Below are 56876 nucleotides of genomic sequence, written 5' to 3' on the forward strand. Positions count from 1 at the left end.
CCCCACCGCCGCTGGCTCGACACCCTCGACACGCGGGAACTCGACCTGCGACCGATCGCCCTGCTCCAGCCGCGTCGCGGCTACACCCCCGACTTCCTCTCGCCGCCTCCGGTCAGCCCTCACGCCCGGTTCGAGGACGAGCTCGCGACCGTGGCAGCCACCGACCATGACCGCGTACACGCCGAGGTTCGCCGGTCACTGGCCGACACCCCGGGGGCGGCCGAGTCGCCAACCGGACGGCTGCTGCTGGACGACCCGGCCGTCGTGCTCCAGACGCTTGTCGCACTCGTGAGGCAGGCATGGCAGGCCCTGGTGGAACCGGTCTGGCCGCACGTACGCGGGCTGCTCGACGCCGACGTGGGCTTCCAGGCCCGACGTCTCGCCGAAGGCGGCCTGGACCGGCTGTTCGCCGAGCTACATCCACGACTGCGGTGGACCAACGGCGTGCTGACCCGCGAGTACGGCGACGACGAGCATCGCGACCTGCACGGCGAAGGACTTGTCCTGGTGCCCAGCGCCTTCAAGTGGGACCAGGTGGTGGTCATCGTGAACCCGCCGTGGCAGCCCACGGTGATCTACCCGGCGCGAGGGCTCGGCGCACTCTGGCAGCCACTGTCCACCGATCGGCACGCGGCTCTGGGACGGCTGATCGGCAAGACCCGGGCGGCGCTGCTGCTCAGCCTCGACGAGCCGGCCAGCACCACGACCCTGGCCCACCGCCACGCGCTGGCAGCCGGGACGGTGTCCGAGCATCTGTCGGTGCTGCGCGACGCCAACTTCGTCGCCGGGGAACGACACCGGCACGAAATCCGCTATCGGCGTACGCCAATCGGCGAAGCCGTGCTCGGTTAGTGCGGTGTCCACAGAGGTTCACCGGGCCCGATGTCCCGGGACCGTCAGCCTGATCTCGGCGAGGACCTGACCGTCGGCACCGACGATGCCGGATCAGCATGAACACCGCCAATTCCGTCTTCGACCGCATGCCGGATCCCTGTCAGGGTCGAGTCCTGTCCGATCGGCGCTGTCCAGCGCCGGCCCACGTATCAACAGGGAGCAATCATGGTTTTTGCGGCACACCGCCTGGTGGCCACGGCGGCAGTGGTGTCCCTGGCCGCCTGCAGTCCCGCCGATGCCGCCGAACAGTCGACGCGGGACCGCACACCGACGTCGACCGCACCCGCCGCCGACCGGGATCACGAGTTCCGGCAGCTGGAGGAAAGGTTCGACGCGCGGCTGGGGATCTACGCGATCGACACCGGCACCGGCCGGACCGTGCAGTACCGGGCCGACGAACGGTTCGCGTACGCCTCGACGTACAAGGCGTTGGCCGCTGCGGAGGTCCTCGACGAGACCACGGACGCCGAGCTGGACCGGGTGGTGCGGTACTCGGCGGACGACCTGGTGACCTACTCGCCGATCACGGAGCAGCACGTCGGCGACGGCATGACGTTGCGCGCGATCGCCGACGCGGCCGTGCGCTACAGCGACAACACCGCCGGTAACCTGATGTTGCGTCAGCTCGGCGGACCGCAGAAGTTCGAGAAGGAACTGCGCGAGGTCGGCGACAAGGTCACCGATCCGGCGCGGTACGAGACCGCGCTCAACGAGGCCAGGCCGGGTGACCGGCGGGACACCAGCACCGCGAGGGCCCTGACCCAGGACCTACGGGCGTACGCCGTCGGCGACGCCCTCGACCCGGCGGACCGCGACGTCCTCAACGGTTGGCTGCGAGGCAACACCACCGGCGGGGCGCTGATTCGCGCCGGTGTCCCCGAGGGTTGGGTCGTCGGGGACAAGACCGGTGCTGGCGGCTACGGCACCCGCAACGACATCGCGGTGACCTGGCCGCCGGACCGGGCGCCGATCGTCCTCGCGGTGCTGTCCAGCCGCGACCAGAAGGACGCCAGCTATGACGACGCGCTCATCGCCGAGGCGACCGAGGTGGTGCTGGCCGGCTGGTGACCGGTTGACCGGCACCCACTCGTCGCCGAGCGCCCGCACGGACGTGTCGGACACGGTGGGGCGGCAGCGATGGAGACCCGACCGGGGCGTGGGACGCCGGCGGCGGGCCCGGGCCACGAGCGCCGGCTAACCCCACCAGGGCAGGGTGCCCGTGCGCAGATGGTCGTGCAGCGACCGGGCGACCTGCGCCATCGTCGCCTCGCTGCCAGGCTGGGCGGCGGCGGGCACCCGGGAGGCGGTGAGCGCGGCGACCGCGTACGACTGCCCGTCGGCGTGGTCGACCACGCCCACCTCGTGGCGCAGGTGCAGCAGGGTGCCGGTCTTCGACGACCAACGCGAGGCGTCGGAGGTGAAATCCGGGGCGAGCCGCTGCCGGTGCAGGTTGTCACCCATCAGGGCGCGTACCCGCCCCGCGGTGGCCGGGTGGATCGCCGACGGCCGCCAGAGGGCCTGCAGCAGGTCGACGAAAGCCCGGGCCGACCCGACGTTGGCGCGGGTGACGTCGAGCTGGGCGACCGGGTGGCCCTGCCCGGGGGGCGCCGCGCCGATGGCCAGGGAGTGGGCCAGGTGCACCTCGTCGGGGCCGAGTCGTTCCGCCGGCGTGTCGGCGAGGTCGCCCGCCCGATGCCGTACGGCGATGCCGTCGACGCGCAGTCGGCGCAGCTCGGCGGCGACCGCGGCCGGCGGGACGAGGTCGAACAGGGCATCGGCGGCGACACCGTCGCTGACGCAGGTGCTCAGGTAGAGCAGGTCGTCCACGGCGATGCGTGCCGGGTGGCGGAAGCGGCTCAGCCCGGTCGGGCCCGGTGTGGTGACCCGGCCGGGCGCGACGTCGATCGGTGCCGCCGGGTCGAGTTCCCCGCGCGCGACGCGTTCCATGACGGCGATCGCCAGCGGGATCTTCACCAGTGACGCCGCCGGGTACGAGGTGTCGGTGTCGAAGCCGATCTCCGCGCCGGTGTCGAGGTCGCGGACGAGGAAGGCGCCGTGCAGCCCCGCCTCGTCGAGCAGATCACGGGCGTTGCGGACCACAGCGGTGGCGCTCATGTCTGCTCTCTTGCTGATGGGTCACCGGGTGGCGGATCCTCCGCCGATCCCGGATGGTCGTCGGGCGCGCCGAGGCAGCGCGCGATCTCCGCCCGCAGGAGCGTGCCGAGCTGTTCGAGGTCATCGCGTACGCCGGCGGTGACGGCGTACCCGCGCACGAGTCGAGGGCCGGCGAGAGGGCACCAGTGCAGCCCGAATTCCTCGGCCTGGCGGCGGGAGCAGAGCAGCAGGTCGGGGGAGTCGAGGGCGGTTGCCGCGGCATCGACGAGGGACGGCGCGACCGTCACCTGGGCGGGTGCCAGCCCGGCCGACTGGCCGGCGCGAGTCAGCGGGTCACGCAGGTGCGGGACGTCGTCCTCGGGTTGGATCAGGATTCGCCGTCGTGCCTGCGCGCGGGCCCGGCCGCTGCGTAGCGTCTCCAGGAACACCGTGGCCGCCGGGAACGGGGTGTGGGCGGCCAGCCCGAGCGGCACCCGCCAGGACGCCGCCTCCTCCGGAACCGCCACGATCCCGGCGCCGACCTCCAGGGTCTGGCAGAGCCGGGCCCGCTCCCGGGGACCGGCCGGCCGTACCTCCAGGTGGATCCGCTGCCGACGCGCCGCGACCACCAGGGCGGCAAGGCGATGCGGCGGGCAGATCTCGGGTACGGCGGCGCGTAACGGGCGCGACCGGGCCCGCTCGGCGTCGTCGGCCATCGCGTCGGCGAGGTCGACCAGGCGCCGGGCCGACGGCAGCATGTCCTGCCCGAACGACGTCAACCGGACCGCCCGGGACGACCTGTCGAACAGCCGCCCCCCGAAGTGCTGCTCCAGGGCGGCAATTCGGCGACTGGCGACCGGCTGAGGGATGCCCGCGGCGGCGGCGCCGGAGGTGAAGCTGCCGTGCCCGCTGACGGCGACGAAAGCCCGGCAGGCCGCGACCACATCCACATCCCGAACCTATACCGCAGGCGCATGGACGAACCGGCGCGGTACCTGCCCAGCATCGATCAGAGGTCGGGCCCGGCGCGGAGAGTGGTCCTCCGCGCCGGGCCGTCGCCTCCGGAGGTCAGCTGGCTGCGCAGCTGGCCGTCGACGGACCGGTGCCGGTGCCCTGGAAGCCGAAGTTGGTCGACTGCCCGGCGCCGACGCGTCCGTTGTAACCCACGTTGGTGTACCGGACGGTTCCGCTCGTGCCGCTGGCCTGCGCGTTCCAGACGCCGGTGACCGCGGCGCCGCTGGGCAGCGTGATGGTCACGGTCCAGCCGTTGATGGCCGCGGAGCCGGCGGTGACCGTCACGCTCGCGGTGAAGCCGCCGTTCCACTGGTTGACCGCCACCGATGCGGAGCAGCCGTTACCGGTCGGCGGCGGCGTGGTGGGGGGCGCGGTGGTCGGCGGGGCCGTCGTCGGCGGAGCGGTCGTCGGCGGAGCCGTGGTGGGCGGAGCGGTCGTCGGCGGGGCCGTGGTCGGCGGGGCCGTCGTCGGCGGAGCGGTGGTCGGCGGGTTGGGCACGCCGTTGGCCAGGCTGTACGCCAGGTCGGGCTGGAACGAACCAGCCGTGTAGCGGCAGCCGTCGGCCTCGCCCGGCGGCTTCACCCAGAGGTACGCGTCGATGTTGCTGTCGCCGGTGTTCGTGGTCGGGTACATCCCGATGCGCCGGTCGGTGTTGTCGTCGCCGCACCAGTCCCCGCTGGCACCCCCGTTGCGGCTGGTGTCGATTACCTGGCGCTTACCCGAGAGGCCCATGCCGTTGAGGGCGGAGATGACCGCCCGGCCGAAGTTCGCCTCGCTGGAGGTCGAGTTGTAGTTCGACACGTTGCTGAAGAAGCCGTCGGCGTACTGCACCCCAGCCGCTCGGAGCCGGTTGGCCGTCTCGTTCGCGCTGTTCCAAGTGGAGTGGCCGGCGTCGAGGTACACCTTGGCGTTGGGGTTGGCCGACTTGATGGTCCGGGTGGCCGTCGAGATCGCCTGGTTGCGGGCGTTGATCTCGTTGCTGTTCAGGCAGGTCAGCAGAGCGAGCGAGTCGGTCTCCAGAATGATGATGACCGTCTGGTTGCCCAGCCCGCGAGAGAAGTTGGACACCCAGGTCTGGTACTGGTTGAGGTCCGGCGCCCCACCGGCGCTGGCCCCGCCGCAGTCCCGGTTGGTGATCTGGTACACCGAGAGCACCGGGATCTGCTGGGCCGCGTTGGCGGCGCCGACGTACGCGGCGGCCTCGGACTGCGCGGTCGAGATGTTGAAGTTGGCGAACCAGCGGGCCTGGGGCTGACTCGCGATCTTGTCGCGAATGACGGCGGCACGCGAGTCGCCGGGGTTGGCGGCGACCCAGCGGACTACTGCCGAACTCGGGTCGCGGTAGAGCGGCCCGGAGATCGTGCCGGCAGACGCGCTGCCGACGGCGAGGCAGACGCCGGCGGCGGTGGCGCCCGCGACCGCCGCCACAGTAAGGGCTGTGGATCTGCGGCGCCGGGGGGAGAGGATAGCCACGACGTGTTTCCTCCTGATCACATTGATGTATCTAAGTTCATGGGAGCGTTCCCAAGACGGTAGCGGAGGTGGGCGTCGCTGCCAAGAGTTGGGGCTCGTCGTTGCGGCAGCGGCCGGGTGCGTCGCGGCTCGCACAGGGCCGCTGGGACGCGAGCGCCGCCTCCACCGATCAGTCCGGCCCGCTGTCGCTGACGACCACGAAACGCGCGACGGCGGTGACCGCACCTGTGTGTGCGATCACCGCCGTGGCTGCGCGCGGTAGGTAAGGGACGGTCCGTGCCGTCGTGGTGGCCGGTGCTGATCGTTACGGCTGCAGAGCGTCCGTGGCAGGGGTCCAGGTCGACTCGTTCCCGACGTCGGCGACCGTGACCCCCTTGGCGATCTTCTCCAGCTCGGCCCGCGGCAGTCCGTTGCCGAGGCCACTGGTGCTGACCTGGACGACAACCTTCCCGTCGGCGCTCCAGACGTTGCAGAAGCCGCCGTCTCCGGGACCGGCGTCCTGGCCGCGCTGGTCGGACACGTTGTAGCACTTCGTCGCGCCGGGCTCCGGCGACTGGTTCGAGTTGGTGCCCGGCGTGACGAAGATGTGGAACCCGTCCTTGATGGCGCCGTCGACCGTGTCGTAGGGCGCGGTCAGGCCCGTCGTGGGCGCGGCTGGCCTGGTGTACGTCGCGCCGCCGTAGTCACCGGCACGGGCCGCGGCGATGCCGCTGAGGCCGGGAAGCGCGTGGGTGCCGATCTGCAGTGGCAGGTACCCGCCCGGCACGTAGCCCACCGTGAACGGCACCAGAGCGGGCGTCTGCTTGCTGGGCTTCAGGCCTTCGACCAGGCCGCCCAGGTCCTCGAAGCTCGGCGTCGCCTTGTCGCTGGAGACCGACGTGACAGCCGCCCAGGCGTTGTCGGCGTACTCCCAGGCGAACAGCTTGTTGCCGGCGTCCACCTGGTTCTGCGGTTCGAGGCCGACCGGCAGCAGCGCCCGCACGGCCCGGTGTCCGGCCACTGTGACGTCCGTGCCGTCCTTGATCTTCGCGGGGTCGAAGACGCCCGGCCGGTAGACGGTCAGATAGGCCCACAGGCTCGGCTTCTGTCCGGCGGCCTTCCTCTTGTCCTGCTCGATGGCGCCGCCCAGCGCCGCGGCCTCTTCCTCGGTGAGGGGCTTGTCGTTCGAGGTGTGACCGTCGGAGTAGACGGAGGCGATCTGGTAGGCGGTGGAGGCGACGATCGGGTCCTGGACGTGCAGGGTGCCGGCGTCGTACCCCTGGAAGGTGAAGGTGAACGGCGCGGCGTCGGACCACGTGGCGTCGGCGAGCCTGGACGTCGCCGGGCCGACCGGGGCCGGCGTGTTTCGCTCGGCAGCCAGGGTGGGCAGCAGGAACGCGCCGGCGACCGCGACCACGACGAGTCCGGCCGCGCCGGCCGAGGCGAACCCGGCCCGGCGACGCCGCTCGGCCCGCCGCCCGGCCACGATGATGTCGTCCGCGGTGCGGGCCATCGGCGGCTCTTCGCCCGTCACGGCGTCCACGAACTCATGCAACTGCATTCGTCCACTCCTCAATCGGCTTTCCGGTGAGATTGATGCGTTCGCCGGCGAGTGACTCGCGCAGCTTCGCCAGGCCACGGGAGACCTGGCTCTTGGCGGTGCCGACCGTGCAGTCGAGGACGCCGGCCGTGTCCTCCAGGCTCAGACCCAGGTAGTGCCGGAGCACGACCGCGGCCCGCTGCCGGGGCGGCACGGCGTCGAGCGCCGCCCGGAGGCGCATCCTCTCGTCGGTCGCGCCGGTCGGGTCCCGCAGCGCGACGTCCGGCATGGCGTCGCCGGCCGCCCGCTCGCGTCGCCAGGGCCGACGGGTCTCGTCGACCGCGGCTCGATAGACCATGGTCTTGACGTAGAGATCGGGTCGGTCCAACTTGCGCCAGCGGGGGTAGAGCTTGACCAACGCGTTGGCCACGGCGTCCTCTGCCGTGTGCCAGTCGCCGCAGGTCACGTACGCCAGCTTGCGCAGGGACGCCATCTCTGACGTCACGAACTCGCGGAATGCCTGCTCGTCTTCGGCTCTCAAGTCGACTGCCTCCTCGTGACGGAGGTAGAACGGATCCAGTCGCCCGGGAAGTTGCACGCCCTCAGGAGTAGTTGTGCGATCACCTTTCGTAACACCGCGCCTCAGCGCGGGCCTCCGCCGCCGGCGCGCGGCCTTCTCCTCGGCCGCTGCCGGGCCGTCGGCCCGAAACCGCCGTGCTCGCGGTGCGCTCGGCGGCAGCTCGTGGCCTCTCGTAGGCTCGGATGGTGGAGAGCAGGCGGGGTCAGATAATGGCTCATATGTTGGATGCGGCAGAGAACGCCTCGCCGGTCGAGGCGGTCGAGGCGGTCACCCGGGAACTCGGTGCGGCGCTGGGAGCACGTAGCGTCGCGTTCCTGATCGCGGACCTCAGCGGCCGGGCGCTGGTCCGGTTGGCCCACGTGCCGTTCGCCGGCACCGGCGCTGGTGCCGTACGCCGGGACGGTGCTGAACTTGCCACGGTGCTGCCGTTCGACAGCGGCCCCGTGGAGCAGGCGTTGCGGAGCCAGAAGGTGCGGGTCTTCGAGCAGCCGGACGGGTGGACGGTGTTGGCGCCGGTGACCGACCGCGGTGAGGCGATCGGCCTGCTCGAGATGGTCCTGCCGAACGAGCCGGATCCGCGGGAGCTGGAGGAGATCGGCCGCACGGCGCACGTGTTGGCGTTCGTGGTGATCGCCAACCGGCGGCACACCGACCTTTTCGAGTGGGGGCAACGCACGACCCCGTTCACCCTGTCGGGAGAGATCCAACGCCGCCTGCTGCCCGGCTCGTTCACGTGTGAGGCCAGCGCGTTCACCCTGTCCGGCTGGCTGGAGCCCGCCGCGAGCGTCGGCGGGGACACCTTCGACTACAGCCTCGCCCGCGACGTGCTGCACTTCAGCGTCACCGACGCGATGGGTCACGGGGTGGCCAGCGCGCTGACGGCCACCCTGGGGGTGGGCAGTCTGCGCAACGGTCGACGTCGCGGCGTGGGCCTGGTGGAGCAGGCCGAGGCCGCGAATGCCGAGGTGGCCGAACACACCGCCGTGCCCGGCAGTTTCGTCACCGCGCTACTGGGCCGTCTCGACCTGCGCACGGGGGTGTGCGCGCTGCTCAACGCCGGGCACATCCCGCCGATGCTGGTACGCGACGGGGAGACCCGGGTGCTGTCGCTGCCGGGCAACTTCCCGCTGGGAATGTTCGCCGAGGCCACGTACTGCGCCGGCGAGGTCACGCTGCGCCCCGGCGACCGTGTGGTGGTGGTCACCGACGGCGTGCGAGAACGCAACGCGGCCAGCCTGGATCTGCCGGCCATGTTGCGCTCGATCGCCGGTCTGCACCCCCGCGAGGCCGTCCGGGCGTTGGCCGACGCCGTGCTGGAGGTCAGCGGGCCGACGCTCGCCGATGACGCCACCCTGTTCGTCGTCGACTGGCACGGGGGACACAGTGAGGCCCGGCGGACCAGCGCTGGCGCCGACCAGGAACGCGCCAGCGCCGCGGGGTGAACTAGCGGCCGGCCGCGTCGGCGGGACGGAGATCTGCTTCAGCCGCCGGCACGCTGTCGTAGATACCGATGACCCGATCCACCGATGTGATCGACAGGACACTGCGTACGGGGGGCTGCACCGCGGCCAGGCACAACCGACCCCCGAGATCCCGCAACGCCTTGAACATCACCACCAGCGCGCCCAGCCCGCTGGAGTCCATGAATCCCACCCCGGCCAGGTCCACCACCACCAGGCGCTCCCCGGCATCAACCAACCGTTGCAGGCCCTCGCGCAACTGTGGGGACGTCGCCATGTCCAGCTCGCCGCGCACCTCGAGCACGGTGCAGCCGCGGCCCGGCCGGACCGACAACAACAGATCCACTACAACCTCCCCACGCCGTTGACCTCTCCCTTACCCTATTTCGCCGAGGGGCGAACCGCCGTCGGCCGTCGGCGGCCGTGGACTGCCCCTGACCAACGCACTCGCCGACACCGCCGCCGTCGTTCCCGACGCACCAGGCGAGGTGCTGCTCCGCATCCCGAACACCTCGCCGACGTACGGGCAGCCCCGCACATCTGACCGGACGCCCCGGGCCGCAACCCGTTGGACACGGCATTGACATATTTCACTGTCGGATCTAGCGTCGGGGCGAATCGATTCGACCGCGGGCCGGGCATCTCCGGCATCCTCCGACGGCCGGCCGTGTGGTGTTCGGGCGAACGATGTGGCCACCGACGATTCAACGACCAGCTGGTCCCGCATGGGCGGCGAGACCAGTGGCGGTTACCTGTGGCGATGAGCCGGGCGTCGTCGTAGGCACATCGCGTCTTTCGCGGTTCCTCGGCGACGAGCGGAGTCGGCGGGGTGACCGCGAGTGGTCGTCGCGCGCCCCTTCACCTGAATCAGTTCGTGCGCAATGGCGGGAGCCCTCTCATGACAAGACGTAGACCCCTCCTTGCTTCTCTGGCGACGGCCGCGCTCGTGACGGCGACCGTGGGCGTGGCGGGAATGACAGGTGGCCTGAGCGCCACCGCGTCGGCCGCGAACGTCACAGCGGCCGCCGCGACCGCCGGGTGCGGCAAGGCGCCCACGTTGACCAGCGGTTCACGCACCATCCAGAGCAGCGGCCAGAACCGTAGCTTCATCCTGAGGATCCCCGACAACTACGACCGGAACCACCCGTACCGGTTGATCTTCGGATTTCACTGGAACGGCGGCACCGCCAACGACGTCGACGGCGGCGGCTCGGACGGCGCGGCCTGGTCGTACTACGGACTGCGGCAGCAGGCGAACAACAGCACCATCTTCGTGGCCCCGCAGGGCAACGGTAACGGCTGGGCCAACCCCGGCGGCCAGGACGTCACCTTCGTCGACAACATGATCAGCCTGATCGAGGCCGACCTCTGCGTCGACACGACGCAGCTCTTCGCGCTCGGCTTCAGCTACGGCGGAGGCATGAGCTATTCGCTGGCCTGTTCACGAGCGGGTGTCTTCCGCGCTGTCGCGGTCTACTCCGGCGGGCAGCTCAGCGGGTGCAGCGGCGGCACCCAGCCGATCGCGTACATGGGAATCCATGGCATCGGGGACCCGGTGCTCAACATCTCCGCCGGACGGTCCCTACGTGACACGTTCGTGCGGAACAACGGCTGCACCCCACAGAACCCGCCCGAGCCGAGAGCGGGCAGCCTGACCCACATCACCACCACCTACTCCGGATGCCGTGCCGGCTATCCCGTGGTGTGGGCCGCCTTCGACGGCGGGCACACCCCCGGCCCGGTGGACGGCGGCGGGGACAGCGGCGCCAGGACCTGGACCAAGGGCGAGGTGTGGAGGTTCTTCACCCAGTTCGGCAGCACCGATCCGACGCCGAGCCCGACCGTGTCACCCACCGGCGGTCCGACCACCCCGCCTCCGACCACCCCGCCTCCCAGCAGCACGTCGGCCCTGCGCAACACCGCCTCCGGGCGGTGCCTGGACGTCAACGGCGCCTCGCAGGCCAACGGCACGGCGGCGATCATCTGGGACTGCCACGGCCAGAGCAACCAGAGCTGGACCTCGACGGCCGCCCAGGAGCTGCGCGTCTTCGGCGGCAAGTGTCTCGACGTCAACGGCGCCGCGACCGCGAACGGCAGCTCGGTGATCATCTGGGACTGCAACGGCCAGTCCAACCAGCGGTGGCGGCTCAATGCCGACGGCTCGATCACCGGAGTGGGTTCGGGCCGGTGCCTGGACGTGGTCGGCAACGGTACGGCCAACGGCACGCGCATCCAGATCTGGGACTGCAACGGCGGGGCCAACCAACGATGGAGCCGGAGCTGAGCCCGGCGAACACCTCGGGGGCGCACCGATAGAAAGCACTGCGCCCACCACGGGGCCGGCTTCGGTGGCGGAACCACCCGGTTCCACCACCGAGCCGGCCCGCGTGCCGATGAGCGCTCGACGCAGCATTCATCGAATCTTTTTCGGGTGCCCCACGATCCGGTCGACCCAAGATCACCACATTTGTGGATGGTCGAATCCGTTGACCGTCGATCCATGCGGTGTCTAACATATGACGTCTGCTTATTAATGATCTTCGATAGGCGGCCTCCGCGGTACGACAGCTCGACACCTGCCGTACGGCTTCGGGGTCGACAGCGGTTGGGGAGGCGAGTCAGATGTTCGGTAGAGGGAGTCATCGGCGCAGCACTGGCGGGGGCGGGCCGCGCCGCTGGTCATGGCGAAGCACGCGACGTCCGCGTCGGCTGACCGCTTCGGCGCTGGGAGGGGTGGTCCTGGCGGCGGCCGTGCTGACCGGGTTCGCCTCCCCCGCCCAGGCGGCAACCGCCATCACGATCAACGGCGGATCCGGTGGACGGGCGCTCGACGGGATCGGTGCGGTCAGTGGCGGTGGCGGCAACAGCAGGTTGCTGATCGACTACCCGGAGCCCCAGCGCAGTGACATCCTGGACTACCTGTTCAAGCCGGGCCGCGGCGCCGCCATGCAGCTGCTGAAGACGGAGATCGGCGGGGACACGAACTCCACCTCCGGGGCCGAGCCCAGCCACGAGCACACCCGGGGCGCCATCAACTGCAACCGGGGCTACGAGTGGTGGCTGATGGAGCAGGCGCGGGCGCGCAACGCCAACATCGCCCTGGCGGGCCTGGCCTGGGGAGCGCCGGGCTGGATCGGCAACGGCAACTTCTGGTCCAACGACTCGATCGACTACCTGGTGGCCTGGCTGGACTGCGCGGCCACCCACGGGCTGACCATCAACTACCTGGGCGGGTGGAACGAGAAGGGCTACAACGCCACCTGGTACAAGAACCTGCGCTCGGCCCTCAACTCCCGCGGCTACAGCAGCGTGAAGATCGTCGCCTCGGACGACTTCGGCTGGGGTGCCGCCGACGAATCGCTGCGCGACCCGGCGTTCGCCAACGCCGTACAGGTCTTCGGCAGTCACTACGTCTGCGGCTACCGCAGCGCCCAGACCAGCTGCCCCAGCTCCAACAACGCGGTGTCCACCGGCAAGTCGCTCTGGGCCAGCGAGAACGGCTCCGACGACTACAACGCCGGCGCGCAGGCCCTCGCCCGGGGCATCAACCGGGGCTACATCGACGGCAAGATGACCGGTTACATCAACTGGCCCGCCATCGCCGCCATCACGCCCAACATCCCGTGGGCGACCACGGGCGTGGCGGTGGCCCAGCAGCCCTGGTCCGGCGCCTACTCCATCGGCAAGAGCACGTGGGTGATGGCGCAGACCACGCAGTTCACCGCCCCGGGCTGGCGCTACCTCGACGGATCGACCGGCTACCTCGGCGGCAACCGCAACAACGGCAGCTACGTCTCGCTGAAGTCCACCAACAACAGCGACTACAGCACAATCATCGAGACGATGGACGCCGGCTCCGCGCAGACCCTCGACTTCACCGTCACCGGCGGGTTGTCCACCGGTGCCGTGCACGTCTGGTCGACGAACGTCCGGTCGAACAACACCGCCGACCACTTCGTCAGGGGCAGCGACATCACGCCGAGCGGCGGGCGCTTCTCGCTCACCGTCCAGCCCGGCTACGTCTACAGCATCACCACCACCACCGGGCAGGGTAAGAGCACGGCGGTCAGCCCGGCGGCGGGCAACCTGAAGCTGCCGTACGCCGACACCTTCGACAGCTACGCCGTCGGGCGCGAGGCGAAGTACCTGATGGACCAGCAGGGCTCGTTCGAGATCGCCGGCTGCGGGGGTGGTCGCGCAGGCCAGTGCGTACGCCAGATGTCGGAGCAGACGCCCATCTTCTGGACGTCCGGCCAGGCCGAGCCGTACACGCTGCTGGGTGACCTGTCGTGGCGCAACTACACGGTCTCCTCGGACGTCATGCTGGAGAAGTCCGGCTACGCGCAGCTGGTCGGACGCGCCAACACGTACAACCACCAGGGCCCGCAGAACCTCAACGGTTACTACTTCCGGGTGACCGACGGTGGCGCGTGGTCCATCCGGAGCAACAACACCAGCGGCAACTGGCGCACGCTGGCCAGCGGAAACACCTCGGCGCTGGGCACCGGGCGCTGGCACACCCTGTCGCTGACGCTCAACGGGAGCACCCTCACCGCGGCCATCGACGGCAACACGGTTGGGACGGTCTCCGACTCGACCTGGGTCGCCGGCCAGATCGGGTACGGCACGGGTCAGGGTGTCACCGCCCAGTTCGACAACCTCTCCATCACGCCGGTCGGCAATTCCGGTGAGCCGGGGGCGACCGGAGCGATCCGGGGCGCGGGCTCCAACCGGTGCCTGGACGTCAACGGGGCCAGCCAGGCCGACGGTTCGGTGGTGCAGATCTGGGACTGCAACGGCGGCGCCAACCAGCAATGGACGCTCACCACGAGCAACCAACTGACCGTCTACGGCAACAAGTGCCTCGACGTGCCGGGCACTGCCGCGGGGACCCGCGCGCGGATCCTGACCTGCAACGGCGGTAGTGGCCAACAGTGGCGGGTCAACGCCGACGGCACGATCACCGGGGTCGGATCGGGGCTCTGCCTGGACGTCAACGGCGCGGGCACCGCCAACGGCACCGCCGTGCAGATCTGGACCTGCACCGGTGGCAGCAACCAGCAGTGGATTCGCGGCTGAGCGGACCCTTATCCGATTCGCGGCGGCCGGCCGCTCACTGAGCGGCCGGCCGCCGTCCGTGCGGGCAGCCGACGTCGCCAGAAGGGCATCGACCCGATCCCCACGGCGGGGTGGGGTGGGGGTGGACGTCAGACCGCCGGGGTCAGGGTCACTCCGCTGGCGCGTTCGTGGCAGGACATCAGCAGATCGAGTTTTTGCTGCGTGTCGGTGGTGGACTGGGGTGTGTGGAGAATCAGGCGGACATGCGGCTGGTCCGGTAGCTGCAACACGCCGACGTCGAACTTCATGCAGCCCACCCCCGGGTGGTCGATGGTCTTGACGCCGACCGAGCTGTGCTGCACATCGTGCCGGGCCCAGAGCTCCTTGAACTCGGAGCTCACGGCACTGAGCCGCTCGGCGAGTTCGAGGAAACCCGGATCGTCCGGGAACCGGGCGGCATCACCGCGAAATTCAGCCACCAGGCTCGGAGCGGTCTCGCTCCAGTACCGGTGGCGCTTGCGGTACTGGGGGTTGGTGAAGAACGCGTACAGGCAGTTCTTGTCGCTGCCCTGCAGCCCGAAGACCACCTCGGCGGCTCGGTTCAGCTCGAGAATGTCCCAGTAGGGACCCAGCAGGTAGGCGGGATTGGGCAGCCAGCCCTGCACCAGCCGGCCGAAGGTGGACTCGTTCGACGGTGTCGGCAGGACCGCGGGCTGCGGCGGGTTGAGCCCGGCCAGCCGATACAGGTGGACCCGCTCGTCGGAGTCCAGCTGGAGGGCGCGACTCACGCCGTCGAGCACGGAGCCCGAGACGGTGATCTCCCGGCCCTGCTCCAACCACGTGTACCAGGACACGCCAACACCGGCCAGGATGGCTACCTCCTCGCGGCGTAGGCCCGGCGTACGACGCCGGCCGCCCCCGGGCAGACCCACGTCCTCGGGTGTCAGCCGGGCCCGCCGGCTCTGCAGGAAATGACGGAGCTGTTCGCGCTTTCGATCGCGCTGCGCCCCCGCGTCGCTACGTCTCGTCACGTTTCGCACGATACTCGGCCTGCGTCACCGGCAAATGTCCCGGACCGACCGCGTCCACGCCCGGCGCGAAGTCGGGCTTGCGACGGTCGGCCCTGGCCTGTATCGCCTCGGCGAAGGCCGGCCCGGACACCGACTCGACCATGAGCTGCATCGAGGCGTCGACCGCCTCGGTGAGCGACTGCTCCCATCCGGCGAGCACCTGTTTCTTGATCACCGCCAGCGAGTCCGGGGCGCACTCGGCAGCGAGGGCCGCCGCGTACGTGGCCGCCGCCCCCACAACGTCGTCGCGCGGGACGACGCGTTGCACGAGACCGAGCCGCCGGGCCTCGGCGGCGTCCACACTGCGTGCGGACAGCAGCAGGTCCAGCGCGTTCGCGGTGCCCACCAACCGTGGCAGCAGCCAGGCCGAGCCGTACTCGGCGATCAGGCCCAGCCGGCTGAAGACCGTGGAGAGGCGCGCGTTCTCGGCGAGGAAGCGCACATCGGACAGGAGCGCCAGCACGAGCCCGACCCCGGCCGCCGAGCCGTTGATCGCCGCGATCACCGGCTTGCGCATGAGGAGCGGCAGATGCGGCGGATGACCGAGACCGTCGAGCAGCGCCGCCCGACCGTCGGTGCCACCCAGTTCGTCGAGCAGCTCCGGGGCCGCGCCAGCGCAGAACGTGCCGCCCGCCCCGGTGACCAGTACCGCCCGGACCGACCGATCCTCCTCGGCCGCAGCCAGCGCCGCGTAATATGCCCGCAGCATCGCGAGGTCCACGGCGTTGCGCCGCTCCGGGCGGTTTAGCACGATCGTACGGACCCCGCCTGCGGTCCGCGTCGTGATCGCGGGCTGCTCAGTCATGGACCCGCAGCACGTACTTGCCAGTGCTCATGCGGGACTCGAGAAGCTCGTGAGCCTTGGCCACATCGGTCAGCGGCACCTCGGTCACGTCGATGCGGACCGCCCCGGTGGCGACGCTGACCGCCGCCTCTCGCAGGTGCTCCCCGAGCAGGTCGGGACGGCGGTGCGCGAGGGCCCCGAGGTTGTAGCCGCCCACCGAGGCACCCGAACCCCAGAGCTCATTGCCGGCGAAGCTCCGGTCGCCGGCGTCGGCGGCGTCCCCCAGAACCACGTAGCGGCCGAAGGGGGCGAGCAGCTCCAGTGCCCGCTGCCGCAGGCCGCCGCCGACCGAGTCGAGCACGACGTCGAAGGTACGGCCTGCGGGCACCGCGCCGACCCAGACCTCGTCGTAGCCGAAGCCGGCGGCGTACGCGGCCTTGGCCGTACTGCTGGTGACGCCGTAGACGGCGCCCGCGCCCGCGTTCCGGGCGAGTTGGGCGGCGGCCGTGCCGACCCCGCCGCCCGGGGCGGTGATCAGGACCGTATCGGTGGGCAGCACCCGTGCCGCCGCGTGAACGACGCCCCAGGCCACCGGGACGTTGCACGGAAAGGCGGCCGCCAGCACCGGGGACAGCCCGGCGAGCGGGCCGTCCAGCTCGATGGCATGGTCCGCACGGACCAGGGCGTATTCGGCGTAGCCGCCACCGTCGAGGGTGAGCGCCGCGACGCGGGCACCGGCGGCGAGGCCACGGACGTCCGCCCCCACACGCTCGACCGTGCCGGTGACCTCGAGACCCGGCAGGTGCGGCAGGCCAACCGGGATCTGTCCACGGCGGAACATCACCTCGGCGAAGTTGACCCCGGCGTACGCGACCCGCACGAGGACCTGACCCGGGCCAGGCTCCGGAACGGGCAGCTCGACGGGGGTGAGGACGGCGGGCTCACCGTAGGCGGTGAACCGGACTGCGCGCATGACGCTCCTTACACGGTGACATCGACCTTGCCTCCGATCCTGACCGCCGTCGCTCAAGTTGCGCTTGAGCCACCCTCAAGGCCTTCGATGGAGGCTGGTGCGGACGAACGAGCGACGGGAGTGCGCGTGCGTACCGACCTGGCAGTGACCGGCGTAGCGACCTGGATTCCGGAGTCGGTCGCCGTGCCGGACGACGCGGTGACGGCCGGCCGCATCGATGCGGAGTCGGCCGCCGACCTGGGTGTGCGGGAGTTGCCCGAGGCCAGTCTCGCGCCACCGGACATGGCGGTCCTGGCCGCGCGACGGGCGCTGCGCTCCGCTGGCGTGGACCACGGCGCGGTTGGCCTGCTCCTGCATGCCTGGATCTATCACCAGGGGCACGACCTCTGGTCGGCACCGCACTACGTGGCTCGTGAACTGGGCCTCACCGCCGCCGTGCCGCTAGGTCTCCAGCAGATCTGCAACGGCGGAGCCGCCGGGATCGAGATGGCCGCTGCCCGGCTCATGGTCGAACCGGAGCTGGGGCACGCGCTGGTGACCACGGCGGACCGGTTCGCCGAGCCCGGCTTCGACCGGTGGGGCGGGGACTACGGCATCGCGTACGGCGACGGCGCCACGGCCCTCGTCCTGCGCCAGCGCGGCGACGGGCCCGCGCCGCTCGTGCTGAGGGCGGTTCGCACGGCGGCCGCCGTCGACCTCGAGTCCATGCACCGAGGCGAGGACGTGTTCAGCCCCGCGCCGCGCTGGCACAGCCCGTCCGTCGACATCCGCCGCACGAAGAAGGCTTTCCTGCGCCAGCACGGCATCGGCGGGTTCGCCGCCGTCAGCCGGGAAAAGATCCATGACGTGCTCGGAGGAAGCCTTCGCGATGCGGGGATCACTCCCGACGACCCGCGGCTGCGCTATGTCGCGCTGCCCCGGCTGGGACGCAAGGTGCTGCGGGAGGCGTACGTGCCGGCTGTGGCCGAGGTCACCCCTGCCGAACCACTCGACCTGGCAGCGACGACCGGCCACCTGGGTGCCGGCGACGTGGCCGCCAACCTGGCGGCCGTGGCCGGCAGGCTCGCCCCCGGCGAGGTTGCGGTGCTGCTCAGCGCGGGTGCGGGCTTCACCTGGTCGAGTGTCGTGCTGCATCGGCCGGGGTAGCCAGGTGGTTGCAACACCCGGATAAACAGTGGCTCCCCACGGCCGCTGCACCTGGCCCACAGTGACGGCATGACTGCTGCTGTTTCCGCGGCCGCGGACCGTTTCGACACGCGTCAGCGCCTCATCCTCGTCCTCCTGTGCGGCACACAGTTCATGCTCGCGCTCGACTTCTCGATCCTCAGCGTCTCGCTGCCGGTCATCGGCTCGGACCTGAAGCTGCCGACCAGTGACCTGCAATGGGTCGTCACCGCGTTCGCCTTGCCATCCGGCGGCTTCCTGCTGCTGTTCGGTCGGGCAGCGGACATGTTCGGGCGTCGACGGCTCTTCCTCATCGGAATGACCCTGTTCACCGTCGCGTCCCTCGTTGGCGGCATCGCACCGTCGGCAGGTTGGCTCTTCGCCGCCCGTGCCGGCCAGGGGTTCGGCGCGGCGATCCTGACGCCCGCCGCGATGTCGCTGCTCACCACCTCCTTCGAGGAAGGCCCCCGGCGCAACCGGGCCCTCGCCGTCAACGGCTCACTGCTGTCCCTGGGCTTCCTCACCGGCGTCGTCCTCGGCGGCGTCATCACCGACGCCCTGGGCTGGCGCTTCACGCTGCTGATCAACCTGCCGCTCGGCGTTCTCGCCCTGATCGGCACGGTGGCCCTGATCGCCGAAAGCCGGCAACCGCAGGCTCCGCGCCTCGACCTGCCCGGCGCGGTCACGGTCACCGGCGGTCTGCTGGGCATCGTGTACGGCGTGACGGCCGCCGAGCGCAACGGTTGGACGTCGCCCACCTCCTTCGTCCCGCTGATCGGCGGCGTGGTCCTGCTCGGTGCCTTCCTGCTGATCGAGTCCCGTCGTCGTGATCCACTGATCGACCTGCGGGTGCTGCGTCGTCGCACGGTCGGCTGGGGCAACCTGACCGGCCTGGTGACCTTCTCGATGGTGACCGGCGTCGTCTTCCTGCTCACCCTCTACATGCAGCAGGTACGCGGCCTCACGCCCTTCAACACCGGCCTGTGCTTCGCCTCGCTCGGCGTCGCGGCGGTCCTGGGTGGCGTGGTGGCCCCCCGCATCCTGGCGAAGCTCGGAGTGTCCGGAACGCTGATCACCGGCCTGAGCCTCCAGGCCGCCGGCACCCTCGCCCTCGTGTTCCTGCGCACCACCGACGGAATTCCGCTGCTGCTCGTGGCTACCGCGGTCATCGGCTTCGGCCACCTGCTGAGCGTGGTCGCATACATGATCACGGTGACCTCCGGCCTGCCCGACGAGGAACAGGGGCTCGCGACCGGCACGGCATACACCGCGCAGCAGGTCGGCCTGAGCATCGGCACCCCGATCATCAGCTCGATCGCCGTGGCACGGATGGACAGCCTGCGCGCGACCCAGGCGGTGCCCGAGGCGCTCCTCGGCGGCGTACACCTGGGTGTCATCGTCGCGGGCCTGGTTGCGGTGGCAGCGGCTCTCGTGGCGGTGGTCTTCCTGCGCCGACCGGCCGAGCCGGCCACAGGTCTCCAGGACGTCGTGACCACGCCGGCCGCCGGCTCGGCCACCGTCTCCTGAGGAGGTGCTCGCGTGCGCATGCGCCGGCTGGGCAACAGCGGACTGTTCGTGTCCGAGCTCGCCTTCGGCACGATGACCTTTGGCGGGCGGCACGGATACGAGCATGTGGGGACGGCGTCTGTCGCCGAGGCCACCGAGCTGGTCGGCATGTGCCTCGACGTTGGAGTCAACTACTTCGACACGGCCGACACGTACAGCGGCGGGCGTTCCGAGGAAGTGCTCGGCGCGGCCCTGGGCCGACGGCGTGCGGACGTCATTGTCGCGACCACGGTGCGCTGGGCTGTGCCCGGGCAACCCGGCGGTCCGAACGATCAGGGACTGTCCCGCCACCACATCCTTCGGGCCGTGGAGGGCAGCCTGCGACGGCTCGGCACCGACTACATCGACCTCTACCAGGTGCAGGGCTGGGATGGCCGGACGCCGTGGGAGGAGACGCTGCGAGCTCTCGACGACCTGGTACGGGCCGGGAAGGTGCGCTACCTGGGCGCGTCGAACCTCAGTGCCTGGCAGTTGACCCAGGCCCTGGGCGTCAGCGAACGCAGGATGCTGGAGCGGTTCATCGTGCACCAGGTGCAGTACAACCTGGTCAGCCGAGAGGTCGAATGGGAACTGCTCGAGATGGCCGAGGCCGAGGGGGTGGGCATCACCTGCTGGAGCCCGCTCGCCGGAGGATTCCTGGCCGGCCAGCAGCAGCGCGGTCAGGGGGCCCCGCGGGGGACCCGGCGAGCACTGGGTCACTTCGATCCGGCCGACGAGACGCAGGCCTTCGACGCTCTGGATGTGACCCGCGAGATCGCTGGGAAGCGCGGCGTCTCCCCGGCCCAGGTGGCCATTCGCTGGCTGCTCGAACGGCCGCAGGTCAGCTCGGTCATCATCGGTGCCCGCAATGCCGCCCAGCTCGCCGACAACCTCGGCGCCCTGACCTGGGAACTGGACGACGACCAGCGGGCGATCCTCGACGTGGTGACCGAGCCGATGCTGCCGTACCCGTTCTGGCATCAGCGCATGGCCGGGGCGGCCCTGCCCGGACGGGCGGTGCACGGATAAGCCCTTCCCGAACGCCCCGGCCCAACGGGCGACGACAGCCAGACATGTGGCGACCGTCGCCCGTCGCGGCCGTTCGCAATAAAGGAGAAACATTCTTTCCAACGCTGCAGTATGTGTCGCCGGAAATAGAGACCAAGCTAACACGCAAGTTGACGGAGACAGGGCCGGTGATATTGTTCAGATTAAATTGATTGTTTCGGGTGGTCGACGCCGTCGGCTCCGCGATGGGGATGCGGCCGAACGCGATCGACCGAGCAGAAACAATGTTGAAACAATGGCCCTACGGGGGGGACATGAAAATCAACGCACTGGGCCCATTGACAGTTGTGGACAATACCGGTCGATTGTTGTCCACCGTGCCCAAACCACGGCGGGTGTTGGCCCTGCTGGTGACTCACGCCGATCAGGTCGTTCCCACGTCGATGCTCCTGCGCGAGCTCTGGGGCACCGACCTGCCGCGAACCGCGATGACGACGTTGCAGACCTACATCGGTCAGCTACGCCGCACGCTGGCCACGGCCACCGACACCGATGTCGCGACGGTGACCGCCCAGATGCTGCGCACCGAGACAGGGGGGTACGAGCTCTCGTCCGCCGGCATCAGCATCGATCTGCTGCACTTCTTCCGGCTCCAGGAGGCGGGCAAGGCCGCACTGCGGGCGGGTAACGACCGTGAGGGCATCCGGCTGCTGCGCGAAGCGCTGGCCCTGTGGCAGGGGCCGCCACTGGTCAACGTCGAACCGGGACCACTGCTGGAGGCCCAGGTGTTGCGTCTGGAGGAGTCCCGGCTGTGCACGCTGGAGCAGCGGCTCGTCGCGGAGCTCCGGCTCGGTGAGCATCAGGTGCTGGTCAGCGAGCTGGTGGAACTGACGACGATCCGGCCGTTGCACGAGAGCCTGCACGCCCACCTCATGGTTGCGCTCTACCGCTGTGGACGGCGGTCGGAGGCGCTGGCCGTGTTCCACAAACTGCGTCACACGTTGATCACCGACCTCGGGCTGGAGCCGTCCGGAGAGCTTCTCCGGCTGCAGCACGCCATCCTCACCGCCGACCCCGCGCTCAACCTGACGGAGCGCACGATCGAGCTGCTCCACCCCCGGGCGGCCTGAGCCCGCCGTGACGAGAGAGGACACGATGACGGACACCACCACCCGGCTGGGCCCGTACGAGGTGCTTCCGCCGTACGCGGCCGAGCAGCTCGTCGATCGCCTCGGCATCGTGCTGACCACCTGCGAACCGGACCTGGTCACCGGCACGATGCCGGTGGCCGGCAACCGGCAGCCGATCGGGCTGATCCATGGCGGAGCCAACGCGGTACTGGCCGAGACGCTGGGCTCGGTGGCGGCCATGTTGCACGCGGGCGAGGGCGGCATGGCTGTCGGACTGGACCTGTCGTGCACCCATCACCACGGACCGCGGGCGGGCCTGGTGACGGGCGTCTGTCGGCCCCTGCATCGGGGCAGCACGGCCGCGACGTACGAGATCGTGATCAGCGATCAGCGTGGACGGCGCACCTGCACCGCCCGTTTGACCTGCGCGATCACCAGGGCGCGAGGCCGCCGCCGTGGCTCTCGGGCTGCGTCGTGACACGCCGGTTCGCCGGGCCGGCCGATCTGCCGGCGGCGGCCGGGACCGAGCTGGGGGTCAGCCGGTGGCGGCCGGTGACACAGTCACTGATCGACGGATTCGCCGCGCTCAACGGTGACCGACAGTGGATCCACGTCGATCCGCAGCGGGCCGCCGCGGGGCCGTTCGGTGCCCCGATCGCCCACGGCTATCTGCTGCTCGCCCTGGTCACGCCGATGCTGGACGAGATCTTCACGGTAGGGGGCGGAGCCGCCGCCCTGAACAAGGGCGTCGACCGCCTGCGATTCCGGGGGCCGGTCACGGCCGGCGCCCGCATCCGTGCCCGGGCGGTGCTGAGCTCGGCCGTCACGGTGCCCGGTGGGTACGTCGACGTTACCGTCGCCGTGACGGTGGAGCGGGAGGGTGAGCGCGTTCCCGCCTACACGATGGACAGCTTGATGCTGTTCCGCCGCGACGTGGTGGCCTCCAGGTAGATGGAGGCCACCACTGATCGCTCAGCGCGGCGCGGGACAGCCAGGGTCCGGAGCGTCGACGTTCGGGCCGGGCGCGTCGACGGGCAGGATGTCCATCACGTAGAGGACGAGCTCGTCATGGCCCAGGTTGTAGCCGCTCTGCGCCGCTGGCGGCCCCTTGGGCAGGTAGAGGGACTCGCCCGCGTGCAACTCGTGGCGCCTGCACTTCTCGTCGATCCAGGTGAGAGTGCCGCGTTCCACGACAGCGAGGAAGTCCCCGGCGTGCGCGTGCCACCCGGTGGACGCGCCGGGCTGGAAGACGCCGCGGCGGCTGAGCACCCGACGCGCACCATCCGTGCGGATCTTGAACGGCTTCGGCAGGATGCCCTCCGCAAGGGTCTCGCTGGCGACCGGCGGCACCGGATCTGCCGTGGCCTTGACCATGGTCGGCTGCGACGAGCTCGGCACGGCCTGCACTCCGGTGGCACCGCCTGCGGTGGAGAGGGCCAGGACGGCCAATACGGTCAGAGCGGACATGGTTGGTCTGCGCATTCTTCATCTCCCGTGGCGACGGCGACTTTCCGGTCCCGAAATTACGCGGGCGCTCGCATTGACGGAACAGTTCTCGGGCGAGCCTTGAGTGGTCCGCTAGCGCCATCAAGAAGGTAAATCAGCAATAACGAGAAGGAGAAACAAGGTGCGTACTGTTCAACTCGGCGGAAATGGCCCGCACATCGGGATCGTGGGGCTCGGGTGCATGGGCATGTCCTGGGGGTACGACGATCTGGGCCGGAACGACGCGAGTTCCATAGCGGTGATCCACCGCGCCCTGGAAATCGGCATGAACCTCATCGACACCTCCGACCAGTACGGCCCGTTCGTCAACGAGCGGCTCGTCGGCCGGGCCCTGCGTGACCGGCGCGACCAGGCGGTGCTCGCCACCAAGGGCGGCCTCGTGGTGGACGGCGCCTACAAGACCTACCGCAACGGCCGGCCGGAGCACCTGCGCGCCGCCTGCGAGGCCAGCCTTGGCCGGCTCGGCGTCGACCACGTCGACCTGTACCAGCTGCACCGCGTCGACCCGAACGTGCCGATCGAGGAGAGCTGGGGCGCCCTGGCCGAGCTCGTCCGAGAGGGCAAGGTCCGCGCCCTCGGCCTTTCCGAGGCGTCTGTCGACGAGATCAGTCGGGCGGCCGCTGTGCATCCCGTCGCGAGCGTGCAGACCGAGCTGTCGTTGTGGAGCAGGGAGGCGCTCGACGACGTGCTGCCCTACTGCGCAGCGAACGGGATCACGTTCATCGCGTACTCGCCGCTGGGCCGCGGCTTCCTCACCGATCGGATGAACCGGACCGAGGACCTGCCCGAGGTGGACGGCCGGCACCGCCATCCCCGCTTCCAGGCGGAGGCCCTGGCCGCAAACCAGGCGATCATGGAGCCGATCCGGCGGACCGCTGCGGAACTCGGCGTGCAGGCCGCGCAGGTGGCACTGGCCTGGGTGCTCGCGCAGGGGAACGAGGTGGTGGCTCTGCCGGGGACCAAGACGTTGAAGTATCTGGAGGTGAACGCGGCAGCCGCCGACATCACCCTGCCGCAGGGCCGGGCCGTCGAGCTGGCCGAGGTGCCGGACGCCGTCGGCACCCGCTACTGAGAGGGGCCCACGATGCAGGTCATCTCCTTTCCCGCCGGCGGCTTCGGCACCAACTGCTACGTGCTCGCGCCCACCGGTGGCGACCGCTGCGTGATCATCGACCCAGGCCAGAGCGCCGCCGACCCGGTGGCGGAGATCATGCGACAGCACGACCTCACCCCGGAGGCCGTGCTGCTCACCCACGGCCACATGGACCACACCTGGGACGTGGTGCCCGTGTGCGGCCGCTGGGACATACCGGTGTACGTCCCGGAAGCGGACCGGTTCATGCTGGCCGACCCGGCGAAAGGGCTGCCGGACAGCTTTCCGCGACACGTGCTGGCGGGCCACCCGAACGCCGAACCAGCCGACGTGCGCCCGGTGACCCGCGACGGCGAGGAGATCCGGCACGCCGGTCTGACCCTGGTGGCACGGCACTGTGCGGGCCACACCCCGGGCTCGACGATGTGGCACTGCACCGACGACGAAGCCGATTATCTGCTCACCGGCGACGTGCTGCTGGCCGGGGCGCTGGGCAACACCGAGGGGCCCGGAGGCAGCGCCGCGGTGCTCCGGGAATCGCTGCACCGGATTTGCGCCCCGCTCGACGGCGCGACGGTCCTGCTGCCCGGTCACGGCGGCGCGACGACCCTGGCCGCCGAACGCCGCCAATTTCCCATCCTGTAGCTGCTGGAGCTCGCCTCACAGGACGGCCACCAGCCGGGCCACCGCCGCCGAGTCGTCGAGCGGGGCACTGCCCAGCAGGTGGCCGTCCGGGCGGATCACCGCCAGAACGGGCTGACGCCCCAACGCCTCGGCGAGCTGTCGCGTCACCGCACCCGGCCCGGTGCGCACCACCGACGTCCCGTCCGGCAGGCCGGGCGGAGAGGTGTCGCCGCGCCACACCACCACGGTGAAGTCGTCGCGTGCGACGAGCGGCCACGGCCCGTCGAGGGCAGCCGGCCCGGGACCCGGCAGCACGGGCAGCCGCTCCCCCGGGCGGGCAGGGCCACCGCGCCGCACGAGGGGACGCGGTTCGCCGTAGCTCACGTCGAGCTGACTCAGTTGCGGCGCCAGGTAACGTTGCAGCACCCCGGTTCGGTGCGCCAGCCGCGCCACCGTGTCCCGGGCCGCGAGCCGAAGCCTGCTGCGCCCGGCGATCGCGAACCGCGTCTGCACCGCCGTGGTGGCGGCCACCCGGTGCGCGGCGGTCCGGCGTTCCTTCTCGTATGCGTCGAGCGCCTCCTCGGGTGACCGGCCCCGCACCACCGCGCCGAGGCGCCATCCGAGGTTGACCGCGTCCTGGATCCCGGTGTTCATACCCTGCCCACCGGCGGGGCTGACGATGTGCGCGGCGTCGCCGGCAAGCAGGCAGCGACCCGCCCGGAACGTCTCGGCGATCCGACAACGGACCCGGAAGGTCGTGCTCCACACCAGGTCGCCGACCACATTCACGCCAGGCATCCGCTCGTCGACGACGCTCTGGAACAGGTCGCGACCCGGGGCGGCCGCGTCCTCGGGTTGATGCGGCACGGTCGTCGCCAGCCGGAACAGCCCTCCGCCGAGTGGACCGAGAGCGAGCCCGCCCCGATCGGAATAGAAGTAGTACGAAAGATCGTCGGGCAGGTCGGTGCGGACGCCCGCGTCCGCGATCGCGAACGTGACGTCGACGGGCTCGCCGCTGAAACCGATGCCGAGTCGCTTGCGGACGGCACTGTGGGCCCCGTCGGCACCGACCAGCCACTCGAACGTCCGCTCCTCCACCGTGCCATCCGGGTGCTCCAGTTTCACTCTGGGCAGGCCACCGCTGGGGTCGATGTCGACGAGCCGTACGCCCCGGTCGATCCGCCCGCCCAACGCCGCCAGCCGGTCACGCAGGACCTCCTCGGTCGTGCTCTGGGCAATCATCAGCGCGAACGGATACGGCGTGTCGCCGAGCCGCCGCAGCGAGACCTCGCCCAGCGGCCGGCGCTGGGAAAAGTACCGCGTGCCGCGGATCCGGTGCCCACGGGCCAGTAGGTCGTCGGTCACCCCGATGCGGTGCAACAGCTCCAGGTTGCGCGGCCAGAGCACGTTGGCGCGCGAGTGCGGAGTGGCCTGCCGTTCAGCATCAACGAGGCGCACCGGGATGCCCTGCTGGAGCAGATCGCACGCGAGCACCAGACCGACCGGGCCGGCACCCACGACGAGCACCGTGTCGTCTTTCACGCCCACAGCAGACCTCCGTTCACCTCGAGGATGTGACCGTTGACGTAGGCGCTCTCGTCCGAGGCCAGGAAGACCGCCGCGGCGGCCAGTTCTGCGGGGTCTCCCAGGCGCCCGGAGAGCAGCCTTTTGCGGTACGTCTCCCAGACCCGGTCGTTGCCCCTGACCTCCTTGCCCATGCCTTCGTCGATGTAGCCGGGCGACAGGCAGTTGACCCGGATGTTCTTCGGCGCGAACTCGGCGGCGGCGCTGCGGGTGAACATCTCCACGGCGGCCTTGCTGGCGCTGTACGCGGCTGCGCCCACTGCCACCCGGCTCGCCGTACAGGAGGACACCGTGATGATCCGGCCGCCGCCCTGCGCCGCCATCACCGGCAGGGCCGCCTGCGTGCAGAGGAAGACCCCGGTGAGGTTCGTCTGCACGGTGTCGTTCCAGTCCGCGAAGCCCAGCTTGGCGATCATCCCGTTGCGGCTGACTCCGGCGTTGCAGACCAGGACGTCGAGGGTGCCGAAGCGGTCGACCGCTGCCGCCGTCATCCGCGCCACCGAGGCGGGATCGGTCACGTCGGTCTCCTGGTAGGCGACACGGTCGGGCGCGTAGTCGCCGAGTTCCTTGATGTCGTACGGGTTGCGGGCCGCGCAGAGGACCGAGGCGCCCTCGGCGAGATAGCCCTCGGCGATCGCCCGCCCCAGCCCGCGGGTGCCGCCGGTGATGACGGCCGTCCTGCCCTGTAGTCGCACGTGGGTCTCCTTCGGGAAGTCAGTACCAGGTCAGCAGCAGAGCGGCCGCGGTCATCCCGCCGCCCACGGAGGACATGAGGATCCGTTCCCCGCGCTGCAACGGCCTGTCGCGGTGGCTGGCGTGCAGGGTGACCGGGATCGAGGCGCCGGCGGTGTTGCCGTACTCCGGGGCGGTCAGCGCGACACGATCCATGCCGATGCCCATCTCCCTCGCCAGCGATTCCAGGAGCCGGGTGTTGGCCTGGTGGAAGACGAAGCGGTCGACGTCGGCCAGGGTGAGCGCGGCGTCGGCGAGCACCTGCTCGATCAGCTTGCGCTGGGTCTGCACCGCGTAGTCACGGACCGAACGGCCGTCCATGCGGAAGTAGTGCCGGCCCGCCGCGCGGGTCTCCTCGGTCAGCGCCTGCCGTGTGCCGCCCGCTTCGACGACGACATACTCGTGGTGCTCACCGTGCGTCTGCAGACGGCTCGCGACGATGCCGTACCCCTCGGGGACCTGGCCGAGCACGACCGCGCCGGCCCCGTCGCCGAAGAGGCTGACCGTCTTGCGATCACCTCGGTCCATGATGCGCGAGAACATGTCGGCACCGACGACGAGCATCTCGCCACGGCCGAACCGGCTGAGCATCATGCCCTCGGCGACGGTCAGCCCGAACAGGAAACCGCTGCACACCGCGTTGACGTCGAACGCGGGCACGCCGCTGAGTCCGAGCTTGTGCTGCAGGATGGCGGCGGTCGAGGGCTGCGGGACGTCGGGAGTGCAGGTGGCGACGATCAACCCTTCGATGCGCCGCTGATCGCCGGCCAGGGCTTCGCGCGCCGCGGCGGCGGCGAGGTCGGAGGTCGCGGTTCCGGCGTCGGCGTAGCGGCGCTCGGTGATACCGGTGCGTTCGGTGACCCAGGCCGGGTCCACGCCGGCCCACCGGCCGACGGTCGCGTTGTCGATGATGGTCTCGGGTACGTGGGAGCCGAGGCCCGTCACTCCGATGGGCATGCTGGGGTCCTTCCTGCTGTCTGCGGTCAGAGGCCCATACCGAGGCCGCCGGCGACCGGCACCACCGCGCCCGTCACGTACGACGCCTCGGCACCGGCCAGGAACCGCACCACGGCGGCGACCTCCGCCGGAGTTCCGGCGCGATGCAGGGCGGTCATGGCGAGGTACTCGGCACGTCGGCGCTCGGACATGGCCCGCGACATGTCGGTGTCCACGAGCCCGGGCGCCACCACGTTCGCGGTGATGCCGCGCGAGCCCAACTCCCAGGCCAGCGAGCGTGCCACCCCGATGAGGGCTGCCTTGGAGGCGGTGTAGTTGACCTGGCCCGGTGAGCCGGTCAGCGCCACCGCCGACGAGATGAAGATCAACCGGCCCCACCGAGCGGTGAGCATGTCCTGCGCCGCCCGACGGGCGACCCGAACTGCTCCGGTGAGATTCGCCGCGAGGACGTCTTCGAAGTCCTTGTCGGTCATCCGCAGCAGCAGCCCGTCGCGGGTGATGCCGGCGTTGGCGACCAGCACCTCCACCGGCCCCTGCTGGCGCGCCACCTGGTCGAACGCGGCGGCCACCTCCGCCGGGTCGGTCACGTCGCACGGCACGGCGGGCAGGTCGTCCGGCGGCTTGGTGGCGCGGTAGGTGACCGTCACCCGGTCACCGGCCTCGACCAGCGCCCGCGCGATCGCCAGCCCGATGCCCCGGTTCCCGCCGGTGACAAGGACGGAACGGCTCATGGCGCGGTGACCACGAGTACGGCGTTCTGGCCCCCGAAGCCGAACGAGTTCGACACCGCGACGTCCACAGCCAGCCCACGCGGCGCCTTCGCCACCACGTCGACCTCGATCTGCGGATCCTGGCTGGTCAGATTGGCCGTGGGCGGCACCAGCCCGTGCTGCACGGCGAGCACCGCGTACGCCGCCTCCGCCGCTCCGGCCGCACCGATGAGGTGCCCGATGACTCCCTTGGTGGAGGTCACCGCCGGCCGATCGCCGAGCACCCGACGGATCAGCCGCGATTCGGTGACGTCATTGAGCGGCGTCGAGGTGCCATGCGCATTGACGTGCGCCACCTCCTCGGGCTCGACCAGCGCGTCGGCGAGGGCCGCGCGCAGCGCCCGTTCGGCGCCACCACCCTGGGGGTCAGGCCGCGAGGCGTGGAAACCGTCCGCCGAGGAGCCGTACCCGCTGATGTTCGCCCGGATCCGGGCACCCCGGGCGCGCGCGTCGGCGGCCCGTTCGAGCACGAGGATCGCTGCGCCCTCGCCTGCCACGAAGCCGTCTCGGTCGACATCGAAGGGACGCGACGCCGCGGCGGGGTCATCGCGGCGCCGCGACATCGCGCCCATGTTGGTCAGGCTCGCCAGGGTGGTACGGGTCAGGAAGGACTCCGTGCCCCCGGCGATCACGATGTCGCACATGCGGGACTCGAGCAGTTGCCGCGCCAAGCCGATCGCGGTCGCGCCGGACGCGCACGCCGTCGACACCACGAAGTTGGGCCCGGTCGCCTGGCACTCGATGGCGATGTAGCCGGCGCTCATGTTCACCGGGGCGGTCACCATCAACGTCGGCGAGACGATCTGCGGGCCCTGCTCGAGGAAGGCCGCGTGCTCCTTCTCGTAGGTGGCACATCCGCCGAACGAGTTGCCGATCACCACACCGACCCGGGTCCCGTCCCAGTCGGTCGGATCGAAGCCGGCGTCGACGAGCGCCTGCCGCGCGGCGACGAGGGCCAACTGGTTGACCCGGTCGAGGCGGGCCGCCTTGCGGCCTCCCAGCAGCGCCGCGGCGTCGAAGTCCGGCACCCGGCAGACGAAGTCGACGGGATTACCGGCCAGCGACTCGTCGATCCGGGCTACGGACTCCCCCGCGCAGATCGTCTCCCAGTTGGCCTCGACCCCGATCCCAGCCGGGGTGACCAGCCCCAGCCCGGTGACGGCGACCTCGAACCGCCGGTGCCGGCCGGTCACGCGGCGACCACTTCGTCGAGCTTGGCACCGATCTCACCGACCGTGCTCTCGATGGTCATCTCGGTCTCGTCGAGCACGACGCCAAACTCCTTCTGCAGCGCGACGCTGAGCTCGATCAGGGCGAGCGAGTCGAACTCGAGATCCTCCAGCGTGGTGGACGCGGTGAACTCGCTCTCGGAGATTCCGAGCTTGGTGCTGAGCAGGGTGTGGAAACGCTCCTGGACAAGGCTCATCGGGATGCTCCTTTGGCTGTGGAAGAGGGAGAGTCGGGGCGGCTGACCACCATCGCGGTGAAGGTGAAGCCGCCGCCGCCGTTGAGGACCAGGGCGTGGTCGCCCGGCCCGAGCCAGTCGCCGCTGCTGAGGTCGGCGAGGTTGGCGTTGAGGTCGCCCGCGCCGAGATGCCCGGTCGCGCGACCAAGATCGAGCAGATCCGCGTCGACCTGCTCGACCAGCGGTGGTACGTACGCCTCGGCCATGGCCTTGGTGCCGAGCCGGGGCAGGACCGCGTACCGCAGGTCGGAGCCGGACAATCCGGCCTCGGCCAGCGCCGTGGCGACCGCCTCGGAGATGCGGTCGTAGGCCGTCTTGATGAAGCGGTCGACGCCGTACGCGGCGATGAACGCACGCTTCGTACGCTTGACGTTGATCTGCGGTCCGTGTCCGAGTGGGTGGGCGTCGAGCCCGTCGTCCCCGCGGTGCATGACCTCCAGGTCGGCGGCGACAGTGGTTGCCGAGGCGTGCAACAGCAGGTCGCTGGGGCGGTCGCCGCGGTGGACGAGGACAGCGGTGGCCCCGTCGCCGGTCGCCATGCCGTAGTCGGTGAGCCACCGGTGCCAGCTCGGGGTCAGGAACCGGTCGGCGGTGGTGACCAGCACGGGACCGGATCGTGGCTCGCCGCGGAGCCGGTCGATGGCCAGCTCGATACCGATCGCGCCGCCGTTGCACTGCTGCAGCAGCCCGATCGGCACAGCCTGGTCGGCACCCAACTGGTGGGCGATGTAGTGCGGAGCGGACCAGGCGTCGTGGCCCTGGTGGTGCACGCTGGCGTGCAGGACCATGGCGAGCTCCTCGGCAGGTGCACGTCCGCGGTCGAGCACGGGCCGCGCCGCGCGGACGGCCATGTCCGGAGGCGCGACGTCGACCGACACGGGCAACTCGGTGTAGCCCAGCTCGGTGGCGGTCTTGGCACGCACGTCACCGCAGGCCACGGCGGCCGTGACGGTCTGCCGGACCGACGGGTACCACACCCCGGCGACGAGACCGACGGCATTCATCGCCGGACCCAGGGCTCGAGTTCGGCGATCGCCTCGCCGGTGCTGGTGAAACACACGGCGTGCCAACCTGCCGCCTGAGCCCCGGCGCAGTTCTTCGGCAGGTCGTCGACCAGGACGCAGTCGCGCGGCGGCACGCCGGCCCGGGCCGCGGCCAACGCGAAGATCGCCGGCTCGGGCTTTCGGGTGCCGACCTCGAACGAGAGCACCACGTCGTCGAACAGCTCCGCCACCGGCAGCATCGCCCGCCAGTGCACGTCCCAGGCGGGCACCATGTTGGACACCAATCCGACGAAGGTGCCCCGGCGGCGCACGGCTCGTAGCCAGTCGGCCCACTCGGTGTTGCTGCGCCGGTCGGCGAACCACTTCGCGCCGAAGTCTGAGAGGTCCGCGCTGACGCCGTATCGCTCGGCCAGCACCTCCTCCATCTGCGCGGCCCACTCGTCCTGGGAGATCAGTGGCGTGTCCAGCGGGGCCATGGTGTCGCCGCCGTAGCGGTCGCCGACGACCTTCATCGCGCCGAGGTACTGGTCCGGCTCGATGCCCTGGGCGGCGCAGAAGCTGCGCACCGTTTCGCCGACCGGCGGGGTCAGCACGCCAGCGAAGTCCGTCCAGACGGCTCTCATCGTTCCAACTTCACTGTGCAGACGGTGGTGCCGTTCTGGCTCACCTCTACGTCGATCCGCTCGCCCTGGGTCGCCGTGATGGTCAGCGGGCTGTCCAGTTCCGCGAACTGCACGAAGGCCGCGTCGAGGCCGGTGACCAGGGACTCCCCCGTGAGAAGGACGGCCATCTGCCGGGCCGCCTCGAGCAGGGCCATCCCGGGTACGTGGTCGAGCGGGTGGTCGAAGAGGCTGGCGTGGTCGAGTGGCACGTCGACGCGGGCGGTGGCCGTGCGGCCGGCCACGTCCGCTTCGGCGAGCACGACGTTGCGGGGGTCGCGGCGCCCGACCAGGGCGGGCCGCACCGGCTCGGCGCCGGTACGGGGCGAAAGCTCGTCCGACGTCGGCGCGGGGCTGCGGCGCCGGAGGGTCCGCAGCGCCGCGTAATCATCCGCGGGCAGGTAGCCGGCCTGGATGTGGCTCTCGCCGACGGCCACACCGTCGACCTCGAGCCCAATGTCGAGGGTCAGCGACCGCAACTGACCGTCCCGGCTGCGGGCGCCCCCGGTGCGGATATCGAGCCGTAGCTCACCCGGCGTGGTGCCGCTGACCAGCGCGGCCGGGTCGGTGATCCGGGTCCGCCATCTCTTCACCAGAAACGCGGTGCCGAACGGCAGGTCCAGGAATCGGTGGACCAGCAGGGTCGAGGCCTGTCGGCAGCATTCGAGCAGCAGCATCGGGTCGACCCGGGCAGGTGCGGCGGTGTGGTCGGTGTAACACCAGTGCGCCCGAGGTAGCTGGGCGGCTGCGAGGAACCGGTCCTCGGCGATCCGCACGGCGTCGGTGAGGAACACCTCCGCGAGGGCACGACGATGCACCAGGGCGCGGTGAACCGTACGGTCGAACTCGAGCGCATGGTCGTCGATCTGCTGCGGGGGCGCGGCCACCGGCGGCATGGCGACTCCTGTCCGTTGGTGTCGTGGGCTCACGAACCACCGTGACAGGAGAGGCTCAAGGCATCCCCGCCGCCGGATACGAGGGTGACTCAAGACTGCCTAGGGTGACGCGCGCAGAGGCCGCGCCGATCTCACCGAAGGTCTCGGCCCGCCTCAGCCTCCTGCCGGACCGGCCGACCGGAACGGTCTGCGACCTCGACACGGCCGCGGAAACCCAGGTCGACCACCGTCCCCTGACCGCCGTCGTCGGCGGACTCCACGTCGGAGGGTGAGGGCGTATCGTGTGCTGTCCGCGCCGCACCGGGTTCCTCCTGGGGCGGCCGGCTGCCGTCACACGGGGGAGGTCTGATGGCGCAGTTTCCCAGCGGCGACTTCGGCGCGGCGACCGAGCGGTTCGTCGCCTCCTGGTCGGCGGGCATCTCCGAGCGGGCCGCCCGGGCGCAGGAGTTGTCCGAGCGGGTGGCGGCGCTGTCGGCGACCGCCGACGGTGCGGACGGCGCGGTCCAGGTGACCGTCGCCGCGTCCGGCGCCATGACCGACCTTCGACTCGACGACCGGGTGTTGCGGTGGCGGGCGGACGAGATCGCCGCCGAGGTGCTGGCGGTGATGCGCCGGGCGCAGGGCCGCCTGGCCCCGCAGGTGGCGGAGGCCGCGGCGGAGACCGTCGGCGCCGACTCCGAGACCGCCCGCGCCGTCGTCGGCAGCTACGAGACGCGCTTCCCGGAGGTCGCCGAGGAGGACGAGCCGGGGTACGCCCCCTGGGGTGACCGTGGGCGTTGAGGCAGCCGGGTTCGAGGTCACCACGGCGGCGGTGACCGAGCACGCCCGCTCCGTCGACCGGATCGCCGAGGCGATCGGCACCGCGCACGACGCGGGGGCGTACGTGCGGATGGGCGCCGGCGCGTACGGGCATCTGCCCGTCTGCCAGGCGATCCCCTTTCTGTTGGACTTCCTTCAGGAGCCGGCGGTGGAGGCGCTCGCGGCGGCGCAGGAGGCGTTGCACAGCGCGGCCGGCGCGCTCGACGGGACTGTGGACGCCTACCACCACACGGACGGAACGATCTCCGCTGCCCTCGGGCGGATGCACCGATGAGCACCGACGTGGCGAATCCGCTGATCGCCGCCCGGCAGGACACCACCACCGCGTACAGCGGCGTCGGCCTCGTCGAGAGCCTGGTCGACCTGCGCAACGGCATCGAGAACGGGTCCTGGATCGACTCGACCATCGGCGGTTTCGGTACGTCGATGGAGGTGCTGGCGACCTGCGTAGACCCGATCGGGTCGATCGTCTCGTGGGGGGTCGCCTGGCTCATCGAGCACGTCAAGCCGCTCTCCGACGCCCTCGACTGGCTGGCCGGCGACCCGGACCAGATCACCGCGTACGCGCAGACGTGGCACAACGTCTCCCGGCAGGTCACCGGTCAGGTCACCGCCCTGTCCGAGGCGGTGCGCACCGAGATCGCCACCTGGACGGGTCCCGCGTCCGAGGCGTATTGCCGCTACAGCGACCAGCACGTGCGCCACCTCGCCGGCCTGGCGGACGCCACCGGTCTGATCGGCACCGTCGTCGAGGGCGCGGGGCTGCTGGTGGCGCTGGTCCGGGAGTTGGTCCGGGACCTGATCGCCGACTTCGTCTCGGTCCTCGCCGTCCGGCTGTGGGAGTGGCTCGCCGAGGCCGGGCTGACCCTGGGCGCGGCCACCCCACTCGTGGCGGCGCAGGTCTCCACGCTGGTCGCCAAGTGGGCCGCCAAGGTCGCCGGGCTGCTCACGGCGCTGGCCCGCAGCGTCAGCCGGCTCCGGCCGATCCTGTCCAAGCTCGGCGAACTGCTCGACACCCTCCGTACGGCGCTGCGCGGTCTGCGGCGTACCCCAGGCGGGTCGAGTCCTTCCGACATGCCGGCCTCCGGCCCGGGGGTGCGCGGCTACACCGATCCCGGGGGCGGGCAGGCGCCGCCGTGGGCCTGGCAGGACGGGCCCGGGCCCGCCGGTGCGGGCCACGAGCCGGGACCGGCCGGCGGCGGTCCGGCGCACGGCGGACCAGCCGGGGAGCGCGGGCCGGCCGGGGGCCCACCGCACGACGGCGGCCGGGGGCACGACGCCGGGCCACCGCACGACGACGGTACGGCGCGCGGCGCCGACGAGCCGCCGGACACCGACGGGCCCGACGCGACGGAGCCCGGGTCCACCGCCGATCCGCTGGTGCCCGATCATGCGAGCGAGGCCGAGTTGCGGCTGCTCGGCAGGGAGGTGCACAGCATGACCGAACTCGACCCCGGTGGGCACGTCAACGACGCGTACGACGTGACGTTCACCGACGGCACGCATGGCGTCTACAAGCCGAATGTGCCGGAGAACGAGTTCGTCCAGGTGCGCTCCACCATTCCGGAGAATCAACTGGCCGCCCGGGAGGTCGCCGCCTCGCGCCTGGACGAGGATCTGGGCTTCGGCCTGGTGCCCACGACAGCCCGGTGGGACGGTCCGCACGGGGCCGGGTCGATGCAGGAGTTCGTGGAGAACGCGAGCCCGGGTCGTCCCGCCAGCGCCTACTCCGTCGCGGAGAGCGAGCGGATGGCGGTGCTCGACTACGTCAGCGGCAACACCGACCGGCACATGGGTAACTACCTGACCGGCCCCGACGGCCGCCTGGTCGCCATCGATCACGGCTACTCGTTCCCCGAGTCGAACGGCGAGCCGCTGCGGTCGGACTTCGTTCAGCAGCAGATGAACCGGCCGCTCAGCCCGGAGACGATGGCCCGGATCCAGGCCACCGATCCGGGCGCGCTGGCCGACCGTCTGCGCGGCACCGGCCTGAGCGAGCAGGCGCTGTCCGGTGCGATGGACCGCTTCAACGAGATCCGCAGCCGAGGCATGATCACAGGCGAGGCGTGGAACGCCTTCCGTCCGCCGAGCCCGTGGTGAGCAGAGGAGCCGTGGTGAACCAGGAGGCAGGCATGACCGAGCAGGCGCTGACCCGCGTGGCGCTGTACACGTTCGCGCAGCACACCAACCGGCGGGTGGCCGAGTTCCGTTGGCAGCCGGGCCAGGCGGTGTCGCTGACCATCCTCGACCCCGAGTGGGGTGCGCTCGCACAGGACTTCTACGACAACGGCGTGCCGGTCGGCGCGGAGCGGGTGCCGCCGGAGGCCGGTCCGGACTTCATGCGCGCCCTGCTGCAACGCTTCCGGATGAGCTACTACAAGTTCGTGGACGAGAGCGGCTGAGCCGCCACGCACGGGTAGGACAGCCGCTGCCTGGGCATCGCTACGCTGTACGGCGGCCTCGCGGTCTCCCCCGTACTCTGGCGACGGTCAGCGGGCGGCCGACCATGAGCCATCCGACGAAGCCATACAGGAGAGGGGCGACCACTGCATGACTGCGGTATCGGGCCAGCTGTCAAGTGCGGTGAGTGCCGGGGAGACGGCCGAGGAGGATCTGCGCGCGCTGTTCGGGCAGTCCATCGCCGTTTTCGCGTCGCTCGTGGGGCCCACGCATGTCGTGGAGACGGCGAACCCGGCGTTCTTCGCCACCATCGGTGAGGAACGGGCGCGCACCGGGGTCCCGGTCGCCGAGCTGATGCCCGAGTTGGCCGGTCAGGGTTTCGTCGCTCTGCTGGACGAGGTCTACCGCACGGGTGAGCCCTACACCGGTCGGGACGCCCGGGTCGTGCTGGGGACCGGCCCGCACGCGCGGGAGGCGTTCTTCGACTTCACGTACGAGCCACGCCGCGACGCCAGCGGCACGGTGACCGGGATCCGCGTGATCGGTGTGGAGACCACGCAGGTCAAGCACGCCCAGCGGTTGATGGCCGAACACCGCGCCATGCTGGAGCAGATCGCCCGCCAGGCGCCCCTGGCCGAGGTGCTCGACGGGATGGCGCGCTGCATCGAGAACCTGGCGCCGGAGCAGGTGCTCGTGTCCGTGCTGCTCGCCGATCCGGACGGCCGGCACCTGCGCCACGGTGCCGCACCGAGCCTGCCCGAGTTCTACAACCAGGCCATCGACGGGATCGCCACCGGCGAGGGCGTCGGCTCGTGCGGCACGGCCGCGCACCGGCGGGAACCAGTCATCGTCACCGACATCGCCACCGACCCGTTCTGGGACGACTTCCGCGACCTGGCCGAGCGGGCCGGGCTCGCCGCCTGCTGGTCGATGCCGATCCTGGCCCGCGACGGCAGCCTGTTGGGTACCTTCGCCATGTACCACCGCATCCCGCGCGTCCCGCAGGACGCCGATCTCGCCCTGGCCCGGGTCTTCGCCGACACCGCGGCCCTGGCCATCGAACGCCACCACGTCGAGCAGGCGAAGACGGCCGCCGAGGCACGCGCCAAGGCCGCGCATGAGGAGCTGGCCAAGGCGGTACGCGCCGAGCGGCAGTTGCGCGCCGAGGCCGAGCAGCGCGCCACCGCGGCCGCGGAACTCGCCGACCGGATGCGCGCCGCCGCGGCCGCACAGGCCGCCCGACCGCATCCCGAGCACTGCCAGCTCGGCGGCGACCAGGGGTGCACCGCACCAGCGAAGATCAAGATCGCCGATTCGTGGGGTGATGCGGCGTGGGGCTGTGAGGCCCACGTCGAGGAGGCCATCCTCAACGTACGGTCGGTGTTCATCGCGAGCGAGGAGCTCGGCGGCCTGGCCGCCTACCTCAACCGCTGATCACCCCCGGCCCAGCAGCGACGACGGGCGGGTGCGCCCTGCGGTCAGGCCGCGACGGCCGCCCGGACGTCGTCGTCGGCGGCGCGCAGCCGTGCCGCGGCCTCCTCGACGGTGCAGTGGGCGAGCAGCAGCACGATGGCCGTCTTGGCGTGCCCGTGCGCCGCCGCGAGCGCCCGCGCGGCCGTGTCGAGATCGGTGTCGGCGGCCTCGGCGACGATCCGGCGTGCCCGGTCGACGAGCTTGGCGTTGGTGGCGTTCATGTCCACCATGAGGTTGCCGTAGACCTTGCCGAGCCGGGCCATCGTGGCGGTCGAGAGCATGTTGCAGACGAGTTTCTCGGCGGTGCCGGCCTTGAGCCGGGTGGAGCCGGTGAGCACCTCGGGGCCGGTGGGCACCTCGATGGCGACGTCGGCGTGCCGGCTGACCACCGCGTCGGTGTTGCAGGCCACGGAGACGGTCGCCGCGCCACGCGCGCGGGCATGATCCAACCCGCCGACCACGTACGGGGTACGGCCGCTGGCGGCGAGCCCGACCACCGTGTCGCGGGAAGTCAGGCCGACCGCGTCGAGGTCGGCGACGGCGCGGGTCGGGTCGTCCTCGGCACCCTCGACGGCGACGCCGAAGGCTCGTGCCCCGCCGGCGAGCAGACCGATGACCCGGTCGGGCGTCGTACCGAAGGTGGGTGGGATCTCGACGGCGTCGAGCATGCCGATCCGGCCGCTGGTGCCCGCGCCGAGGTAGATCAGCCGTCCGCCCTGGCGTAGCGACGCCACGATGACGTCGACGGCGGCGGCGATGTCCGGCACGGCCCGACGGACGGCGTCCGCGACCGAGCGGTCCTCGTCGTTCATCGCGAGAAGCAACTCGGTGGGAGACATCCGGTCGAGGTCGCTGGTCTTGTCGTTGCGGGTCTCGGTGCCGAGGGTGCTGAGGTCCATCCGGTGTTCGTTCCTCTCGCTGATATTCAGCCGCCGAGGCCACCGGGCGCGTCCTGCTGGGCCAACGCGCCCTCTATCAGCAGGCTGAAACCACAGCGTAACCAGCCCGGACGGGCGCTGGCAAAAAGTTTCGCGTTAGTGTGGGCCAACGTCACTTATTGACAGCCCGCTGGGTGGGGAGTGAACCGTGCGCCAACTCGACCTTGTCGTGATCGTGCTGTACCTCGTGGTGATCGCCTTCGTCGGACTGCGCCTGTCCGGCAAGCAGAAGTCCGCCAAGGACTACTTCGTGGGCGAGGGCCGACTGCCGTGGTGGACCGTCTCGTTCTCCGTGGTCGCCACCGAGACCAGCGTCCTGACCGTGATCAGCGTGCCCGGTGGCGCCTACAGCGGTCAGGGGTTCGGCAACGTCGAGCTGGCCCTGGGCTACGTCATCGGTCGCGTCGTCGTGGCCACGGTGCTCATCCCGCTCTACAAACGGGGTGGGTTCGTCAGCGCCTACCAGTACCTCGGTGAGCGGTTTGGCCTGAAACTTCAGGGTCTGGCGTCGGTCACGTTCGTCTTCACCCGCCTGCTCGCCGAGGGTGTCCGCCTGTTCGCCTCGGCCATCCCCATCAAGCTGCTCCTCGACGAGTTCGGCCTGCACGTCGGCTACCAGGCCATCATCGTGGTCCTCACGCTCATCACGGTCGTCTACACCTACCTCGGCGGCATCAAGGCGGTCATCTGGACCGACGCCATCCAGATGGGGCTGTACCTGGGCGGGGCGATCCTGGCCATCGCGGTGCTCAGCCACGCCGTCGGCTTCGACGGCTACTCGCAGGCGCTGGACGCCGGCAAGTTCCAGCTCTTCGACACCAACTTCACCCTCGCGCACGTGCTCACCAGCCCGTTCGCCCTGCCGACCGCGATCATCGGTGGTGCGATCTTCGCGATGGCCAGCCACGGGTCGGACCAGCTGATCGTCCAGCGCATCCTGTCCACCCGCACGCTGCGCGACGGGCAGAAGGCGATGATCTCCTCGGGCGTCTTCGTGGTCATCCAGTTCGCCGCGTTCTCCCTGGTCGGCGCGCTGCTGTGGTCGTACAACAAGGGTCAGACGTTCAAGGAACTCGGCCTGGCCAGCAGCGACAACCTCTACCCGAGTTTCATCCTGCACGCCCTGCCGGTCGGCATCTCGGGTCTGCTGGTGGCCGGCATCCTCGGCGCCGCGATGGGTTCGCTGTCCTCGGCGCTGAACTCGATGTCGAACTCCACAGTCGCCGACTTCATCCACAGCTTCTCCCGCAAGGTCCCGTCCGACGACGCGATGCTCCGGCTCGCCCGGGTGATGACCCTGGTCTGGGCGGTGTTGATGGCGGTCTTCGCCTGCGCGTTCAGCTCCAGCACCGGAAACGTCTACCTGACCGGTCTGACCATCGCGGGCTACACCTACGGGGCACTGCTCGGGGCCTTCCTGCTCGGCCGTCTGGTCAAGCGGGCCAACCAGGTCGACGCGTTCATCGCCTTCCTCGTCACCGTGGCGGTGATGACCTACATCGTCCGCTTCGTCAAGATCGATGTGACGACGGCGGGTACCACCACCGCGACCGCCATCGCCGCGCAGTGGCTGGTGCCGATCGGCGTCCTGATCACCCTGGTCGTCGGCGCGGTGTCGAGCCGGTTCCACCCGGCCCCGGAGACGCCGTACGACCATGGACGACGCGACGAGGTCGACGACGACGCCGCGACGGCACCCGCCGGCCGGGCGTGAAGGAGGACGCGATGCGCGTGATCGGCCTGATGTCCGGAACCTCCTACGACGGCATCGAAGCCGCCGCAGCCGAGTTCGACCTGAGCGGCGACACCCTGCGGATGCGACCGCTGGGCCGGCTCAGCCACCCGTACCCCGACCAGTTGCGCGCCCGGATCGCCGCGGCCCTGCCACCCGCGACCACCACCACCGAGGCGATCTGTGTGCTGGACACCGGCATCGGCCAGACCTTCGCCGAGGCGGGCGTGCGGGCGGTCGCGGAACTGTGCGGCGGCCGCGCCGACCTGGTCGTCTCGCACGGCCAGACCATGCACCACTGGGTCGAGGCGGGAACGGTCCACGGCACCCTCCAGCTCGGTCAGCCGGCCTGGATCGCGGAGGCCACCGGCCTTGCGGTCGTGGCTGACCTGCGCAGCCGCGACGTCGCCGCCGGTGGCCAGGGCGCTCCCCTGGTCGCCCTGTTCGACGCGCTGCTGCTGCGCGGCCTGCCCGGCATCCCCGCCGCGCTGAACCTGGGTGGCATCGCCAACATCACCGTCGTCGCGCCGGACGCGGATCCCCTCGCGTTCGACACCGGGCCCGCCAACGCGCTGCTCGACGCCGTCGTACGCCATTTCACCGGCGGCGCCGAGGAGTACGACCGGGACGGGCGCGGCGCGGCGGCCGGGCAGGTGAACCCGGTCCTGCTGCGGCGGCTGCTCGACGAGCCGTACTACCGGCAGCCCGGCCCGAAGAGCACCGGCAAGGAGCTGTTCCACCTGCCGTACCTGCTCGCCGCCCTCGCCGACGCCCCCACGCCGGAGCCGAACGACGTGCTGGCCACGCTCACCCGGCTGACGGCGGTCACGGTGGCCGACGCCTGCCGCGAGCACGGCGTCACCCGCCTCGTCGTCTCCGGCGGCGGCGCGCACAACCCGACCCTGATGGGCATGCTCGTCGACGAGCTGCCCGACGCCGACCTGACGTCGAGCGACGAGGTGGGTGTCGCCTCGGACGCCAAGGAGGCGCTGGCCTTCGCGCTGCTGGGCTACCTGACCGTGCACGGGCTGCCGGGCACCCTGCCCTCGGGCACCGGCGCACGGCATGCCTCGGTGCTCGGCAGCATCACCCCCGGCCGCCAACCGCTGCGGCTGCCGGCACCGGTCGACACGGCACCCGAGCGGATGCTGATCATCGCCGACTGACCACCCTTCCCGGGAGGATCCGCCCATGAGCACAGTCGTTCCCGCGCCGAGCGCCGCCGGCGCCCGCGCCCGCGAGGTCGCCGAGTTGCTGCGCTCGCGCCTCGACGATCCGACCCGGGCCAGCGCCGAGCTGCCCCGGAGGCTGGCGGCGGCGCACGACGCCTCGCCGTACCTGTTCGAGCCGCAGGCCGTGGTCCGCGCGGCCTCGGCGGCCGAGGTGGGCGCGCTGATGGTCGGCGCCCGGGAGGCCGGCGTGCCGCTGACCCTGCGCGGTGGCGGCACCAGCCTCGCCGGGCAGGCCGGCGGCGCGGGCGTGCTTGTCGACGTGCGCACCGACTGGCGGCACGCCGAGGTCCTCGACGACGGCCGCCGCATCCGGCTCCAGCCGGGCCTGACGATCCGGCAGGCCAACGCCCGGCTGGCCCGCTACGGCCGCCGGCTCGGACCGGACCCGGCCAGCGAGTCCGCCTGCACGGTGGGCGGCATGGTGGCCAACAACTCCAGCGGGATGACCTGCGGCACCACCGACAACGCGTACCGCACCATGGAGTCGCTGCGCTTCGTCCTCCCGTCCGGCACCGTCGTCGACTCCGCCGCGCGCGACGCCGACGACCGGCTGCGCGCCGCCGAGCCCGAGCTGCACGCCGGGCTGCTGCGCCTGCGCGACCGGGTGCGCGCGACGCCGGGGTCGCGGGCCACCATCGAGCGGCTGTTCGCCATGAAGAACACCATGGGGTACGGACTGAACTCGCTGCTCGACCACGACAGCCCGGTCGAGATGCTGGCCCACCTGATGATCGGCAGCGAGGGCACGCTCGGCTTCGTGGCCGAGGCCGTCTTCCGGACCGTCGAGATCCACCGACACGCCGCCACCGGCCTGCTGATCCTGCCCGGTCTCAGCGCCGCCACCGACGCGCTGCCCGCCCTGCTCGCCGCCGGCGCGCGTACCGCCGAACTGCTCGACGCCGCCGCGCTGCGGGTCAGCCAGCGTGACCCGGACGCGAGCCCGGCCCTGCGCGGGCTGACTGTCGTCGGGCACGCCGCGCTGCTGGTGGAGTTCGCCGAGGACACCGCCGAGCGGCTGGCCGCGACGCTTGCCGACGCCCAGCCCGTGCTCGACCGGCTGCCCGCCGTCACCGGCACCGAGCTGACCCACGACCCGCGCGAGCGGGCCAGGCTCTGGCACCTGCGCAAGGGCCTCTACACGGCGGTCGCCGGCGCCCGCCCGCCCGGCACCACGGCCCTGCTGGAGGACGTCGCCGTGCCGATGCCGCGCCTGACCGGCACCTGCGACGGGCTGATCCGCCTGTTCGAGCGGCACGGCTACCCCGACGCGGTGATCTTCGGACACGCCCGCGACGGCAACCTGCACTTCATGCTGACCCAGTCCTTCGACACACCGGCCGAGATCGACCGCTACGCACGGTTCACCGACGACATGGTCGACCTCGTGCTGGCCGAGGGGGGAACGCTCAAGGCCGAGCACGGCACCGGTCGCGCCATGGCGCCCTTCGTCCGACGCCAGTACGGCGACGAGCTGTACGACGTGATGCGCGAGCTGAAGCGATTGTGCGACCCGAGCGGCCTGCTCAACCCCGGCGTGCTGCTCAACGACGACCCGACGGTGCACCTGCGGCAGCTCAAGGCCGTCCCGACCGTCGATGCGGAGCTGGATGCCTGCGTGGAGTGTGGCTACTGCGAGCCGGTCTGCCCCACCGCCGACGTCACCACCACCCCGCGGCAGCGCATCGTCCTGCAACGGCAGATCGCCCTCGCCACGGCCGCCGGGGACGAGGAACGCCGCCGGGAGCTGACCGCCGACTACGAGTACGCCGCGGTGGACAGCTGCGCCGCCGACAGCCTCTGCGTCACCGCCTGCCCGGTCGGCATCGACACCGGCGCGGCGATGAAGCGACTGCGCGCCGAGCGGCACAGCCCACTCGCCCAGCGCACCGCCCGTGGTGTCGCCCGGCACTGGAAGGGCGCCGTGGCCGGCGTCCGGGTCGGGCTGAACGCCGCACACGCCGTGCCGACACCGCTGACCCGCGCCGCCACCGGGATGATCCGTGCACTCGGCGCCACCGAACTCGTACCACAGTGGAGCGCCGACATGCCGCGCGCCGGCGGGCCCCGCCCCGAGCCACGCAGCGCGCCGGACGCACGAGCGGTGTTCTTCGCGGCGTGCATCGGCAGCGTCTTCGCGCCCCAGGACGGCCCGTCCGGCGGCTCGGCGGCGGCGTTCCTGCGCCTGTGCGAGCTGGCGCAGGTGCCGGTCGTCGTGCCGGCCGAGACGGCGGGCCTGTGCTGCGGGACGCCCTGGCAGTCCAAGGGCTACCCCGCCGGCCACCGCGAGATGGCCGAGCGGACCCTGGCCGCGCTGTGGACGGCCAGCGACCAGGGCCGGCTGCCCATCGTGTGCGACGCGTCGTCCTGCACCCACGGGCTGACCCAGCTGACGGCCGCGCTGGCTGAAGAGGATCGGGCACGGTACGCCGCTCTGCGCTTCGTCGACAGCGTCACCTTCACCGCCGAACACCTCCTGCCGGCGCTGCCCGAACCCCGGCGTCTGGGCTCGCTGGCCCTGCACCCCACGTGCTCCACCGTGCACCTCGGCGGCATCGACGACCTGCACACCGTGGCCCGGGCGGTCGCGGACACCGTAACCGTGCCGGACAGCTGGGGATGCTGCGCCTTCGCCGGAGACCGAGGGCTGCTGCATCCCGAGGTCACCAGCGGCGCCACCGCCGCCCAGGCCGCCGAGGTCAACCAACGCGACCACGACGCGTACGCCTCCTGCAACCGCACCTGCGAGATGGGCATGAGCCGGGCCACCGGGCAGCCGTACCGGCACGTGCTCCAGGTGCTCGTCGAGGCGATCGAGCCGCCGGCCTAGCCCGTCACCGCTGCTCAGCCCTCTGCCGTCCCAGAGCGCTCAGTTCGGCAGCCCGCGCCTCCTGGATCCGGCCGGCGAGGGTCTTCACCTCCGGGCTGCCTCCGGCGGTCTGCTCGCCCCGGCACAGCACGACGGTCTGCGTGAGGTGCGCCCGGATCAGACCGACGGCCCGGGACCGCACCTCGTCATCGGGAGTGGCGCGCAGCTCGGCGAGAGCGGCCTGGGTGACCATGCCGGGCATCTGATGCCCCGCATGGATGTTCTGTTCCGGAATGTTGCCGGCGGCCAGCAGCCTGCGCAGTTCCACCGACTCGGCCCGGTGCGCCGCCCGGATGTCGCCGAGGACGGCACGCAGCGCAGGGTCGGCGGCCGACGGACGATCGTCGAGGGCGTCGATCACCGCGAGTGCACCCTCGTTCATCGGCAGCAGCAGCTGGATGAAGGCGTCATCGGTGCCGTTGAGCAGTACTGGCGGAGTCGGCGCGGGAGCGGCTGACGCGGGCGCGGCGGTCCGGTCGGTACGGCCCGCATCCCGGGTCAGACCGACGGCCAGCGCCGTCGCGGCCAGCGTCGCGACGACGCCGACGATCCGCCCGGCCCGCCCGTTCAACGCGCGGCCTGGAACGCGCGGCCGATCACTGTCGCCGTGGTGCCGTCGCTGAACAACCCGGACCGATCCTTGTCGGTGGCGGGGAGGCCGAACCAGGCGTATCGCTGCACGTAGGAGAGTTGGCCGAGCATGTCGGCCGCCGCGGTGAGGAAGGCCGCCTGCTGCTCCTGGCTCGGAAACTGTTGACGCCCGCCGTCGTAGCGGATCAGAGCGAACTCGGTCAGCCAGATCGGCTTCCGGTACCGCTGGTGGACGGCCTGCAGGTACTGCCGAAGCTGGTTCACCGCCGCCGCGGTCGTGAAGTCGGCGCCGTACCAGTGCAGGGTGATGAAGTCCACCCGGTGACCCCGGGCCTCGGCGCCGGTCATGAACCGATCCAGCCAACCCTGCGGGTCCGAGCCGCCCCAGGCGACCGCCGGGCTGCCCAGCCTGCTGCCCGTCGCCATCAGTTGCGGCCACAGGTCCAGGGCCTGCTCGACGGTCATGTTCGCCTGTTCGGGCAGGTCCGGCTCGTTGAAGGTGAGCAGGTACGGCCCGGCGGCCCGGGCCCGGGCCAGCTCCGCGGCGGTGACGTTCTCCGCGCTGCGGATCAAGGGCACGAATGTCGCGCCGCGCGGAGTGCTGATCCCCGGGTGCTGGGTGCCCCAGGTGTAGTACCAGCCGGCCTTCGAGCTGGCCAACGCCTGGCTCGCTCCGGCGAAGTTCCACACCCCGACGCCCTTACGCGGGGAGCTGACCGCCGCCGGTGCGACCGGGGCCTTCGACGTGGGGCGCGCGCTCGGTGACGGCGCGCTGCTCGGGGAGGCGGGCGCGGAGGCGACGGTGGTGGGCGCCGCGGGCCGCGGGACGGCCCAGGAAGGCCCGGCGGCCGGATCGTCCGGCAGCACCACCACCACCATGGTGATCGCGAGGACCGCGGCAACCACTCCGGCGGCCAGGTAGGGAACCACAGCACGGGGAGCGTGCGCCGCAAGCTCGGCGACGCCCGGTGGATGCGGTCCGACGGCCGGCGCGGCGGCGGCCGGGGGCACGGTCGCGCCCGGTACGTGGGCGCTGAGGCCGGCCGGCAGTGGCAGCATCGGCATCCCGGCGAGCAGCCTGTCGATCGGCAGGAGCGTGGTGCCCAGGTGTCCGCAGAACGCGCAGTCACGGATGTGTCGCGCCAGCCGCTTGCGCCACAGCGGGCTGGGAGTGCCGTCCCACTCGGCCGCCACCGCGTTCAGGTCCGGGCAGCCAGGGCGGGCACGCAGGGCGCGGACGACGCCCCGGGCGCTCTGGATCTGCTCCTTCATCCGGTGGATGCGCACCGCGACGTGTCCCGGCGACAGACTCGCGGCCTCGGCGATCTCGGCACGCGTCAGCTCGCCGGTCTCCTCCAGCCACCAGAGCGAGAGCAGTTCCTGGTCGTCCGGGTCGAGCCAGCGGGTCGCTTCGGCGACCTCACGTCGTTGGTCGGTGAGGCCGAGCCGGAGGATCGTCATCCCGGCGAAGTCGGAGGCGGGGTCGGGCACGTTGTGGATCGCGTCGAGCCCGGCGTTCCGGTTGAGGGCGATGCGGCGACGCTGGTCCCAGTCGCGCACCTGGCGGATGGTGATCGCCACGAGCCAGGACCGGTACGCCGCCGGATCGTTGAGCGCGGGCAGGTGCCGGATCACCCGTACCAACGTTTCCTGGACCACGTCGTCGACGTCGGCGTGGCCGCGGAGCGCACGCCCGACGATGTTGTAGACCAGCGGAAGCGAGGCCGCCACGACGTCGTCGAGAGCGCGCCGGTCGCCCTGTCGAGCCGCGACGACCAGCCCGGGATCGGGTGCTGCCCGACCGGCTGACGACATGGATCCCACTCCTTGTGCGCTCGGTCCGGTCAGCGCGCGTGCGCGCTGACCGCCTCGTGATCGGAGACGAGCGGCGGCGGGTCAGATTACGGTTTTCTCCTCCGGTCGGCCGGGCCGGTCGGCCGGCACGCCGGCCTCGGCCTCGGCCGCGAAGGGGGTACGCAGGCGGGTCATGGACGCGGCGCTGACGTCCGCGGCCGGACTGCGCTCGTCGTCGACGACCCTGCCTCCCTCGATGGTGAAGGGGTTGCGGGCGGAGGTCATATCGGGCACGAGGTGCTCCAAAAGATGTGCACGGCAGCGCTCGACTCAGTCATCGGCAGCTTCGAAGCCGTGGGAGGCGGAGGGGCGGGCCCGGCGATGGGCGATCGGTGCCCGCACCCACAGCCTAGCGGCAGGGGACGACCGGCGGGTGCTGGACCAACGCCACCGGCGGATGACCAGCGGTTTCCGCCCCAGCCGAGGCGGGGCCGTGATCTGTTCGACTCACCCTGCCGGGTCGAGCCGGCACGGCTACGGTCGAGATTGCGGGAGCCGTCCCCCGACCAGGGTTCGGTGTGGTGCGAACGGACAGGACAGCCATGACGGTTCAGATCGATCTCGCCGGCAGGACCGCGCTGGTGACGGGCTCGACCCAGGGAATCGGCGCCGCCATCACGGTCGGGCTCGCCCGCGCGGGGGCCCGGGTGGCCGTGAACGGCCGTACCGCCGCCTCGGTCGAGCGCGCGGCCACGGCGCTGCGCGGCGAGGTCCCCGGCGCCGAGGTCGTCGAGGTGGACGCCGACGTGTCGACCGACGACGGTACGGCCCGCGCGCTCGACCTCCTGCCCACCGTCGACATCCTGGTCAACAATCTCGGCATCTTCGGCCCCACTCCGGCGCTGGAGATCTCGGACGACGAGTGGCGTCGCTACTTCGAGGTGAACGTGCTGGCCGGCGTCCGGCTGACCCGCGCCTACCTGCCCGGGATGATGGAACGCGGTTGGGGCCGCGTGCAGTACATCGCCAGTGACTCGGCGGTCGCCATCCCCGCCGAGATGATCCACTATGGGGTCTCGAAGACGGCTCTGCTCGGCGTCTCGCGCGGGTTCGCGAAGGCCGCCGCCGGCACCGGCGTGACCGTCAACTCGGTGCTGGCCGGGCCGACCCACACCGGGGGCGTGGAGGACTTCGTGGCCGAACTCGTCGGCGACAGCCTGCCGTGGGACGAGGCGCAGCGGGAGTTCATGCGGCTGCACCGGCCACAGTCGCTGCTTCAGCGGCTCATCGAGCCCGAGGAGATCGCCAACATGGTCACCTACCTCGCCTCTCCGCTCGCCTCCGCGACGACGGGCGCGGCGGTCCGGGTCGACGGCGGCTACGTGGACGCGATCGTCCCGTAACGGCCGGCTCAGAGCTGGACGACGTGGCCGACCCGAGGCGGCGTACGACCGGCGAGGACGTCGAGCCACGCGTGTCGCAGGGCCTCGGGACCGTTGCCGACCCGCACGTCGAGCCACCCGCTCGCCGCCGGGACGAACCGCTGCCAGGCGTCGGTGAACCGCCTGTCGAGCCCGTCGCGACCCCAGTCCCGGCTGCGCTTGCGCATCTGCACCGGCGCGAAGAAGACCTCCCCGGCGGCGTCCGCGTTGGGCGTCTGGTTGGTGAGCCCGACCGCGATGTCCCGCACGAGCCGGTCGCCTAGGTGAGCGCGCAGCGCGGCCCGGGTCGCTGGCGCTCCGGACAGGTCGAGGTAGACGGTGGCGACCGCGTCGAGGGCGTCGATGTCGTCGTACGCGACGACGTCGTCATAGCAGCCGAGTGACCGCGTGAACGCGACGTTGCCGGGCGAGGTGAGCCCGACCAGTCGCGGGCCGCGACCGTACAGTTCGGACGCGGCAGCGTACGCGGTCTTGCTCGACGCCGACGACAGCACGATCGACCGCGCGCCGTAGAAGTCGTTGTCGACCACCTGGTCGGCCAACATGAACGAGGTGAAGAACAGCGGCCGGAAGAGGATCAGCAGGTCCTCCTGCCCGGCCTGGTAGACCGGATCGCCGGTGGTCGACCGGTACGCGTTGTACGGCGAGGGCAGCTCGGCCCGGTGCGGGCTCGCGTCGCGGAACCCGGACGCGTCCACCCGGTCCGGCCGGACGACCAGGTGGCCGGCGGGCGGGAGGTAACCGTAGACCCGTTGGCCGACCTCGACCCCGGCAACCGTCGAGGCGAGCACGTCGGCGAAGCCCCACAGCGGCGGAAGCCCCCACTGCGGCCCGAGCCCGCGGGGGCCGGGCGGAAAGAACTCCCAGTAGCGCATCGCGTCGCCGAGCACCGCGTAGGTCACGTTGTTGGCGGTGAGGCCGACGCGGTCGACGCGCAGCAGCGCCGCGCCGTCGGGCAACGCGGGCGCCTCGGCGTCGGCGAACGTGGTCTCGCGCAGGTCGGCACGGGCCACGGCGAAGGTCCACGAGTCAGCCATGGTGTGACGCTAGACAGCCCCGAACTTGGAGACAAGTGCACTGGGAGTGCAAAATCCCACTCGTCATCAGGGCTGGGGCGCGGTGACGTGCCGCAGGTGCCCCAACGGCAGGTGCGGAGGCTGCCACTCCAGGAACAGGGCCGTGGCGTCGTCGTCGAGCTTCTCGTCCTGGTACGCGAGGACGGCGCGCACCAGGCGGCGCATCGTCTCCGGGCTGGGCAGCCCGTCGTTGAGGGCACGGTTGACGAAGTCGACGAGCCGGTCCAGACCGAACCGCTCCCCGTCCGCGGCCTTCGCGTCGGTGATGCCGTCGGTGTAGGCGAGGATGCGGTCGCCGGGGTGCAGCTCCTCCTCGTACACCTGGGGCCGCGCCTGCGACAGGTGGCCCAGGCCGAGCGGCAGCGCGGTCGGCCCCGGCAGCTCCCGGATGGCCTTGCCGTCGCGCAGCAGCATGGCGCCGGGGTGCCCCGCGTTGATGATCCGGAGCCGACCCGTGCGCCGGTCCAGTTCGGCGAGCAGCGCCGTCGCGAAGTAACTGGGGTGCTCGGAGCGCACCCACCGGTCGATGCTGATCGCCGTGTCGACGAGGTCGAGGCCGGACCGGCGGGCGTTGCGGTACGCGCTGACCACCAGCGAGGCCAGGGTGCTCGCCTTGATGCCGTGCCCGCAGGTGTCGAAGAGCCCGAGGCTGAGCACGTCGCCGTTCAGCGCGTAGTCGAAGATGTCGCCGCCGACGTCGTAGCACGGTTCGAGGATCGCGGTGATCACCAGGTCGTCGGTCGCGAACGTCAGCGGCGGCAGCAGCCCCCACACGATCTCGGCGGCGACCTGCATCGGCAGGCGTCGCCGCATCCGTTCGACGACATCGCCGTAGAGCCGGCGGTTCACCAGGACCTGGGCGACGTTTACCGCCAACTCCCAGGCCGGCCCGTCCAGCGCCGTGTCGGCGGCGGCCGGCGACACGACCTCCAGCACACCCAGCCGCTCGCAGCCGAGCAGCAGGGGCACCCAGAGCCGGTCCGGGTTGTCGGCGGCACGCTGCACGTCGAGGGTGGTGAACGCCCGACCGGCCAGGGTCGTCTCGATCGTCAGCTCGTCCCGGGCGAGGCCGGCGCCCAGCAGGGGCACGAGACAGTACTGGTTGTAGTCGGCCAGATAGATCACGATCTCGGTGGCACCGATTGCCGGCGCGGCCCGGGTGACCAGAAGCGACAGCTCGTCCGGCCCGCCCCGGGGTGCGTTGAGCTGCAACCAACGCACCGCGTCGCCGGCGTCGACCAAGCTCCACCTCCCGTGTCCTGACCACCGTAGAAGCCCGGCGGCGAACTGCCAACGTGCGAACGCCGCAGGAGACGAGCGACTCCCCGAATCGCCTCAGGGCAATACCTTCAGCTGCCCAATCTCATACTTTCGGCTAGTCATTGCTCGCACTTTCAGGTAACGTGCACACCACACCTGAAACGACATGACGCGGCGGCGAGGCCCGTGGTTGTGGTCCTGTCGACAGCGCATCGGATTCTCTCCGGTCGTCCTGGTCGACGGGCAGACACGGAGAGGACCAGCCCATGCTCACGACTGTCGAACCCGCGGTCGGCACCGCTGCCAGCCGACGGAACGCCGCCGGCACGGACGAACTGATCGTCGAGCTGGCCACCACTGCGGCCGACGACCCGCGCCGACCGGCCCTGCGGGACCGCGCCATCGAGGCGTGGATGCCGCTCGCCCGTCATCTGGCCCGCCGCTACTCGGGACGCGGCGCCCCCGACGAGGATCTGATGCAGACCGCAATGGTCGGGCTCATCAAGGCCGTCGACCACTTCGACGCCACCCGTGGCGTCGACTTCAGCGGGTACGCCATCCCGACCATCGTCGGCGAGATCAAGCGATACTTCCGGGATCGCACCTGGTCGGTGCGGGTGCCGCGCCGCCTTCAGGAACTCCGGCTCTCGATCAGCGCCGCCAACAGCACGCTGACGCACACCCTGGGCCGCTCGCCGACGGTCGCCGACATCGCGAGCTACCTCGACGTTTCCGAGGAGACCGTGCTGGAAGGGCTGGAGGGAGCCCGGGCGTACCGGGCGACCTCACTGTCCACACCCACCGGCATCGACGGAAGCATGGAACTCGGCGACACCCTCGGGGAGCAGGACCACGAGTTCGACCTCGTCGACCTCCGCGTCGCCCTCGGCCCGGCGCTCGCCACGCTGCCCGAACGCGAACGCCGGATCCTCAGCCTGCGGTTCCACGGCAACCTGACCCAGGCCCAGATCGCCGAGCAGATCGGCGTCTCCCAGATGCACGTCTCCCGGCTGATCACCCGATCGTTGGCCACGCTACGCGGGCACCTCTCCGAGGGCTTCGCCTGATCCAACCGACCGCCGCGGCGCGTCCGCCCGTCGGCGTTCAGTCCCTCCCACCGTGCTCGGGCGGGGCGTGCGCCATCGCGGCGAGCACTGCCGTCACCGGCACGGTGGCGAAGCCGACCCGGGCGTCGCTGGCACCGTACGGCAGCCACAGCTCGCCGTCGTGGATGAGCCCGCCGCAGGAGTAGACGACGTTCGGCACGTAGCCGTCCCGCTCGGACTGTTCCGGGGCCAGGAGCACGCCGGGAAGATGTGCGATCACCCGATCCGGTCGGCGCAGGTCGAGCAGGAGCGCGCCGATCGCGTACCGGCGCATCGGGCCGACACCGTGGGTGAGCACGAGCCAGCCCGCCTCGGTCTCGATCGGAGAGCCGCAGTTGCCGACCTGGATCAGCTCCCAGCTGTCCCGGGGCCCGTGCAGCGGGTCCGGGTGCTGCCAGCGGTTGTCGGCGTCCAGGACGGTCAGACCGATGGTCTCACCGTCGGCGCGGCACAGCGCCAGGTGCCGGCCGCCGACGGTACGGGGGAACAGCGCGATCCCCTTGTTACGGGCTCCCGGCCCCCGCATCGGGGTCATCTCGAAGTGGCGCAGATCGGGGCTGACAAGTGCCCGGGCGGCGATGCTCCGGCCGTCGTAGGCGGTGTAGGTGGCCCGGTACACCGGCGGCGACCCATCGGTGAACAGGACGAACCGGGCGTCCTCCATGCCGTTGCTCTCCGCCGGGGTGGCCGGCCAGAGCACGCGTTCGTGCAGTGCCGTCCCGGCGGGAAAGGCGGTGGCGTAGCTGCTGGCGTTGGTGCGCCGCAGGTGTTCCAGCGTGTCCAGCCCGGTGCTGCGGGAGAGCAGGTCCGGCGGCAGATCACCGAGGACCCGCTCGAAGGTCGCCTCGTCGTACCGGTCGGGCAGCGCGTCCAGCACCGTGGCGGTGATCTCGTTGTCGCAGTCCTTCTCGGCCAGACCCGCCACGAGCAGGTCCCGGCGGTGCCGCACTCCCGTGCGCTGTCCGACCACCAGCGGGCCGGACCGGTCGGTGACGGTGAGCTCGCGCCCCGGTCCGAGAACCGCGCTGGCGAATCCGACTGACGACAGGTGACCCTCGCCGATCTGGCGGAGGCTGACCGCCACCCGCAGCTGCCCGGCGCTCAACCCGCTCTGGTCGGGGTGGGCCACCATCGACGGGTTGCACAGGGCGGCGGCCTCGACCGCGTACTCGTGGCTGAAGTAGGCGCCGACCAGGAGTCGGCTGGTGGGCGAGAGGTCCCCGGTTCGGGCGGCGCGGTGCCGCACGAGGTCGTAGTGATGCTGGAACGTCGCGGCGAGGTCGCGGTGCCGGGCACCGAACCGTTCGAGGGTGTCCCGCAGCAGGCGGGCGGTCTCCTCGTCGTCGAGGTGCGCGACACGCTCGATGAGCGCCCGCGCGCGGGTGCGTACCACGGCCGCGTCCTCGCCCGGGACGAAGAGCTTGATGACGACCCGGCGGGGATCGGGGGTGAGGGTGACGTCCTGCCGGACGGCCAGGACGTCGGTCACGACCACCGCCGGGCGTGCTGGAGGGTGGAGATGAGCGCGAGTGTGGATTCGGCGCCCTGGTTGAGGTTGGGACCGTGGGCGGTCAGCCCGTCGTAGCCGCCACCGGTGCCCGGATCCCACATCGGCGTGCCGAGGTCGTTGTCACCGAGAAACCAACCGATCGCCTGCCGGAGCCCGTCATCCCAGGCCGGGTCACCGGTGACCGTGGCGGCCGTGGCGTAGGCGTCCGCGAGGGCGGCGACCTCGATCGGCTGCTGGTCGTGGTGGAACCGTACGGCGCCACGTCGCCACCCGGCGGCGGGTACGACGGACAGTCGCCCGTCGCGCAGTTGGACGTCCCGCAACCAGGCCAGCATCCGCAGACCCTCGTCGAGGGGTGGGCCACCGTGGCGCAGCTGACTGGCGACGATGACGACCTCGGCGAGGGCCGCGTTCGCGTAGGTCAACCGCTGCTGCGGCCAGGGCCACCGCGAGTCGGGGTCCGGTGCGCCGACGGCGCTGGCCGCGTCCGCAAGCAACGCCGCGGCGGCCACGTGGCCCGGGTGGCGACGCAGCACCTCGGCCGCACCGAGCCCGGCGAACGCCATCGCGTGCGGCGCGGGGGATCGCCGCGCCGCACCGCGGCTGAAGGCGACCAGCGCCTCCTCCCGTACCCAGGCGGCGGGACTGCGGGCGACGGCCGTGCCCAGCCCCCACAGCGCTCGGCCCCACCAGTCGCCGAGCCCGGGCTCGTCGGTCCAGCGCCTGTCGTGCCCGAGCCGGTTGCGAAAGGCGCCGGTGGCGTCCTGCGCATGGGTCAGGAAGGCGAGGTACCGCTCCGCGAGTCGCAGCAACTCCTCGGTCGGCTCCGGCTCGCGACACAGGACGACCAGGCCACGGGCCACGTCGTCGGTGCAGTAGCCGTGCTCGCGGCGGACGATGGCGTGCCGGGCGTGCTCGAACAGGCCGGTGTCGTCGCTCATCCGGACCAGGTGCGCGAAGCTCGGCGCGGGCGCGGTCATCCACCGCCTGCTGGAGGTTGCCCGGGAGCGGCCGGCGGTCGCGGTCATACCGACGCCACGCTCACCGCGGGCGGGCGGACGTCGGTGAGCCGTTCGGCGAGGGTGCCGTAGCGGGAGGCCACCGCCGGCCAGCGCAGATCCGCGGCCAGCGGCCGCACTCGGCCGGCCAGCCGGGCCGCGAGGCCCGGCTCGGTCAGGATCCGCCGGACCGCGAGGGCCAGCGCCGCCGGGTTCTGATGGGGTACGACCAGACCGGGCCCGCCGGTGAGCAGCTCGACGGCGTGCGGGAACGCCGTGGCCACAACGGGCACTCCGGCGGCCACCGCCTCGATGAGCACGCCGGAGGTGACCTGTTCGCGGGAGTCGTACGGCAGCACGACGACGTCGGCGGAGCGGATCAGGCGGCCGAGGGCCTGCTGGTCGTGGTAGACGTCCTGGTAGTCCACGGCGTGGGCGATCCCCAGTTGGGCGCCGAGCCGGTGCAGCCCCGCCCGGTACGTCTCGCCGTGGTGCTCGATCACCTTCGGGTGGGTCCGGCCCGCGACCGTGTAGGTGGGGGTCGGTTCCAGGTCCTGCAACCGGGCGAGGGCGCGCAGTGACCACTCGATGCCCTTGCCGGGGCCGATCAGTCCCCAGGTGAGCAGGTGCGGACGGGTACGCCTGTCGACGGGCACGCTGGCGAGTTCGGCGGCGCCGTGAGGGATGACTGTCACCTTCTCCACCGGCACGTCGTAGCCGATGAGCAGCCGGTCGCGGGCGGTGTCGGTCATCGTGACGACCGCCCCGGCGGTGGCGACGATCTGTTCCAGCAGGGACTTCTGCCGGACGGAGGGCTCGCGCAGCACGGTGTGCAGGACCACGATGCTCGGCACGGTGAGCCGGCGCAGCAACGGCAGGACGTCCTCGCCGTCGGTGCCCGGGTAGATGCCGTACTCGTGCTGGACGATGGCCACGTCGAAGGTGTTCAGGACGGCTGCGGCGTCCCGCCACCCGGCCGGGGTCCGCGCCGACCAGGTGTGCACCACGCCGGGCCCGGGCCGCTGGTCGTCGCCGTGGTCGGTGACCCGCACGATGCCACCGCGCGTGCCGTCCGCGGTGAGCTCGGCGGCAAGGGCGGAGTTGAAGGTGGCCAGTCCACACCGCGTCGGCGGGTGGGTGCTGAGGAATCCGTAGCTGGGCATGAACGTCGGGCCTTCCGGTTGTCGGCCGCCACGGAGGTACGGGGGCAGCCTCACGCGGTGACGGCGCACGCCGGTCAGCGTGTGTGACCGGCGGAACGTGTTCGGGAGGGGGTGATCAGCTACGGGTGGGATCAGACAAGTGTCGCCCGGTCGGGAACGACAGGTCGCTCCACCGGTGCGGCGCCGCGGCGGATGAGGCGCTCGTAGACGGCGAGGTAGTCGGTGACCATCCGGTCCGCGCCGAAGCGTTGCCGGGCCCGTTCCCGGCAGGCGGCCCGGTCGAGGCCGGCGACCTGGGTCACCGCGTCGACGGCCTGCTCGACGGTGTGGACGAGGCGACCCGTCACCCCTTCGTCGACGACCTCCGGCATGGAGCCCCGCGCGTACGCGATGACCGGCGTGCCGCAGACCATCGACTCCACCACCGACAGGCCGAACGGCTCGTCGAACGCGATCGGGTGCAGCAGGGCGGTGCTGGAGCCCAACACCTCCGCGCGTCGTCGGGGGCCGACCGAGCCGAGGAAGACGACCCGGTCGCCGTCGATGTGCGGGGCCACCTGCTCGGCGAAGTACCGCTCGTCCTGCACGATGCCGCAGATGGTCAGCGTCCGGCCGGCGCGGCGGGCGACCTCGATGGCGGTGTGGGTGCCCTTGTCGGGATGGATCCGACCGAACGCGGCCAGGCCGGGGCCGGCGTACCGGGTGAACGGCAGACCGGTGAGGTCGACGCCGTGGTGGACCGTGGCGACGTAGTCGAGCTCCGGGGCCCGGTCGGCGTCCGAGATCGACACGTACGACGATGCCGCTCGGGCGTAGGCGGGCAGGATCCCCGCCCCGGAGAAGCCGTGCACGGTGGTGAGCAGTGGGGCGTGGCAGTGTTCCGCGAACGCCAGCGGCAGCCAGTCGAGGTGGCTGTGCACCAGGTCGAACTCCGCCGATCGGGCGAACGCGTGGGAGACGTGCATCGCCTCCCACACCCGGCCGTCCAGATCCGGGTCGTCCGCGTATCCCCGTGGGGCGATGCCGTCGAGGCGGGCGGAGGTGGCCGAGTCCAGCGTCGCGAAGAGCGTCACGTCCACGCCTCGGCCGGCCAGTCCCTCGGCGAGCAGGCCGGTCACCTGTTCCCAGGGACCGTAGTGGTGCGGGGGTGTGCGCCAGGCGATCGGCCCGAGCAGCGCAACCCTCACACCGCTGGCGCGTCGGCGAGGTCGGCGGGGTCGAGGTTCAGGGTGGCGAGCAGCCCGGAGTGCTTGGTCGGGTCGACCCGCTCCGGCAGCTCACGCTCGACCCAGTCGGCCCGGGCCTGCTGACCCCGATCGCGCAGCGCGCTGACGATCCTGTGCTTGGCGATCCTCATCTGGTGCTCCCCTGGTTGAGCCGTCCGAATCGTGCCTGGACGGCGGTGTGCGAGCGCGGGTGG

General features: G+C 71.3%; 54 protein-coding genes (1 of these 54 cut by a window edge). 24 read left to right on the plus strand and 30 right to left on the minus strand.

From position 1 onward, the window contains the following. Both ACGGAQ_RS03380 and bla read left to right on the plus strand, forming a co-directional pair. Nucleotides 1-852, plus strand: partial view of a DUF5937 family protein gene (locus ACGGAQ_RS03380; protein ID WP_393044164.1) — the 3' portion only. It extends 117 nt beyond the left edge of the window; the window shows 852 of its 969 coding nt (coding positions 118-969); its start codon lies off the left edge, out of view; its stop codon occupies nt 850-852. 207 nt (nt 853-1059) lie between these two features. Next, entirely contained in the window at nt 1060-1962 is a 903-nt protein-coding gene (bla, locus tag ACGGAQ_RS03385; protein ID WP_393044166.1) for a class A beta-lactamase, read from the plus strand. A 126-nt stretch (nt 1963-2088) separates the two neighbouring features. Here bla and ACGGAQ_RS03390 read toward each other — a convergent pair whose 3' ends face one another. From ACGGAQ_RS03390 to ACGGAQ_RS03410, 5 genes are all read right to left on the minus strand, one after another. After that, nucleotides 2089-3009, minus strand: coding sequence for a serine hydrolase (locus tag ACGGAQ_RS03390; protein WP_393044168.1), 921 nt, complete (start codon nt 3007-3009; stop codon nt 2089-2091). Continuing rightward, entirely contained in the window at nt 3006-3938 is a 933-nt protein-coding gene (locus ACGGAQ_RS03395) for a LysR family transcriptional regulator (RefSeq protein WP_393044170.1), read from the minus strand. Before ACGGAQ_RS03395 ends, ACGGAQ_RS03390 begins: the two co-directional genes overlap by 4 nt. Nucleotides 3939-4056: 118 nt before the next feature. Beyond that, the gene (locus ACGGAQ_RS03400) at nt 4057-5475 is read right to left on the minus strand and encodes a glycoside hydrolase family 6 protein (RefSeq protein WP_393044172.1); all 1419 of its coding nucleotides are present in this window, start codon (nt 5473-5475) and stop codon (nt 4057-4059) included. A 304-nt stretch (nt 5476-5779) separates the two neighbouring features. Beyond that, the gene (locus tag ACGGAQ_RS03405; protein WP_393044174.1) at nt 5780-7015 is read right to left on the minus strand and encodes a hypothetical protein; all 1236 of its coding nucleotides are present in this window, start codon (nt 7013-7015) and stop codon (nt 5780-5782) included. Beyond that, the gene (locus ACGGAQ_RS03410; protein ID WP_393044176.1) at nt 7002-7535 is read right to left on the minus strand and encodes a SigE family RNA polymerase sigma factor; all 534 of its coding nucleotides are present in this window, start codon (nt 7533-7535) and stop codon (nt 7002-7004) included. The genes ACGGAQ_RS03405 and ACGGAQ_RS03410 overlap by 14 nt, the downstream gene beginning before the upstream one ends. A gap of 257 nt (nt 7536-7792) precedes the next feature. On the opposite strand from ACGGAQ_RS03410, the gene ACGGAQ_RS03415 reads away from it, so the two are divergent. Further along, entirely contained in the window at nt 7793-9016 is a 1224-nt protein-coding gene (locus tag ACGGAQ_RS03415) for a PP2C family protein-serine/threonine phosphatase (RefSeq protein ID WP_393044178.1), read from the plus strand. Nucleotide 9017: 1 nt separating this feature from the next. Here ACGGAQ_RS03415 and ACGGAQ_RS03420 read toward each other — a convergent pair whose 3' ends face one another. Further along, the gene (locus tag ACGGAQ_RS03420; RefSeq protein WP_393044180.1) at nt 9018-9380 is read right to left on the minus strand and encodes an STAS domain-containing protein; all 363 of its coding nucleotides are present in this window, start codon (nt 9378-9380) and stop codon (nt 9018-9020) included. A 552-nt stretch (nt 9381-9932) separates the two neighbouring features. Here ACGGAQ_RS03420 and ACGGAQ_RS03425 point away from each other — a divergent pair. After that, the gene (locus ACGGAQ_RS03425) at nt 9933-11318 is read left to right on the plus strand and encodes a lectin (RefSeq protein WP_393044182.1); all 1386 of its coding nucleotides are present in this window, start codon (nt 9933-9935) and stop codon (nt 11316-11318) included. Nucleotides 11319-11656: 338 nt separating this feature from the next. After that, nucleotides 11657-14113 carry a ricin-type beta-trefoil lectin domain protein gene (locus ACGGAQ_RS03430; RefSeq protein ID WP_393044184.1) on the plus strand — a complete coding sequence of 819 codons (2457 nt, stop codon included), beginning with the start codon at nt 11657-11659 and terminating at the stop codon, nt 14111-14113. 128 nt (nt 14114-14241) lie between these two features. On the opposite strand, the gene ACGGAQ_RS03435 is transcribed toward ACGGAQ_RS03430, so the two are convergent. Genes ACGGAQ_RS03435 through ACGGAQ_RS03445 form a run of 3 tightly spaced genes read right to left on the minus strand, consistent with a single transcriptional unit; the run spans nt 14242 to nt 16919 of the window. Next, nucleotides 14242-15123 carry a helix-turn-helix transcriptional regulator gene (locus tag ACGGAQ_RS03435; RefSeq protein WP_393044186.1) on the minus strand — a complete coding sequence of 294 codons (882 nt, stop codon included), beginning with the start codon at nt 15121-15123 and terminating at the stop codon, nt 14242-14244. Then, nucleotides 15110-15967 (minus strand): enoyl-CoA hydratase-related protein, encoded by an 858-nt coding sequence (locus ACGGAQ_RS03440; RefSeq protein WP_393044188.1) that lies wholly within the window; start codon nt 15965-15967, stop codon nt 15110-15112. Before ACGGAQ_RS03440 ends, ACGGAQ_RS03435 begins: the two co-directional genes overlap by 14 nt. Further along, a complete protein-coding gene (locus ACGGAQ_RS03445; protein ID WP_393044190.1) occupies nt 15960-16919 on the minus strand; it encodes a zinc-binding alcohol dehydrogenase family protein in 960 nt (319 codons plus the stop codon). The genes ACGGAQ_RS03440 and ACGGAQ_RS03445 overlap by 8 nt, the downstream gene beginning before the upstream one ends. Nucleotides 16920-17045: 126 nt before the next feature. Here ACGGAQ_RS03445 and ACGGAQ_RS03450 point away from each other — a divergent pair, with 126 nt between their 5' ends. The 6 genes from ACGGAQ_RS03450 (at nt 17046) to ACGGAQ_RS03475 (ending at nt 22717) form a co-directional block, all read left to right on the plus strand. Beyond that, the gene (locus tag ACGGAQ_RS03450; protein WP_393044192.1) at nt 17046-18065 is read left to right on the plus strand and encodes a ketoacyl-ACP synthase III family protein; all 1020 of its coding nucleotides are present in this window, start codon (nt 17046-17048) and stop codon (nt 18063-18065) included. A 69-nt stretch (nt 18066-18134) separates the two neighbouring features. Beyond that, a complete protein-coding gene (locus ACGGAQ_RS03455) occupies nt 18135-19610 on the plus strand; it encodes an MFS transporter (protein WP_393044194.1) in 1476 nt (491 codons plus the stop codon). A gap of 18 nt (nt 19611-19628) precedes the next feature. Next, the gene (locus tag ACGGAQ_RS03460; protein WP_393045645.1) at nt 19629-20657 is read left to right on the plus strand and encodes an aldo/keto reductase; all 1029 of its coding nucleotides are present in this window, start codon (nt 19629-19631) and stop codon (nt 20655-20657) included. Between the two features lie 200 nt (nt 20658-20857). Beyond that, a complete protein-coding gene (locus tag ACGGAQ_RS03465; protein WP_393044196.1) occupies nt 20858-21766 on the plus strand; it encodes a BTAD domain-containing putative transcriptional regulator in 909 nt (302 codons plus the stop codon). 25 nt (nt 21767-21791) lie between these two features. After that, nucleotides 21792-22244 (plus strand): hotdog fold thioesterase, encoded by a 453-nt coding sequence (locus ACGGAQ_RS03470; RefSeq protein WP_393044198.1) that lies wholly within the window; start codon nt 21792-21794, stop codon nt 22242-22244. Further along, nucleotides 22241-22717 (plus strand): MaoC family dehydratase, encoded by a 477-nt coding sequence (locus ACGGAQ_RS03475; RefSeq protein ID WP_393044200.1) that lies wholly within the window; start codon nt 22241-22243, stop codon nt 22715-22717. Before ACGGAQ_RS03470 ends, ACGGAQ_RS03475 begins: the two co-directional genes overlap by 4 nt. Nucleotides 22718-22738: 21 nt before the next feature. Here the strand turns inward: ACGGAQ_RS03475 and ACGGAQ_RS03480 are convergent, their stop codons facing one another. Continuing rightward, complete coding sequence (locus ACGGAQ_RS03480; RefSeq protein ID WP_393044202.1) at nt 22739-23233, minus strand: cupin domain-containing protein; 495 nt, start codon at nt 23231-23233, stop codon at nt 22739-22741. A gap of 160 nt (nt 23234-23393) precedes the next feature. Here ACGGAQ_RS03480 and ACGGAQ_RS03485 point away from each other — a divergent pair, with 160 nt between their 5' ends. Further along, nucleotides 23394-24344 carry an aldo/keto reductase gene (locus ACGGAQ_RS03485; RefSeq protein ID WP_393044204.1) on the plus strand — a complete coding sequence of 317 codons (951 nt, stop codon included), beginning with the start codon at nt 23394-23396 and terminating at the stop codon, nt 24342-24344. 12 nt (nt 24345-24356) lie between these two features. Beyond that, nucleotides 24357-25010, plus strand: coding sequence for an MBL fold metallo-hydrolase (locus tag ACGGAQ_RS03490; protein WP_393044206.1), 654 nt, complete (start codon nt 24357-24359; stop codon nt 25008-25010). A gap of 15 nt (nt 25011-25025) precedes the next feature. Here ACGGAQ_RS03490 and ACGGAQ_RS03495 read toward each other — a convergent pair whose 3' ends face one another. From ACGGAQ_RS03495 to ACGGAQ_RS03535, 9 genes are read right to left on the minus strand one after another with little or no spacing between them, the layout of a single operon-like run. Beyond that, entirely contained in the window at nt 25026-26531 is a 1506-nt protein-coding gene (locus ACGGAQ_RS03495) for an FAD-dependent monooxygenase (protein ID WP_393044208.1), read from the minus strand. Further along, nucleotides 26528-27268, minus strand: coding sequence for an SDR family NAD(P)-dependent oxidoreductase (locus ACGGAQ_RS03500; RefSeq protein WP_393044210.1), 741 nt, complete (start codon nt 27266-27268; stop codon nt 26528-26530). Before ACGGAQ_RS03500 ends, ACGGAQ_RS03495 begins: the two co-directional genes overlap by 4 nt. 19 nt (nt 27269-27287) lie before the next feature. Further along, nucleotides 27288-28262, minus strand: a complete 975-nt coding sequence (locus ACGGAQ_RS03505) for a 3-oxoacyl-ACP synthase III family protein (protein WP_393044212.1) — start codon at nt 28260-28262, stop codon at nt 27288-27290. A 26-nt stretch (nt 28263-28288) separates the two neighbouring features. Continuing rightward, nucleotides 28289-28993 (minus strand): SDR family oxidoreductase, encoded by a 705-nt coding sequence (locus ACGGAQ_RS03510; RefSeq protein WP_393044214.1) that lies wholly within the window; start codon nt 28991-28993, stop codon nt 28289-28291. Continuing rightward, on the minus strand, nt 28990-30225 hold the full coding sequence (locus ACGGAQ_RS03515) for a beta-ketoacyl-[acyl-carrier-protein] synthase family protein (RefSeq protein ID WP_393044216.1): 1236 nt from the start codon (nt 30223-30225) through the stop codon (nt 28990-28992). Before ACGGAQ_RS03515 ends, ACGGAQ_RS03510 begins: the two co-directional genes overlap by 4 nt. Further along, on the minus strand, nt 30222-30458 hold the full coding sequence (locus ACGGAQ_RS03520) for an acyl carrier protein (RefSeq protein WP_393044218.1): 237 nt from the start codon (nt 30456-30458) through the stop codon (nt 30222-30224). The genes ACGGAQ_RS03515 and ACGGAQ_RS03520 overlap by 4 nt, the downstream gene beginning before the upstream one ends. Beyond that, nucleotides 30455-31501, minus strand: coding sequence for a ketoacyl-ACP synthase III family protein (locus ACGGAQ_RS03525; RefSeq protein ID WP_393044220.1), 1047 nt, complete (start codon nt 31499-31501; stop codon nt 30455-30457). The genes ACGGAQ_RS03520 and ACGGAQ_RS03525 overlap by 4 nt, the downstream gene beginning before the upstream one ends. Further along, nucleotides 31498-32124 (minus strand): HAD-IA family hydrolase, encoded by a 627-nt coding sequence (locus ACGGAQ_RS03530; RefSeq protein ID WP_393044222.1) that lies wholly within the window; start codon nt 32122-32124, stop codon nt 31498-31500. Before ACGGAQ_RS03530 ends, ACGGAQ_RS03525 begins: the two co-directional genes overlap by 4 nt. After that, nucleotides 32121-33056, minus strand: a complete 936-nt coding sequence (locus ACGGAQ_RS03535; RefSeq protein WP_393044224.1) for a ScbA/BarX family gamma-butyrolactone biosynthesis protein — start codon at nt 33054-33056, stop codon at nt 32121-32123. Before ACGGAQ_RS03535 ends, ACGGAQ_RS03530 begins: the two co-directional genes overlap by 4 nt. A gap of 104 nt (nt 33057-33160) precedes the next feature. Here ACGGAQ_RS03535 and ACGGAQ_RS03540 point away from each other — a divergent pair, with 104 nt between their 5' ends. The 6 genes from ACGGAQ_RS03540 (at nt 33161) to ACGGAQ_RS03565 (ending at nt 37709) form a co-directional block, all read left to right on the plus strand. Continuing rightward, nucleotides 33161-33328: a hypothetical protein gene (locus ACGGAQ_RS03540; protein ID WP_393044226.1), complete on the plus strand. Its 168-nt coding sequence runs from the start codon at nt 33161-33163 to the stop codon at nt 33326-33328. Nucleotides 33329-33404: 76 nt separating this feature from the next. After that, nucleotides 33405-33836, plus strand: coding sequence for a YbaB/EbfC family nucleoid-associated protein (locus ACGGAQ_RS03545; RefSeq protein WP_393044228.1), 432 nt, complete (start codon nt 33405-33407; stop codon nt 33834-33836). Continuing rightward, nucleotides 33820-34149, plus strand: a complete 330-nt coding sequence (locus tag ACGGAQ_RS03550) for a hypothetical protein (RefSeq protein WP_393044230.1) — start codon at nt 33820-33822, stop codon at nt 34147-34149. Before ACGGAQ_RS03545 ends, ACGGAQ_RS03550 begins: the two co-directional genes overlap by 17 nt. Further along, nucleotides 34146-35975, plus strand: a complete 1830-nt coding sequence (locus ACGGAQ_RS03555) for a hypothetical protein (RefSeq protein ID WP_393044232.1) — start codon at nt 34146-34148, stop codon at nt 35973-35975. The genes ACGGAQ_RS03550 and ACGGAQ_RS03555 overlap by 4 nt, the downstream gene beginning before the upstream one ends. A gap of 14 nt (nt 35976-35989) precedes the next feature. Further along, nucleotides 35990-36277, plus strand: a complete 288-nt coding sequence (locus ACGGAQ_RS03560; protein ID WP_393044234.1) for a hypothetical protein — start codon at nt 35990-35992, stop codon at nt 36275-36277. Between the two features lie 181 nt (nt 36278-36458). Continuing rightward, nucleotides 36459-37709: a GAF domain-containing protein gene (locus ACGGAQ_RS03565; protein WP_393044236.1), complete on the plus strand. Its 1251-nt coding sequence runs from the start codon at nt 36459-36461 to the stop codon at nt 37707-37709. Nucleotides 37710-37753: 44 nt separating this feature from the next. Here ACGGAQ_RS03565 and murQ read toward each other — a convergent pair whose 3' ends face one another. Further along, nucleotides 37754-38647, minus strand: coding sequence for an N-acetylmuramic acid 6-phosphate etherase (murQ, locus tag ACGGAQ_RS03570; protein WP_393044238.1), 894 nt, complete (start codon nt 38645-38647; stop codon nt 37754-37756). 187 nt (nt 38648-38834) lie between these two features. On the opposite strand from murQ, the gene ACGGAQ_RS03575 reads away from it, so the two are divergent. From ACGGAQ_RS03575 to ACGGAQ_RS03585, 3 genes are read left to right on the plus strand one after another with little or no spacing between them, the layout of a single operon-like run. After that, nucleotides 38835-40400 carry a sodium:solute symporter gene (locus ACGGAQ_RS03575; protein ID WP_393044240.1) on the plus strand — a complete coding sequence of 522 codons (1566 nt, stop codon included), beginning with the start codon at nt 38835-38837 and terminating at the stop codon, nt 40398-40400. Nucleotides 40401-40411: 11 nt separating this feature from the next. Further along, complete coding sequence (locus tag ACGGAQ_RS03580; RefSeq protein ID WP_393044242.1) at nt 40412-41584, plus strand: anhydro-N-acetylmuramic acid kinase; 1173 nt, start codon at nt 40412-40414, stop codon at nt 41582-41584. A 25-nt stretch (nt 41585-41609) separates the two neighbouring features. Continuing rightward, nucleotides 41610-44477: an FAD-binding and (Fe-S)-binding domain-containing protein gene (locus tag ACGGAQ_RS03585; protein ID WP_393044244.1), complete on the plus strand. Its 2868-nt coding sequence runs from the start codon at nt 41610-41612 to the stop codon at nt 44475-44477. Between the two features lie 4 nt (nt 44478-44481). On the opposite strand, the gene ACGGAQ_RS03590 is transcribed toward ACGGAQ_RS03585, so the two are convergent. The 3 genes from ACGGAQ_RS03590 to ACGGAQ_RS03600 form a co-directional block, all read right to left on the minus strand. Beyond that, on the minus strand, nt 44482-45087 hold the full coding sequence (locus ACGGAQ_RS03590) for a DUF305 domain-containing protein (protein ID WP_393044246.1): 606 nt from the start codon (nt 45085-45087) through the stop codon (nt 44482-44484). Further along, entirely contained in the window at nt 45084-46922 is a 1839-nt protein-coding gene (locus tag ACGGAQ_RS03595) for a sigma-70 family RNA polymerase sigma factor (protein WP_393044248.1), read from the minus strand. The genes ACGGAQ_RS03590 and ACGGAQ_RS03595 overlap by 4 nt, the downstream gene beginning before the upstream one ends. Nucleotides 46923-47003: 81 nt before the next feature. After that, nucleotides 47004-47186: a hypothetical protein gene (locus ACGGAQ_RS03600; protein ID WP_393045647.1), complete on the minus strand. Its 183-nt coding sequence runs from the start codon at nt 47184-47186 to the stop codon at nt 47004-47006. Nucleotides 47187-47503: 317 nt separating this feature from the next. Here ACGGAQ_RS03600 and ACGGAQ_RS03605 point away from each other — a divergent pair, with 317 nt between their 5' ends. Then, on the plus strand, nt 47504-48304 hold the full coding sequence (locus tag ACGGAQ_RS03605) for an SDR family NAD(P)-dependent oxidoreductase (protein WP_393044250.1): 801 nt from the start codon (nt 47504-47506) through the stop codon (nt 48302-48304). Nucleotides 48305-48312: 8 nt separating this feature from the next. Here the strand turns inward: ACGGAQ_RS03605 and ACGGAQ_RS03610 are convergent, their stop codons facing one another. Together ACGGAQ_RS03610 and ACGGAQ_RS03615 are read right to left on the minus strand one after the other, a co-directional pair. Beyond that, a complete protein-coding gene (locus ACGGAQ_RS03610) occupies nt 48313-49380 on the minus strand; it encodes a DUF2855 family protein (protein ID WP_393044252.1) in 1068 nt (355 codons plus the stop codon). 66 nt (nt 49381-49446) lie between these two features. Further along, nucleotides 49447-50661, minus strand: coding sequence for a PP2C family protein-serine/threonine phosphatase (locus ACGGAQ_RS03615; RefSeq protein WP_393044254.1), 1215 nt, complete (start codon nt 50659-50661; stop codon nt 49447-49449). A gap of 284 nt (nt 50662-50945) precedes the next feature. Here ACGGAQ_RS03615 and ACGGAQ_RS03620 point away from each other — a divergent pair, with 284 nt between their 5' ends. Then, nucleotides 50946-51746, plus strand: coding sequence for an RNA polymerase sigma factor SigF (locus ACGGAQ_RS03620; RefSeq protein ID WP_393044256.1), 801 nt, complete (start codon nt 50946-50948; stop codon nt 51744-51746). 37 nt (nt 51747-51783) lie between these two features. Here ACGGAQ_RS03620 and ACGGAQ_RS03625 read toward each other — a convergent pair whose 3' ends face one another. The 5 genes from ACGGAQ_RS03625 to ACGGAQ_RS03645 form a co-directional block, all read right to left on the minus strand. Then, nucleotides 51784-53274, minus strand: coding sequence for a glycoside hydrolase family 130 protein (locus ACGGAQ_RS03625; protein ID WP_393044258.1), 1491 nt, complete (start codon nt 53272-53274; stop codon nt 51784-51786). Beyond that, nucleotides 53271-54275 carry a glycosyltransferase gene (locus ACGGAQ_RS03630; RefSeq protein WP_393044260.1) on the minus strand — a complete coding sequence of 335 codons (1005 nt, stop codon included), beginning with the start codon at nt 54273-54275 and terminating at the stop codon, nt 53271-53273. Before ACGGAQ_RS03630 ends, ACGGAQ_RS03625 begins: the two co-directional genes overlap by 4 nt. 44 nt (nt 54276-54319) lie before the next feature. Beyond that, nucleotides 54320-55456: a glycosyltransferase gene (locus ACGGAQ_RS03635; protein WP_393044262.1), complete on the minus strand. Its 1137-nt coding sequence runs from the start codon at nt 55454-55456 to the stop codon at nt 54320-54322. Nucleotides 55457-55587: 131 nt separating this feature from the next. Next, nucleotides 55588-56643, minus strand: a complete 1056-nt coding sequence (locus ACGGAQ_RS03640) for a glycosyltransferase family 4 protein (RefSeq protein WP_393044264.1) — start codon at nt 56641-56643, stop codon at nt 55588-55590. Continuing rightward, on the minus strand, nt 56640-56813 hold the full coding sequence (locus tag ACGGAQ_RS03645) for a hypothetical protein (protein ID WP_393044266.1): 174 nt from the start codon (nt 56811-56813) through the stop codon (nt 56640-56642). The genes ACGGAQ_RS03640 and ACGGAQ_RS03645 overlap by 4 nt, the downstream gene beginning before the upstream one ends. Nucleotides 56814-56876: the final 63 nt, after the last annotated feature.

The organism is Micromonospora sp. NPDC047557 (assembly GCF_043205095.1).
In the GTDB taxonomy this organism is placed as follows: Bacteria; Actinomycetota; Actinomycetes; order Mycobacteriales; family Micromonosporaceae; genus Micromonospora.

Coding starts and splice junctions, on each gene's coding strand:
- bla (WP_393044166.1), top strand. CDS start 1,060: ATGGTTTTTGCGGCACACCGCCTGGTGGCCACGGCGGCAGTGGTGTCC.
- ACGGAQ_RS03390 (WP_393044168.1), bottom strand. CDS start 3,009: ATGAGCGCCACCGCTGTGGTCCGCAACGCCCGTGATCTGCTCGACGAG.
- ACGGAQ_RS03405 (WP_393044174.1), bottom strand. CDS start 7,015: ATGCAGTTGCATGAGTTCGTGGACGCCGTGACGGGCGAAGAGCCGCCG.
- ACGGAQ_RS03415 (WP_393044178.1), top strand. CDS start 7,793: ATGTTGGATGCGGCAGAGAACGCCTCGCCGGTCGAGGCGGTCGAGGCG.
- ACGGAQ_RS03425 (WP_393044182.1), top strand. CDS start 9,933: ATGACAAGACGTAGACCCCTCCTTGCTTCTCTGGCGACGGCCGCGCTC.
- ACGGAQ_RS03430 (WP_393044184.1), top strand. CDS start 11,657: ATGTTCGGTAGAGGGAGTCATCGGCGCAGCACTGGCGGGGGCGGGCCG.
- ACGGAQ_RS03440 (WP_393044188.1), bottom strand. CDS start 15,967: ATGACTGAGCAGCCCGCGATCACGACGCGGACCGCAGGCGGGGTCCGT.
- ACGGAQ_RS03445 (WP_393044190.1), bottom strand. CDS start 16,919: ATGCGCGCAGTCCGGTTCACCGCCTACGGTGAGCCCGCCGTCCTCACC.
- ACGGAQ_RS03455 (WP_393044194.1), top strand. CDS start 18,135: ATGACTGCTGCTGTTTCCGCGGCCGCGGACCGTTTCGACACGCGTCAG.
- ACGGAQ_RS03460 (WP_393045645.1), top strand. CDS start 19,629: ATGCGCCGGCTGGGCAACAGCGGACTGTTCGTGTCCGAGCTCGCCTTC.
- ACGGAQ_RS03470 (WP_393044198.1), top strand. CDS start 21,792: ATGACGGACACCACCACCCGGCTGGGCCCGTACGAGGTGCTTCCGCCG.
- ACGGAQ_RS03480 (WP_393044202.1), bottom strand. CDS start 23,233: ATGTCCGCTCTGACCGTATTGGCCGTCCTGGCCCTCTCCACCGCAGGC.
- ACGGAQ_RS03490 (WP_393044206.1), top strand. CDS start 24,357: ATGCAGGTCATCTCCTTTCCCGCCGGCGGCTTCGGCACCAACTGCTAC.
- ACGGAQ_RS03505 (WP_393044212.1), bottom strand. CDS start 28,262: ATGCCCATCGGAGTGACGGGCCTCGGCTCCCACGTACCCGAGACCATC.
- ACGGAQ_RS03510 (WP_393044214.1), bottom strand. CDS start 28,993: ATGAGCCGTTCCGTCCTTGTCACCGGCGGGAACCGGGGCATCGGGCTG.
- ACGGAQ_RS03520 (WP_393044218.1), bottom strand. CDS start 30,458: ATGAGCCTTGTCCAGGAGCGTTTCCACACCCTGCTCAGCACCAAGCTC.
- ACGGAQ_RS03525 (WP_393044220.1), bottom strand. CDS start 31,501: ATGAATGCCGTCGGTCTCGTCGCCGGGGTGTGGTACCCGTCGGTCCGG.
- ACGGAQ_RS03530 (WP_393044222.1), bottom strand. CDS start 32,124: ATGAGAGCCGTCTGGACGGACTTCGCTGGCGTGCTGACCCCGCCGGTC.
- ACGGAQ_RS03535 (WP_393044224.1), bottom strand. CDS start 33,056: ATGCCGCCGGTGGCCGCGCCCCCGCAGCAGATCGACGACCATGCGCTC.
- ACGGAQ_RS03545 (WP_393044228.1), top strand. CDS start 33,405: ATGGCGCAGTTTCCCAGCGGCGACTTCGGCGCGGCGACCGAGCGGTTC.
- ACGGAQ_RS03555 (WP_393044232.1), top strand. CDS start 34,146: ATGAGCACCGACGTGGCGAATCCGCTGATCGCCGCCCGGCAGGACACC.
- murQ (WP_393044238.1), bottom strand. CDS start 38,647: ATGGACCTCAGCACCCTCGGCACCGAGACCCGCAACGACAAGACCAGC.
- ACGGAQ_RS03580 (WP_393044242.1), top strand. CDS start 40,412: ATGCGCGTGATCGGCCTGATGTCCGGAACCTCCTACGACGGCATCGAA.
- ACGGAQ_RS03585 (WP_393044244.1), top strand. CDS start 41,610: ATGAGCACAGTCGTTCCCGCGCCGAGCGCCGCCGGCGCCCGCGCCCGC.
- ACGGAQ_RS03595 (WP_393044248.1), bottom strand. CDS start 46,922: ATGTCGTCAGCCGGTCGGGCAGCACCCGATCCCGGGCTGGTCGTCGCG.
- ACGGAQ_RS03600 (WP_393045647.1), bottom strand. CDS start 47,186: ATGACCTCCGCCCGCAACCCCTTCACCATCGAGGGAGGCAGGGTCGTC.
- ACGGAQ_RS03605 (WP_393044250.1), top strand. CDS start 47,504: ATGACGGTTCAGATCGATCTCGCCGGCAGGACCGCGCTGGTGACGGGC.
- ACGGAQ_RS03610 (WP_393044252.1), bottom strand. CDS start 49,380: ATGGCTGACTCGTGGACCTTCGCCGTGGCCCGTGCCGACCTGCGCGAG.
- ACGGAQ_RS03620 (WP_393044256.1), top strand. CDS start 50,946: ATGCTCACGACTGTCGAACCCGCGGTCGGCACCGCTGCCAGCCGACGG.
- ACGGAQ_RS03630 (WP_393044260.1), bottom strand. CDS start 54,275: ATGACCGCGCCCGCGCCGAGCTTCGCGCACCTGGTCCGGATGAGCGAC.
- ACGGAQ_RS03635 (WP_393044262.1), bottom strand. CDS start 55,456: ATGCCCAGCTACGGATTCCTCAGCACCCACCCGCCGACGCGGTGTGGA.
- ACGGAQ_RS03645 (WP_393044266.1), bottom strand. CDS start 56,813: ATGAGGATCGCCAAGCACAGGATCGTCAGCGCGCTGCGCGATCGGGGT.